Consider the following 56,102-nt stretch of genomic DNA (forward strand, 5'->3'; position numbering starts at 1 on the left):
GTCTGTCACGTGAGTCCTTCCCACGTATTCATGCTCGTCCCGGTTCGCGGAGGACTCCGCGCGGGACGGCAGCTGGACGGATCCGGCACGAACGACCCTGCGGGCGAGGCCCGCGGGTCCGGCCGAGCCGGAGAAACAGGCACGTCCGGAGCGGACGTGCGGGCGCCGATGACGACGGCGCACCGTCAATGTACCACCGCGGATCGCTCGGTCAGGGGAGGTCCGAGAGAGCGGCGCCCGTGCCGGTGACGGCGAGGGCGTGGGCCTGCCACCCCTCGGGGCAGCGGGCGAGCAGCGCGGCGGCGCTCGTCGTACCAGGTCCGTCGGCGAAGGCCAGCACCGTCGGGCCGGCGCCGGAGACCACCGCGGGCACGCCGTCGGCGCGCAGCGCCTCGACGAGCGCGAGGCTCTCGGGCATCGCGGGCCGGCGGTACTCCTGGTGGAGCCGGTCCTCGGTCGCGCGCAGCAGCTGCTCCGGGCGACCGGAGAGCGCGGCGACGAGGAGGGCGGCGCGACCGGCGTTGGCCGCCGCGTCCGCATGGGGTACGTCGGCCGGGAGCAGCCCGCGCGCGGCCTCGGTCGAGACCGGGGTCGGCGGGACGAAGACGACCGCGCCCACGCGCGGGTCCACGCTGCCGGGGACCGCCCAGAAGGAGCCGTCGGCGTCCTGGCCGGAGATCACGAAGCCGCCGAGCAGGGCCGGGGCGACGTTGTCGGGGTGGCCCTCGAGCTGGGCGGCGAGGTCGAGCAACGCCCCGTCGTCGAGCAGCAGGCGGCCGCCCGCGACCAGCTCACGGGCGAGCCAGACGCCGCCGACGATGGCGGCCGAGGACGAGCCGAGGCCGCGTGCGTGCGGGATGACGTTGGTGCAGGACAGGCGCAGACCCGCCGGGGACTGGCCGAGCCGCTCGAACGTGGCGCGCATGGCCCGGACGACGAGGTGTCGCTCGTCGAGCGGGACCTGGCCGGCGCCGTACCCCTCGACCTCGACGACCAGGCCCTCGGGGAGCACCTCGGCCTCGAGCGTGTCGCGCAGGTCGAGCGCGAGGCCGAGCGTGTCGAAGCCCGGTCCGAGGTTGGCCGAGGTCGCGGGCACGGTGGCCCGGACCGGGCCGTCGACGAACGTCATCTGGCTCAGAGGCCGGCGGCCGCAGCGGCGGCGTCGACGTCGGCGTCGACCACCGTCTCGGGCAGCACGAGGCCGTCGAGCGCGGTGGCGATGTCCTTGAGACCGTGGCCGGTCACCGTGATCGCGACGGTCGTGCCGGCGTAGGTCTCCCCCGCGGCCAGCTCGGACAGCAGCCCGGCGACGCCGGCGGCGGAGGCCGGCTCGACGAAGACACCGTCCTTCGAGGCGAGCTCCTTCTGCGCGGCGAGGATCTGTACGTCGGACACGGCGGCGAACCGGCCACCGGACTCGTCCCGCGCCGCCTCGGCGAGCTTCCAGGAGGCCGGGTTGCCGATCCGGATCGCGGTGGCGCGGGTCTCGGGGTCGGGGAACGGCTCACCGGTCACCAGCGGAGCAGCACCCTCTGCCTGGAAGCCGCGCATGACCGGCTTGCGGGTCGCACGACCCAGCGCGGCGTACTGGGTGTAGCCGAGCCAGTAGGCCGAGATGTTGCCGGCGTTGCCGACCGGCAGCAGGTGGAAGTCAGGGGCGTCGCCGAGGAAGTCGACGATCTCGAAGGCGGCGGTCTTCTGGCCCTCGAGGCGGTGCGGGTTGACCGAGTTGACCAGCGCGACGGGGTACTTCCACGCCATCTCGCGGGCCATCCGGAGACAGTCGTCGAAGTTGCCGCGGACCTGGATGACCTGCGAGCCGTGGAGCACTGCCTGGGCCATCTTGCCGGCGGAGATCTTGCCCTCGGGGACCAGGACGATCGGCGTCACGCCGGCCTTGGCGGCGTAGGCGGCCATCGACGCGGACGTGTTGCCGGTCGACGCGCACACGACGGCCTGCGCACCCTCGTGGACGGCGACGGACAGCGCGGTCGTCATGCCGCGGTCCTTGAACGAGCCGGTCGGGTTGTTGCCCTCGACCTTCAGCCAGACCTCGGCGCCGGTCAGCCCGGACAGCCAGCCCGAGTGGACCAGCGGGGTTCCGCCCTCACGCAGGGTGACGGCCGGGGTGTCCTGCGGGATGTCGAGGAGGGCGCGGTACTCCTCGATGACGCCACGCCACTGCCCATTCGCCTTGCTCATGCTCACTCTTCGGTTCCCTCGACGCGCATCACCGAGGTGACCTCGCGGACGATCTCCATGCCCCGCAGGTTCTCGACGGTCGCGGCGAGCGCCGCGTCCGTCGCCTCGTGCGAGACCACGACGAGCTGGGCGTCATTGCCCCGGCCCTCCTGACGAACGGTCTGGATCGAGACGCCGTTCTCGGCGAACGCGTAGGCCACCGCGGCCAGCACGCCGGCGCGGTCGTCGACGTCGATCGCCACGTGGTAGCGGGTGCGGGTCTCGCCCATCGGCAGCACCGCCCGGTCGGCGTACGCCGACTCGCCGACGCCGCGCGTGCCCTGGCGGTGGTTGCGGGCGACGGTGACGAGGTCACCGAGCACCGCGCTCGCCGTGGGCGAACCGCCCGCGCCGGGGCCGTAGAACATGAGCTGGCCGGCGGCCTCCGACTCGACGAAGACGGCGTTGTAGGCCTCGCGGACGCTGGCCAGGGGGTGCGACCGCGGGATCATCGCGGGGTGCACGCGCACGCTCACGCCGGGGTCGTCGGCCGGGTCGGAGGTGGGGACGAGCTCGGCGATGGCGAGCAGCTTGACGACGCTGCCCATCTCGCGCGCGGAGCGGACGTCGGCGGCGGTCACGTCGGTGATGCCCTCGCGGTGCACGTCGGCCGCGGTCACCCGCGAGTGGAACGCGAGGCTGGCGAGGATGGCGGCCTTGGCGGCGGCGTCGAAGCCCTCGACGTCGGCGGTGGGGTCGGCCTCGGCGTACCCGAGGGCCTGGGCCTCCTCGAGCGCGTCGGCGAAGCCGCTGCCGAGCGTGTCCATCTTGTCGAGGATGAAGTTGGTGGTGCCGTTGACGATGCCCAGGACGCGGGTGACCTTGTCACCGGCGAGGGACTCGCGCAGCGGCCGCACGATCGGGATCGCGCCGGCGACGGCGGCCTCGTAGTAGAGGTCGCGGCCGGCCTTCTCGGCGGCCTCGAAGAGTGTCGGACCGTCCTCGGCGAGCAGCGCCTTGTTGGCCGTGACGACCGAGGCGCCGTTCTCGAGGGCCGACAGGATCAGGGAGCGAGCGGGCTCGATGCCCCCGATCACCTCGATGACGACGTCGACGTCCTCGCGGGCGACCAGCGCCGCCGCGTCGGTGGTGAGCAGGTGGGCCGGGACGTCCACCTCGCGCGGCGCGTCGAGGCGTCGTACGGCGACCCCGGCGAGCTCGACGGGGGCGCCCACCCGAGCCGCCAGGTCGTCGGCCTGCTCACCGAGGAGACGCACCACCTGCGACCCGACGGAGCCACAGCCGAGGACGGCGACCTTGAGGGGACTGTTCACCCCGCGATCGTATCGGCGCCCGGGCGGGCGCCGGGAACCGACGGCAGAACGCGGACAGTCCCCTCCCGGTCGCGCGTCGTCGCGCGAGCTCCCCGGTCAGGGCAGCGTGACGACGACCTTGCCCGTCGCCCGCCCCGTCTCCAGCCGCTCCTGCAGCTTGACCACGTCGGCGAGAGGGAGCTCGGTGTCGACGAGCACCGTCAGCCGGCCGGCGTCGGCGAGTGCCGCGACCTCGGCGAGCGCCGGCCCGTCGGCGGCGACCATGATCCGCTCGACCTGCTTGGCTCCCGCCGCGCGCAGCGCGTCCTCGGCGCCGTCCGGGAAGCCGGTGATGGTGATCACCGCCGTCCCCTCGCGCACGGCGCCCAGCGGGGGGACCCCGGCGTCGACCGTCGACAGCACCACGTCGACCGGACCGATCGCAGCGAGCGCGGCCTCGTCGCGGTAGTCGACGACCTCGTCGGCACCGAGCCCCAGGAGGACCTCGCGCTTGGCCGGGCTCGCGGTCGCGACGACGTGGGCGCCGCGGGCCTTGGCGACCTGGACGGCGAGGTGGCCGACACCGCCCGCTCCCCCGAGCACCAGCACCCGCCGGCCGGTGGCGTCGCCGGTGAGTCCGGCGGCTGCGAACGCGTGCCAGGCGGTCAGCACCGCGAGCGGCGCCGCACCCTGCTGGGCGACACTCCAGGTGCTCGGCGCGAGCGCCAGGTCCGAGGCCGGTACGACGGCCAGCTCCGCCAGCGTGTGCGCGGCCTGCGGGAACCGGGCCAGGCCGAACACAGCGTCGCCGGGGGCGAAGCCGGTGACGGCGTCGCCGACCGCGACGACCTCGCCGGCGACGTCCCAGCCGGGCAGCTCGGTGTACTCGATCGGGCCGAAGTCGACACCCGCCGCGCGGATCTTCACGTCGACCGGGTTGAGGCCGACCGCCCCGACGCGGACCAGCACCTCGTCGGCGGCGGGTGCCGGCTCGGCGAGCTCGACCAGCTCGGTGACCTCGGCGGCGGGGCCGACCCCCGTGTAGCGCACTGCGCGCATGGCTCCTTCTCCTTCTTCCAGTGGTCCCGGGCATCCCGGGTAGGGCTCCAGCCTCCCGGCGGCGCCGGCTGCGCAACAGTGGCCAGATGGACGACATGTGTCATGATCTGGCCATGACCTCCCCTCGGCGCCGGCCGCACCGCGTCGGCGTGATCGCCCTGCCCGGCGTGTACCCGTACGAGCTCGGGATCGCGTCGCGCTTCTTCGGTGCCGCGCAGGTCGACGGCCGCCCGGCGTACGAGGTCGTGACCTGCAGCCTCGACGGCGCTCCGGTCGCCACCGCTGCCGACTTCTCCGTCGCGGTCACGGCCGACCGGTCGATCCTGAGAGAGGTCGACACGGTCGTCGTACCGCCGTGGGAGACGTCGACCTCGACCGGCGACCCGGTCGGGCTCGCCGCCCTCGGGGTGCCACGGGTGGTGTCCTACTGCACCGGCGCCTTCACGGTCGCGGCCTCGGGGCTGCTCGACGGGCGCGCGGCGACGACGCACTGGTGCGCGGCCGACGAGTTCCGCGCGGCCTTCCCCCAGGTGGACTTCCGCCCCGACGAGCTCTTCGTGGACGAGGGCGACGTGCTCACCGCGGCCGGCGCCTCCGCGGCGATCGACCTGACCCTGCACATCATCGCCCGCGACCTCGGCGCCGCCGCGGCCGCCGACGTCTCCCGGCTGACCCTCGCACCGCCGCACCGCGGCGGCGGCCAGTCGCAGTTCGTGCCCCGCCCGACCCTGGCCGACGAGGCCGGCGCGATGGCCGAGGTACGGGCGTGGCTGCTCGGCCGTCTCGACCGGCCGGTCGGGCTCACCGAGGTCGCCGCCGCCTTCGGCCTGAGCGTGCGGACCCTGACCCGGCGCTTCCGCGCCGAGACCGGGGTGACGCTCGGCGACTGGCTGGCCCAGGCGCGCGTCGAGCGGGCCAAGGAGCTGCTCGAGACCAGCGACGCCGGCATCGACCGGGTCGCCGACCTCGCCGGGTTCGGTACGGCGGCCGCGCTCCGCAAGCACTTCCGCGACCGCGTCGGGCTCTCGCCCCAGCAGTACCGCGCCCGCTTCTCCCTGCGCGCCTCGGCGTAGCCCAGCCTGGCCCAGCCTGGCTCAGCCGCGCAGCCTCGTGGCGGGCACGAGGGCGAGCACGGCGACCGCAGCGGCGGCGAGGACCAGCCAGGTCGCCGCGGTCGCGGGCGCGGAGTCGGCGAAGGCCGCGAACACCACTCCCCCGAGCGCGACGCCGACGCTGTTGGCGAGGTAGTCGTTCAGCTGAAGGGCGGAGGAGGTCCTGCCCTCCTCGCCGGCCGCCGCCGTGGCCAGGGCCAGCACCGAGAGCGTGGAGAAGGCCATCCCGATGCCGAGACCGGCCACGCCCCAGGCGGCGACCACCACCGCCAGCGGTACGCCGGCCAGCGAGACCGTCGCGAAGCCGGCGATGCCGACGCCGAGCAGCAGCGCGCCGAGGCGGACCCGGCCGGGCTGGTCGGCTAGGGCGCGCCAGCGCGCGGCGAGCACCGCACCCGCGGACCAGGTGACCGCGCCGACCGTCAGCACCCAGCCGGCCTCGGGGAGGGTGACGTCGCGGCGCAGCACGAGCAGCAGCGGGACGTAGACCTCCGCGGCGGCCATGGCGGTGCCGATCGCGGCGCGGGACCCGAGGACCGCGGGCAACCCGCCGCGCAGGGACCAGGCGCCCGTCGGGAGCACCCGGCGGCCGCCGACGACCACGGCCAGCAAACCGGCCGCGACGAGCAGCGGCCACCCGTCGACGACCTGCTGGCCGCCGACGCTGACGGCCAGCACGCCGATCGCCACGGCGAGGGCCCAGCGCATCCGGCCCTCGCCGGCACGTGCGCTGCCGGGGCGGGACGGCGCGTCGGCGACGAGCAGCCACGCGGCGACGGCGACGACCGGCACCCCGAGGAAGACCCAGCGCCAGCCGACCTGCTCGGCCACCTGCGCCGCGAGCACGGGGCCGACCAGCGCGGGCAGCACCCAGGCGGTGGTCAGCACGGCGAACACCCGCGGGCGCATGGCCTCGGGGTAGGCCTGCGCGATCACGACGTAGAGGGCGACGCCGAGCACGCCGCCGCCGTACCCGTGGACGAGGCGGCCCAGGACGAAGACCGGCATGTTCGGGGCCAGGCCGGCGATCACGACGCCCGCGCAGAACACGACCAGGCCCAGCCGCAGCGCGGGGCCGGGGCCGAGCCGGTCGACCTGCGGGCCGCTGGCGGCGAGGGCGACGACGCCGGCGGCGAGCGGAGCGGCGAAGGCGACGGCGTACCAGCGCAGGCCGTCGAGCTCGGCCGCGACGTCGGGCATCACGGTCGCGACGGCGAGCGCCTCGAAGGCGAAGAGGAAGGCGAGGGAGAAGACGCCGACCGTCGTGCGGGCGTGCCGGCCCCGCCACGGCGAGCCGACCGTGGCCTCGACGACCGCCGTCACCGGCCGACCGCCAGGACCACCTTGCCGACGGACGTGCCCTCCTCCAGTGCACGGTGCGCGGCGGCGGCCTCCTCGAGAGGGAAGACGGAGCCGACGTACGGGACGCGGGAGCCGTCGGCCGCGGCGTCGAGGGCGGCGCGCTCGAACTCGGCGAGCCGGCTCATGATCGGCGGGCCGAGGACGTCGACGACCGGGCGGGCCGGGTCGTCGTAGGCGTTCTGGACGCCGGACGCCCAGCCGTAGCGGATCAGGCGGCCGCCGGGGACCAGTCGCTCGTACAGGGCCTGGCCGACCTCTCCCCCGACGCCGTCGAGCACGACCGTGAGCGGGCCGACCTGTCCCAGCCAGCCCGGGGCACGCCGGTCGAGCGCCGGCTCCGCGCCGTGCTTCGCCGCGACCGCGACCTTGTCCGCACCGCCGGCGACGCCGAGGGCGGCGGCCCCGATGGCGCGCACGCCCTGCAGGAGCAGCACGCCCAGGCCGCCGGCAGCCGAGGTCACCGCGACCGCGTCCTCGGGCGTGATCGCGGCGAGGGCGAGGATCGCCGCCGCGGTGCGACCGGTCCCGATCGCCGCCACCGCGGTCGGGGCGTCGAGGTGGTCCGGCAGGGCGTAGGCCCGGGTCGCGTCGACGACCGCCTGGTCGGCGTACCCGCCGCCGGCGAAGCCGAGGTGTGCGACCACCCGTCGTCCGACCCATGCCCCGTCGACGCCTGCACCCACTCGGTCCACCACACCCGCCACCTCGCGGCCGGGAACCACCGGCAGCTCGGGCGGCTCACCGAGGCCGAAGGCCTCGCCCGCGCGGATCGACGTGTCGAGCAGGTGGACGCCGGCCGCCTCGACCGCGATGCGGAGCTGGCCCGCGGCGGGTTCGAGGTCGGGCAGCTCCTCGAGCTGGAGGACGGAGGCGGGCCCGAAGGCGTGGTGACGGATCGCGTGCATGTGCTCATCCGACAACCTCAACTAAGGTTGAGGTCAATGAGTGACGTGAACAGGGAGATCCGCAGCCACGACCTGACGCCCGGCGAGGTGGCCCGCCGGGCGGGCGTCGCCGTGTCCGCGCTGCACTTCTACGAGCGCGAGGGCCTGATCACCAGCATCCGCACGACGGGCAACCAGCGCCGCTACCACCGCGACGTGCTGCGCCGGGTCGCCTTCGTCCGCGTCTCGCAGGGCGTGGGCATCTCGCTCGCCGACATCCGCGCGGCCCTGGCGACCCTCCCCGAGGGACGGACGCCGACCAAGGCCGACTGGGCGCGGCTCTCCCGCTCGTGGCGCACCACGCTCGACGAACGGATCGAGCGGCTGGAGCGCCTGCGCGACACCCTCGACGACTGCATCGGCTGTGGCTGCCTGTCGATGCAGTCGTGCCGGCTCGCCAATCCCGGCGACGCCCTCAGCGAGTACGGCGACGGTCCGATCCGCTTGCTCGGCAGGTGACGACTCCGTGCGCCGGCGCCCGTGCCGGTGTGCGGAGTCAGCCGAGGTCGGTGGCGAGCAGGTCGTCCTCGGTCTCGCGCCGCACGATGACGCGTGCCTGCCCGTCCTTGACGGCGACGACCGGCGGCCGCAGTGCGTGGTTGTAGTTCGACGCCATCGAGCGGCCGTAGGCACCCGTGGCCGGTACGGCGATCAGGTCGCCGGGCGCGATGTCGCCGGGCAGGAACTCGTCCTTGACCACGATGTCGCCCGACTCGCAGTGCTTGCCGACGACGCGGGCCAGCACCGGTGTCGCGTCCGACGCACGCGAGGCGAGCGTGCAGGAGTAGTCGGCGTCGTACAGGGCCGGGCGGATGTTGTCGCTCATCCCGCCGTCGACGCTGACGTAGGTGCGGACCGCTCCGGCGTCGAGGGTGACCTCCTTGACGGTGCCGACGGTGTAGACCGTGCACATCGAGGGGCCGACGATGGCGCGGCCGGGCTCGATCGAGAGGTGCGGGACGTCGATCCCGAGCGCGGCGCACTCCCCCGTCACGATCTTCGTGATCTGCGCGGCGAGCACGGCGGGGTCGGCCGGGTCGTCCTGGGTCGTGTAGGCGATGCCGAAGCCGCCGCCGAGGTCGAGCTCGGGCATGACGTGGCCCAGCTCCTCGGCGATCTCGGCGTGCAGCCCGAGGACGCGGCGACCGGCGACCTCCCAGCCGGACGTGTCGAAGATCTGCGAGCCGATGTGGCTGTGCAGCCCGCGCAGCGCCAGGCTGTCGTGGCCCAGCACCCGGCGCGCCGCCTCGAGCCCGGCGCCCGACGCGATCGAGAAGCCGAACTTCTGGTCCTCGTGGGCCGTCGCGATGAACTCGTGGGTGTGCGCCTCCACGCCGGCGGTCACCCGGATCATCACCCCCTGCGTGACACCGAGCTGGGCGGCGACGTCGGCCACGCGCTCGATCTCGTGGAAGGAGTCGACGATGATCCGGCCCACGCCGGCGTCGACCGCACGGCGCAGCTCCATCGCCGTCTTGTTGTTGCCGTGGTAGCCGATCCGGGCCGGGTCGACGCCGGCGCGCAGGGCGACGCTCAGCTCGCCGTTGCTGCACACGTCGAGGCAGAGCCCCTCCTCTCCCACCCAGCGGGCGACCGCCGTGGAGAGGAAGGCCTTGCCGGCGTAGAAGACGTCGTAGCCGTCGAAGCCGTCGCGGAACGCACGGGCACGGGCGCGGAAGTCGTCCTCGTCGAGGACGTACGCCGGCGTGTTCACGTCGGCGACCAGGTCCGGGACCGCGAGCCCGCCGATGTGCAGCACGCCGTCGTCGCCCTTGCGGGCCGTGCTCGACCAGAGCACGGGGACCAGCGCGTTGACGTCAGCCGGCTCGCGCAGCCAGTGCGGCGAGGTCCCCGCGTAGTCGCCCGGCGGGACCCGGCCGCTCACATCCGCTCCGGCGCGCTGACGCCCAGCAGGTCGAGCCCGTTGGCGATGACCGTGCGGGTGGCGACGGTCAGCACGAGGCGCGCCTCGTTGACCGGCTGCACCGGGTCGTCGCCCTGCGGCAGCATGCGGCACTCCTTGGTGTCGTACCACTTGTTGAACACCGAGGCCGTGTCCTCCAGGTAGCGCGCGACCCGGTGCGGCTCGCGCAGCTCGGCCGCGCTGGCCACGACCCGCGGGTACTCCGCCAGCGCGCGCAGCAGCTCGCCGTCGCGCTCGTGGTCGAGCAGGCTCGGGTCGAAGGCGTCGTCGGCCGGAAGCGCCATGCCGAGGTCGCGGGCGTTCTCGATCATCCGGCAGGTCCGCGCGTGGGCGTACTGCACGTAGTAGACCGGGTTGTCGTTGGACTGCTTGGTGATCTCGGCGACGTCGAGCACCAGCGGCGAGTCCGCCGGGTAGCGCGCCAGGGAGTAGCGCAGCGCGTCGACGCCGATCTCGCTCGCGAGGTCGTCGAGCGTGACGATGTTGCCGGCCCGCTTGGAGAGCTTGAGCTCCTCGCCGTTCTTCAGGATCTTGACCAGCTGCCCGATCATCACGTCGAGCGTCTTGTCGGGGTCGTCGCCGACGCAGGCCGCCATCGCCCGCAGCCGGCCGACGTAGCCGTGGTGGTCGGCGCCGAGCAGGTAGATGCAGTTGTCGAAGCCGCGCTCCCTCTTGTTGAGGTAGTAGGCGGTGTCGGAGGCGAAGTACGTCAGCTCGCCGTCGGACTTGATGAGCACCCGGTCCTTGTCGTCACCGAAGTCGGTCGTGCGCATCCACAGCGCCCCGCCGTCCTCGAAGACGTGGCCGAGGTCCTTGAGCCGCTGCAGCGTCTCCGGCACGGAGCCGGACTCGTGCAGGGACAGCTCGGAGAACCAGACGTCGAAGTGGGTGTTGAAGTGCTCCAGCGACTTCTGCTGCTCCTTGAGCTGGATCTCGTAGCCGGCCGCGCGCACGGAAGCCTGCCGCTCGGCACCCTCGAGCTGGAAGATCCCCGGGCTCGCCGCCTCGACGGCCTTCGCGAGGTCGTTGATGTACTCGCCGGCGTACCCGTCCTCGGGCTTGGGCTCGCCGAGGGCCGCCGCGATGATCGAGTCGGCGAAGTGGTTCATCTGCACGCCGCGGTCGTTGATGTAGAACTCGCGCGTCACCTCGGCACCCGCCGCGGCGAGCACCCGCCCGATCGCGTCGCCGAGCACCGCCCACCGGGTGTGGCCGAGGTGGAGCGGACCCGTCGGGTTGGCGGAGATGAACTCGACGTTGATCCGCTGGCCGGCGAGGACCTCGCTGGTGCCGTACGACGCCCCGGCGGCGACGACCTCGGCCGCCACCTTGCCCTGCGCGCCCGCCTCGACGCTGATGTTGAGGAAGCCCGGGCCGGCGACCTCGACGTCGCTGATGCCATCGGCCGTGCGCAGCCGCTCGGCGAGCTGCTCACCGAGCGCCCGCGGGTTGGTCCGAGCCTTCTTCGCCAGCTGCAGCGCGACATTCGTCGCGTAGTCGCCGTGCCCCTTCTGCCGGGGTCGCTCCACCGTGACCTCCGCCGGTACGCCGTCGGGGAGGGTCAGGGCACCGCTGTCGACGAGCGACGTGAGGGCCTCGACGATGGTCGTGGAGAGCTGGGCTGGGGTCACCCGCCAAGGGTATCGGCGGGTGCCGGTTTCCTTCGCGCGAGTATCCCCCGGTAGTGTTCCGACTCGCGTCGCCGAGCAGGTCTCGGTCGCATGCCTCCGTAGCTCAGGGGATAGAGCACTGGTTTCCGGTACCAGGTGTCGCAGGTTCGAATCCTGCCGGAGGCGCCCCGTCCTCAGCGACCGGCGCCGAAGATCGCCCGGGCGTCCTTCCACGCCTCGGCCGCCCTCGCAGCGGTGAGCGCGTGTGCGGCCCGGAACTCCGCGCGGGTCGCTCCCGCTCCCTGCGCCTCGTGGGCCTGCTCCGCGGCGCTGCGCCGTACCGGATCGGTCGCGGGGTCGGCGAAGAACTTGCCGTCGCGCAGCAAGCCTTTCACCGTGTCCACGCCCACGCCCAGCTCGGCGGCGATCTGGGGGCGCGTCCGGCCCGCCTGCTGGAGCTCGACCGCGCGCCGGCACCGCTCCAGGCGCTCGTCACGTTGGGCGTCATTGAACGCATTGCTGCCCCGGCCGTCGTCCGGGATGGGCTCGCGCGGCGGGGTCGCGCGCACCCTCGGGACCTTTGGCGGCTCCGGGGCGACGTCGGCGCCGGGCGTGAGGAGGCGCGGCGACCAGGTCCATCCGGTGGGTGCGCCCGGCGGGGTCCATCGCGCGAAGATCGAGGGCAGCTGGCGCAGGTCGCCCTCGACGAGCTCGACGAGCCGCAGCCCGTGCCGGCGCGCCAACGCCTGTTTCTGCGCCATCTTGGCGGCGTACGCCGGATCGTCCGGCAGTCCCCAGAGCTCGACGAGGGTGCCGTCACCGAGCACCCAGTCGGCCCGGCGCAGGCCGCTCGGGTTGTAGTCCGGATCGACCGGGTAGACCGGTTCGCGGTCATGGGCGATCCCGTGGAGGTGGAGGAAGTCGCACACGGCCCGCTCCCTCAAGGAGTGGCACAGGTGCCCGTCACGTGCCCGGATCAGCGTGCCGCGGCCGGTCCGCAGGCCCTCGTTCGCGAGCCCGGTCGCCTCCAGGACGTGCGTCCAGGGATGACTGCGATCGATGGACGATCGCAGTCGCAGCGCCCGGTCGACGAAGGCTCCGTCGACCGGGTCCGCGGGGTTCACGTGCAGCGGGTGGAGCTGGCCGGACAGGAAGAGCTCCCCGTCGAACTCGGACCTGACGAGGGATCGCACGGCGCGCGCGGTGGCGCCGAGCGAGCTGCCGCGGCCGTCGTACGCCTGCTCGAGGCAGGCAGCGCAGTAGGCGATCTGGTCGACGCAGATCGGGGTCGTGAGGGCCAGCGCCGCGGCACCACACAGCCGGCACGGCTCCACCGCACCGCTCAGCTCGTGCACCGCGAACAGCTCACGCCGGCCGCGGGCGAACCGCTGGTGCAGCACGAACTGCGGATCGGTCGCAGCGGGGACGTGCTCGTGGGCGAGGTACTCCAGCTCGTCGTCGAGCCCCCACGGCTGCCGTGGCAGCCGGACCTCCCCCGCCGCCAGCCCGTGCCGTGCCAGCACGAGCACCGCGACGTCGACGAGCGGGCCGTCCTCGACCCAGAGCACGTCCGAGTCCGGGTGGAAGATCGCGAACGCCTCGCCCAGCGCGTACGGGTCAGGCTCCCGGGCCTTGAGGAGCAGCCCCTCCCGACGACGCTCGACCACCGCGTTGGGCACCGTGCCGGGACCCCACGGGCTCGACGGGTCCGGCGGCGGAGGCGCCAGCGGTCCGCGCACCGGGACGTCCTGCTCCGCGACGAGTCGTCGCACCTGCTCTCGGTCCCGTTCGTCGATGACGTGCAGCACACCGCCCACGACCGCGCCGACGTCCGCGCCCGTGGCGGAGTCGCGCAGCTCGAGCAGGTGGCCGTCGCTCACGTGGTCGTGTCCCATCGTGATGCGGATCCCGGCCGGACTCCCCTGCGGCCGGTCGAACGTGGCGAGCAGCGCGAGGGCGTTCGCCGTCTGCGCAGCAGGTCCCTCGCGCTGCGCAGCGCGGGTACCGGTCGGCCTGTCGGGCAGATCGAGGAAGACGCGAATGGCGTCGCCGAGCTCGCGACCGTGGGGCAGGTCGAGACGGACGGTGGCGTCGGACTCGATCACGGCGTGGCACACCACCTCACCGCCCGCGTGCGCGATCAGCGCCGGGAGGTTCCGTGGGCCGACCTGCCGGAGGTAGTGGTCATGGAGGTAGCCGAGGTGCCGGTCGTCGAGTGAACCCGCGACGCCGGGCACCACCACGGCGACCGCGTTCGCGTTGTAGGTGTTGTCAGCCCGGTGCACGAGCGCCACCTGCACCCGCACGGCTGCCCGGCTGCCCCTCGACAGGTGGCCGCCGGCGAAGTCCCGCAGCCGGCGCTCGGCCTGCTTCCAGGAGCTGAACCCGACGGTCTCCCCGCCGTCCCACGGCGGCAGGACGACGAGCCTGCCGCGCCGCTCGACCTCGTAGGCGCTCATCCCTTCTCTGGTCGCGGTGCCGGAGCGGTCTCCTCCACCCGTCGTACGACGCACGCCAGCTCGCGGATCGCCCGCTGCAGCTCGGTCAGCTGGTCGATGCCCTGGGCGTCGTACGGCCAGCCCTCCTCGAACGCCTCGTCGACGACGGCCTGGGCCAGCTCCTCGACCTCCTCGAGGTGGGCGAAGCGGCCGCGCAGCGGCGCCGCGACCGGTGCGGGCGTACGACGGACCTTGCGCACGTCGCGGAGGCGGACGACCTCGATGCCGTCAGCCGTGCCCGGCTCGCCGAGCCGGGTGAGCTCGACGTGCTTGTCGTCGAGGCCGACGACGAAGCCGGCGACCGGGTCGGCGTCGTGGAGCCGGAGCTCGACGTGACGCTGCTTCTCCTCGGCACTGCGCAGCCGGCCGAGAACCTTCGTGCGTCGCGCGCGGTCGGCGCGCCGGGACTTCCTCGTCATCTCGCCCATCGTGCCCTGCCACCGGTGCGCCCCGCCAGCGACCCGCCAGCGCATCGCCGTACCCTGCCTGCTGTGTCCAGCTCCCGCGTCACCATCCACACCGACGGCGCCTGCCTGGGCAACCCGGGACCGGGCGGCTGGGGCGCCGTCCTCCGGTACGGCGACCACGAGCTCGAGCTGTTCGGCGGCGACCCGGCGACGACGAACAACCGCATGGAGCTGATGGCCGCCATCCGGGCACTGGAGACGCTGACGCGTCCCTCGCAGGTCGACCTGCACACCGACAGCAGCTACGTCCGCAACGGGATCCTGTCGTGGGTCGCGAAGTGGAAGGCCAACGGCTGGCGGACAGCGGCCAAGGCACCGGTCAAGAACGACGACCTCTGGAAGCGCCTCGACCTCGCCGCCGCCGGCCACGAGGTGGAGTGGCACTGGGTCAAGGGCCACGCCGGCGACCCGGGCAACGAACGGGCCGACGCGCTGGCCGGCCGCGGTGCCCGCGAGGCCCGCGAGGGCTCACCGATCTGAGCGCGTCGGGAGCCGTCGGGACACCGTGGAAGGCCGCCCCGATGTCTGTTCGGTAACACCCGTCGACAAAGGGTGACCACGGAGCGGTATTTGCTTCGGTGGGGGACTAGCCTTGGCGGTCGTAACCGCCCGCTACCGGCGGCGGGCGGCAGAGCGCACCTTTGGAAGAGGCGAAGCACGTCGTGACGCAGTCGTCAGACCAGTCCCACGGATCACCCGAACCCGTCGACTTCGGAGCCAACGAGTGGCTCGTGGAGGAGATGAAGGAGCAGTTCGAGGCTGACCCCAACAGCGTCGATCCGGCGTGGGCCGCGTTCTTCAAGGGCGCCGCCACCAACGGTACGACGCCCGCCACCGCCGCTGCTCCGGCAGCAGCCGCCGCGCCGGCCCCCGCGCCGGCTGCGGCCCCGGCTGCCCAGGCCACCCCGGCCGCTCCCGCCGCCGCCCCGGCTCCGGCCGCCGCGCCGACCCCGAAGGCCACCCCGGCCCCGCAGGTCAGCCCGGCCTCCACCACCACGCCGACGCCGAAGGCCGACGCCGAGAAGCCCACCCCGAAGGACGCTCCCCGCCCGGCTCCCGTGACCGCGAGCGACGAGCCCACCCTCACGGTCCTGCGCGGCATCCCCGCCGCGACCGCGAAGAACATGGACATCTCGCTGTCCGTGCCGACCGCCACGTCGGTGCGCAACATGCCGGTCAAGCTCCTGTGGGACAACCGGATCGTCATCAACAGCCACCTCAAGCGCGCCCGCGGCGGCAAGGTGTCGTTCACCCACCTCATCGGCTACGCCATCGTCAAGGCGATCAAGGCGCAGCCGGCGATGAACAACACCTACGACGAGATCAACGGCAAGCCCACGATGGTCACGCCGGCGCACATCAACCTCGGCCTCGCGATCGACCAGGTGAAGGCCGACGGCAGCCGCCAGCTGGTCGCGCCGTCGATCAAGGCCTGCGAGTCGATGGACTTCGCGCAGTTCTGGACCGCGTACGAGGAGATCGTGCGCAAGGCCAAGGACAACAAGCTGACCATGGAGGACTACTCCGGTACGACGGTCAGCCTCACCAACGTCGGCGGTCTCGGCACCAACAACTCGGTGCCGCGGCTGATGCAGGGCCAGGCCGCCATCATCGGCGTCGGCTCGATGGACTACCCGCCGGAGTTCCAGGGTGCGTCCGAGGAGACGATCGCGCGCAACGCGATCTCCCGCATCATGACGATGACCTCGACGTACGACCACCGGGTGATCCAGGGTGCGCAGTCGGGCGAGTTCCTCGGCCAGGTGCACAAGTACCTGCTCGGCCAGGACGGCTTCTACGACGAGATCTTCCGCGCCCTGCGGATCCCCTACGAGCCGATCCGCTGGAACGCCGACGTCGCCACGTCGCACGACGACGAGATCGACAAGCAGGCCCGCATCCTCGAGCTGATCCACGCCTACCGCGTGCGCGGCCACCTGATGGCCGACACCGACCCGCTCGAGTACAAGCAGCGCAGCCACCCGGACCTGCGCATCGAGTCGCACGGCCTGACCCTGTGGGACCTCGACCGCGAGTTCCCGACCGGCTCCTTCGGCGGCGGCGACCGTCGCTTCATGAAGCTGCGCCACATCCTCGGGATCCTGCGCGACTCCTACTGCCGCACCACCGGCATCGAGTACATGCACATCATGGACCCCGAGCAGCGCCGCTGGATCCAGGAGCGCGTCGAGCAGCCGCACACCAAGCTGCCCCGCGAGGAGCAGCTGCGGATCCTGCTGAAGCTCAACCAGGCCGAGGCGTTCGAGACCTTCCTGCAGACGAAGTTCGTCGGTCAGAAGCGCTTCTCCCTCGAGGGTGGCGAGACCACGATCCCGGTCGTCGACGAGATCGCCGAGGCCGCCGCGCAGGAGGGCCTCGAGGAGGTCGCGATCGGCATGGCCCACCGCGGCCGCCTCAACGTGCTCGCCAACATCGTCGGCAAGTCCTACAACCAGATCTTCCGCGAGTTCGAGGGCAACATCGACCCGCGCACGGTCCAGGGCTCCGGCGACGTGAAGTACCACCTCGGCGCCGAGGGCGCCTTCGTCGCGGGCACCGGCGAGACCATCGCGGTCTCGGTCGCCGCGAACCCGTCGCACCTGGAGACCGTGGACCCGGTGCTCGAGGGCATCGCCCGCGCCAAGCAGGACGTGCTCAACCGTGGCGAGGAGTTCCCGGTCCTGCCGGTGCTGCTGCACGGCGACGCCGCCTTCGCCGGCCAGGGCGTGGTCGCCGAGACGCTCAACCTCTCGCAGCTGCGCGGCTACCGCACCGGCGGCACGATCCACGTGGTCATCAACAACCAGGTCGGCTTCACCACCTCCCCGGGCTCGTCGCGCTCGACGCTCTACTGCACCGACGTGGCGCGGATGGTCCAGGCGCCGATCTTCCACGTGAACGGCGACGACCCGGAGGCGTGCATCCGCGTCGCCCGGCTCGCGTTCGAGTACCGGCAGACCTTCAAGAGCGACGTCGTCATCGACCTCGTCTGCTACCGCCGTCGCGGTCACAACGAGGGCGACGACCCGTCGTACACGCAGCCGCTGATGTACGACCTCATCGAGCAGAAGCGATCGGTCCGCAAGCTCTACACGGAGTCCCTCATCGGTCGTGGCGACATCACGATCGAGGAGGCCGAGCAGGTCCTGCGCGACTACCAGCAGCAGCTGGAGCGGGTCTTCACCGAGGTCCGCGAGGCCGACACCAAGCCCGACGAGTGGACGACCGTCCCGGACTACCCGGACAAGTCGGTCGGCGAGACCCAGACGTCGGTGACCCCCGAGGTCATGAAGCGGATCGCCGACGCCTACGTCACCCCGCCCGAGGGCTTCACCGTCCACCCGAAGGTCATGCCGCAACTGCAGCGCCGCGCCGCCGCGATCGCCGACGGCCCGATCGACTGGGGCACCGGCGAGATCCTCGCCTTCGGCTCGCTGCTGATGGACGGTCGCCCGGTCCGCCTGGCCGGCCAGGACTCGCGCCGCGGCACGTTCGTGTCCCGCTTCGCGACGATCATCGACCGGCACAACGCCGACGAGTGGACGCCGCTGGCCAACCTCACCGAGGACCAGGCCAAGTTCTTCGTCTACGACAGCCTGCTGTCGGAGTACGCCGCGCTCGGCTTCGAGTACGGCTACTCCGTCGCGCGGCCCGACGCGCTGGTCCTCTGGGAGGCCCAGTTCGGCGACTTCGTCAACGGCGCGCAGTCGGTCATCGACGAGTACATCTCCGCCGGCAAGACCAAGTGGGGCCAGGACTCGGGCGTCGTCATGCTGCTGCCGCACGGCTACGAGGGCCAGGGTGCCGACCACTCCTCCGCCCGCATCGAGCGGTTCCTCACGCTCTGCGCGGACGAGGCGATGGTGGTGGCCCAGCCGTCGACGCCGGCGTCGTACTTCCACCTGCTGCGCCAGCACTCGCTCGGTGGCGAGCACAAGCCGCTGATCGTGTTCACGCCGAAGTCGATGCTCAAGCGCAAGGAGGCTGCCTCGCAGCCCTCCGACTTCACCTCGGGCGAGTTCCGCCCCGTGATCGGCGACGACACGGTCGACCCGGCCAAGGTGACCACGGTGCTGCTGGTCTCCGGCCGGCTCACGTGGGACCTCGTCGTCGAGCGGCAGAAGTCCAACCGCGAGGACGTCGCGATCCTGCGGGTCGAGCAGCTCTACCCGTGGCCCGTCGAGGCCATCAAGGCCGAGCTGGCGAAGTACCCCGACGCCAAGGTCAAGTGGGTCCAGGACGAGCCCTACAACCAGGGCCCGTGGCCGTCGTACTACCTCAACGTGGTGCCGCAGCTCGACCGCGCGATCGAGCCGGTGACCCGCAAGGCGTCCTCGACCACCGCCGTCGGCACGGCCAAGCGCCACCTCGAGGAGGCCAAGGTCCTGATCGGCGAAGCCTTTGCCTGATCGTCGGACGTCCGAGGAACGAGGACGTCCGACGATCCCGCAGGCAGGTCGAGTAGGCGCACGGCCGAGGCACGAGGCCGTGACCGCCGTATCGAGACCCATCGGCTGACATCACAGGAGTCGCAGCATGTACTTCACCGATCGCGGGATCGAGGAGCTCGAGCAGCGCCGGGGCGACGAGGAGGTCACCCTGGCCTGGCTCGGCGAGCGGCTCCAGGAGTTCGTCGACACCCACCCGGAGTTCGAGACGGCGGTCGAGCGGTTCGCCACCTGGCTGGCCCGGCTCGACGACCCCGAGGACTGAGGCAGCGCACGTACGACGAGGGCCCGGCGGAGATTCTCCGCCGGGCCCTCGTCCGTGTCACTGCCCCCGTCCGGTTCAGGCCGGCACGCCCTCCGAGAGCCCGAACCGGCGGTGCAGGGCCCGGAGCGGCCGCGGCGCCCACCACGCCCGCTCCCCCAGCAGCCGGATGCTCGCCGGCACCAGCACGCCTCGCACGAGCGTGGCGTCGATCAGGATGGCCAGCCCGGTGCCGAGCCCGAAGAACTGGATGAAGCTCACCGAGCTGACCAGGAACGCGAAGAAGCTGATCGCGATCAGGGCCGCGGCCGTGCTGACGATCCGGCCGGTGTGGGCCAGTCCGTGGACCAGGGCCTGCTCGTTGTCCCTGCCGAGGTCGCGCATCTCCTTGATCCGGCCCATCACGAAGACCTCGTAGTCCATCGACAGGCCGAAGGCGACGCAGAAGAGCAGCACCATCATGGAGCTGTCCATCGGCTGCGGCGTGAAGCCGAGCAGCCCCGCCAGGTGGCCGTCCTGGAACACCCACACCATCGCGCCGAGGGTGGCCGCGAGTCCGACCGCGTTGAGCAGCAGGGCCCGGACCGGCTGCACGACGCTGCCGGTGAACAGGAACAGGATCACCATCGTCGTCAGCACCAGCCACCCGGCGACGATCGGCAGCCGGTTGCCGATGCCGGTCATCTGGTCGTGCAGCTCGGCACTCGCGCCGCCGACCAGCGCCTCGACCCCGTCCGGCGGCGGCACCGCCCGCACGTCCTCGACCAGGTCGCGGGCCGCCCCCGAGCGCGGGTCGAGGTCGGTGACCACGGACACGAGCGAGGCACCCTCGCCGGGGCGGGTCTCGATGCGGACCACGCCGGGCAGCGCGCCCAGCCGCTCGGCGTACGACGCCAGGTCGGCCTCGTCGACGGCCGAGGTCGTGACGACGGAGATCGGGTGGGTGCCGTCGCCCGCGAAGTCCTCGCGGAGCAGGTCGCCCGCCTGCCGGCTCGAGGCACTGGTCGGCAGCACGCGGTCGTCGGGGGTGCCGAGCTCGATGCCGGCGAGCGGCACGGCCATCAGCAGCAGGCCGGCGAGGACCGGCAGCGCGCTCAGCACCGGGCGGCGGACGACGAAGCGCGCGAGTCGCGCCCAGGCGGGCGCCTCCTCGCCGCGGATGCCGCGGACCCTCGGGACCCGCCAGGCGTCGATGCGGTCGCCGAGCAGGCTCAGTGCCGCGGGCAGGATCACGACCGCACTGAACGCGGTGATCAGCATGACGCCGATGCCGGCGTAGGCGAACGAGCGCAGGAAGTACATGGGAAAGACCAGCAGCGCGGACAGTGCGACGGCGACGGTGGTCGCGCTGAAGGTGATCGTGCGGCCGGCCGTCTCCACCGCCCGTCGCACGGCGGCCGTGTGGTCGCGTCCCGCCGCGCGCTCCTCGCGCACCCGCGCCACCATCAGCAGCCCGTAGTCGACCGCCAGGCCGAGGCCGAGGCCGGTGGTGAGGTTGACCGCGTAGATCGAGACGTCGGTGGCGGAGCCGAGGATCGAGAGCTCGGCGAACGTGCCGAGGATCGCGGCCATGCCGACGCCGAGGGTGACCAGGGCGCCCACGACGTTGCCGAACGCGAGCACCAGCAGGACGAGGATCAGCGGGATGGCGATGCTCTCGGCGAGGCCGAGGTCCTTGCCGATCTGGCTGCCGATCTCCTCCCCCACGACCTCACCGCCGCCGATGTCAACGCGGAGCGCGCCGTCGGTGGAGCCGTACTCGTCGAGCACCCTGCCCGGGTCGGCGTCGGTGCCCTTCGCCGTCGTCGCGGTGACCAAGGCGTGGCCGCCGTCGGTCGCACGGAGCGGACCAGCCCGGCTGTCGAAGTACGACGTGACGTCGGCCAGGTCCGGGTCGGACCGCAGCCGCTCGGTCAGCTCGCGGCCCGCCGCGGCGGAGGCGGGCGAGTCGACGTCACCGTCGACGGCCTCGACGACGAGGACGTAGTCGGACGTACCGGCGAAGCGGTCCTCGAGCAGCGCGGCGGCCCGGCTGCTGTCGGAGGCGGGGTCGTCGAACCCCTCGGTCTCGAGCTTGCTGAACGCGCCCACGCCGACGACGGCGGCGAGCACCACCCCGAGCACACCCAGCGCGAGCACGCCGCGAGCCCGCCGGGTGACCAGGTCTCCGATCCAGCGGAACATGGCTTCCTCCAATGTGTACGGACGTAAACTTTGTGGGTGTTAACTTGGCATGGATGTGTACGGGTGTCAACATGTCTCCCGTGAACGATGCGAGCCGCAGCAGGTACCACCACGGTGACCTGCGCAACGCCCTGGCCCGGGCCGCCGCCGAGCTGGCCACGACCGGCGGCCCCGACGCCGTGACCATCCGCGGCGCGGCCCGCGAGGTGGGCGTGACCCCCACGGCGGCGTACCGGCACTTCGCGAACCAGTCCGACCTGCTCGAGGCCGCGCGCGCCCTGGCCATGGACGGGATGGCCGCCGCGATGGCGGACTTCCTGCAGCGCGTGCCCGAGGACGCGGACCCGGTCGCCCGCGCGATCGACCGGCTGGAGTCGACCGGACGCGGCTACATCCGGTTCGCGCTCGACGAGCCGGGGATCTTCCGCACCTGCTTCACCGGTCAGCTCCGGGCGCCGTCGGAGCCGGTGCCGACGGACCCCGACCCGTACGTCCTGCTCGGCACGATGCTCGACGAGCTGGTGGCGGTCGGCTACCTCGCGCCCGAGGACCGGCCGGGCGCCGAGGCCGGGCCGTGGGCCGCGGTGCACGGACTGGCGATGCTGCTCATCGACGGCCCGCTCAAGGACATGCCCGACGCCGAGCGGGAGGCCGCGATCGACCGGACGCTGGAGATGACCACCCGCGGACTGGCCACCGGCCCCGCGGCCCGGCCGAAGCACTAGTCTCGGCCGGGTGAGCGAGGAGCTGATCGACTACGCGCAGTGGGGTGAGCGGTTCTTCACGACCGCCGTGACCGTCGAGCGCGTGCTCAACGGGGTCAACGTGCTGTCCGGACGGCCGATCGACGTCGGCCCGCTCGGCGTCGGGCCGGGCCGGATCGCGAAGGTGACGGCGCAGGGCCGGATCGGCACCGCCACCGGCCAGCGCGTCGGCGCCAGCCCCGTCTCCTTCCACGTCGACCTCCCGGTCACGCTGAAGTTCAGCATCGACCTCGGCATGGACAAGCAGAACTTCGACGCCGACATCACCGTGCCGCTGGTCATCACCGCGCACGGCCGCGCCGACCTGGCGATCGCCCTCGAGGTCACACCGCCGGAGACCAACCAGGTCGTCGTACGGCTGAAGGCGCAGGGGCTGCGCGCGTCGCTGACGAGCAAGGCCGCCAACGTCGAGGGCGAGCTGCGCCGCTTCGTCGCGAAGTACGTCGCCAAGGAGCTCGACAAGCCCTACGTCCGCGACGCCACGGTCATCGACGTCGGCGCCGCGATCGAGAAGGCGGCCGCCGGGTTGGGCCCGCGCGAGGAGAGCCCGATGGCCGACGAGCTCACCGACGACCTGCCCGCCGCCATGGAGGCGGAGCTGGAGCACACCGCCCAGCTGTTCATCGACTCGAGCGAGGACCCCGAGTGAAGCCCTATCCCCCGGCGCCGTGGCACATGCACGGCTCCCTGTGGCTGTCCGCCTTCAAACTGCGCGAGGACGTCGACGAGCGCCACCCCGCCGGGACGTACGGCGTCGCACTGGTCTCCTACGAGGACCCGAGCCCGTTGACCTACCACGAGCTCCTCGTCGCCCGGACCACCACGAATCGCGCCGGCAAGGGTGCCGTGACGATCACCGACATCTGGGTGGACTCCGCGGCCTCGCAGGCCGGTGGCCGCGAGCTGTGGGCGATCCCCAAGGAGCTGTGCGACTTCGACATGGAGAGCAGCTTCCGCGGCCCGGTCACCTCGACCGACTGGACGGCCACGATCGACCGGCGCCCGATCGTCTCGGCCCAGTTCACCGACGTCTCGCGCGCGGCGATCCGGATGCCGTTCACCGGCCTGGTCGAGCAGCCCGGCATCGCCGAGCACCCCGAGATCGCCGACGTGGTGATGAAGGGCAACGCCAAGGCATTCCCCTGCCGATCGCGCTGGAGCTTCGCCAGCGACGGGCCCCTCGCGTTCCTGCAGGGGGCCCGTCGGCTGGGGTCGTTCCGGATGGCGGGCTTCCGGCTCGCCTTCGAGTAGCCGGACTACTCCGCGTCGAGGTCCTGCTCGACGAGGGCAGCGATCGCGGCGACGTCCGCCTCCACCTCGCCGGAGACCTCGACCTGGTCGCCGTTGCCGGCACCGAGGGTCATGATCAGCAGCGCGGAGCTGGCGTCGACAGCCTCGTCGCCGGGAACCCCGAGGAGGACCTCGGAGTCGAGCTCGGCCGCGGCCTCGGAGATGATCGCGGCGGGACGGGCGTGGAGGCCGACGGCGGAGCCGACGGTCACGGTCACGGTGTGCATGGTTCTTCCTCTCGGTCGGTACGACGGATCGTCTCAGGCGGCGACGGTCTCGAGCGTGACGTCGACCGGCGTCGTGCGCCCGATCGACTTGAGGGCCACCACGGCAGCAGCAGCGACGACCGTGCCCGCGACGAGGGCGATGAAGAACCCGAGCACGCCGTCCACGGCGAAGAGCACGAAGATGCCTCCGTGCGGTGCCCGCAGGCTGACGTCGAGCGCCTCGGCGAGGCCTCCCGTGACCGCACTGCCGAGCACGATCGACGGGATCACCCGCAGCGGGTCGGCGGCGGCGAACGGGATCGCCCCCTCGGAGATGAACGACGCACCGAGCAGCCAGGCGGCCTTGCCGTTCTCCCGCTCCGCGGAGGTGAACAGGTTCGGTCGGACGACGGTGGCCAGCGCCAGGGCCAGCGGCGGCACCATGCCGGCGAGCATCACGGCCGCCATGATCTTCAGCTCGGGGGCGTCGCTGGCCAGGCTCGCGCCGCCGATGCCGACGACGGCGAAGCTGTAGGCGACCTTGTTGAGCGGGCCGCCCATGTCGAAGGCCATCATCATGCCGAGGACGACACCCAGGATGATCGCGTTGGACCCGCTCATCTCGTTGAGGCCGTCGCTCAGGCGCTCCATCAGCCAGGTGATCGGGCGGCCCAGCAGGAGCAGCATGATCAGTCCCGCGACGATGCTGGTGACCAGCGGGATCACCAGCACCGGCATCAGGCCGCGCGCCCAGGTCGGCACCCGCCAGCGCGAGACCCAGAGCGCGATGACGCCGGCGAGGGTGCCGCCGACGATGGCGCCGATGAACCCGGTCTGCGGTGCATCCGGGGACACGGCACCCACACTGCCGAACGCGGCGAGGTTGGTGGCGAGGGCGCCCATGATGAAGCCCGGCGCCAGGCCGGGCCGGTCGGCGATCGCGTAGGCGATGTAGCCGGCGAGCGCGGGCACGAACAGCGCGAACGCGGCCTTGCCGATCACGAACAGCAGCACACCGAGGTACAGCAGCACGCCCGAGTCGAACGCGACGTGGTCCAGGCCGTACGCCGCCGCGGACGGCGGGTCGAACAGGCTGTGCTTGACGAGGATGTCGCCCGCGACGTTGGCACTGTCGTAGCCGCCCAGCAGGAAGCCGAGCGCGATCAGGAGACCGCCGGCCGCGACGAACGGGATCATGTACGACACGCCGGTCATCAGCACGCGACGGGCCCGGCCACCCCACGACTCCCCCGCAGTCGCCGTGGGGTCGCCGGCCGTCGCCGAGCCCTCGACCCGCGCCGCGGCCGGGTCGTCCGCCGCGCGCAGCGCCTCGGCGATGACGGCGTCACCGTCGTCGATCGGCCGCTTCACACCCATGGAGACGACCGGCTTGCCAGCGAAGCGGTGCTTGTCGCGCACGCCCACGTCGGTCGCGAAGACCACCGCGTCGGCGGCCGCGATCGTGGCCGCGGGCAAGGGCGTCGACCCGGCCGAGCCCTGGGTCTCGACGGCGATCTCGACACCGGCACGTGACGCGGCGGCCTCGAGCGCCTCGGCCGCCATGTAGGTGTGCGCGATGCCGGTCGGGCACGACGTCACGGCCACGAGGCGTCGTACGACGGCCGGGCCGGCCACGGCAGGAGCCGGGGCCTGCGCGGGCGCGGCCGGCGGGTCCACCACGGCCTGGACGATGGCGACCACGGCCTCCGGCGTGGCGGCCGAGCGCAGCGCGTCGGTGAACTCCGGCTTCACCAGCGACCGGGCCAGCTTGGCGAGGATCTGCAGGTGCGCGTTGCCGCCGCCCTCGGGCGCGGCGATCAGGAACACCAGGTCGGCCACGCCGTCCTTGGCCCCGAAGTCGACGCCGGGCTGGAGCCGGGCGAAGGCGAGCGTCGGCTCGGTGACCGCGGTCGAGCGGCAGTGCGGGATGGCGATGCCGTCCTTCATGCCCGTCGCGGACTTCGCCTCGCGGGCGTGGAGGTCGGCGCGCAGCTGCTCGACGTCGGTCGCGCGACCGGCCTCGGTCACGCGGGCGGCGAGCGCGGCGATCACGGCGTCCTTGTCGGCGCCGAGCTCGTCGTCGAGGCTGACCAGCGCGGCTGTCATCAGCTCTGCCATGAGGGTTCTCCTTCGTGGGCGGTGGCGCTCAGGTCGAGCGCACGTACCCGGACCTCGTGGATCCGGACGTCATCGGGGGTGGGCACGGTGGTGCCGGGGAGGCCGGCGGCGGCACTCCCCCAGGCCACGGCGGCGGCGAGCCGCTCGGGGGCGGGAGCGCCGGCGAGGTCGGCGGCGAGGTAGCCGAACAGGCTGCTGTCGCCGGCACCGACGGTGCTGACGACCCGGGTGGGCGGGGGTACGGCGTGCCAGGCGCCGGTCGCGTCGACGAGCACCGCGCCCGCGCCGCCGAGCGTGGCGAGCACGGCACCGACACCCCGGTCGACCAGCGTGCGCGCCGCGGTCGCGACGAGGGCGGGGTCACCCTCGAGCGCGGACTCGTCGGCACCGACGATGGAGGCCAGCTCCTCGGCGTTGGGCTTCAGCAGGGACGGCGCGGTGCCGCGGGCGAGCCCGGCGACGACGGCCTCCAGCGCGGCGTCGCTCGTGTCGACCGCCACCCGGCGGCCGGTCGCGCGCAGCCGGGCGGCCAGGTCGGCGTACCAGTCGTCGGGGGCGCCGGGCGGCAGCGACCCCGCGAGCACGACCCAGCCGTCGGCGGGCTGCGCCAGCACCTGATCGGCGAGGGCGTCGAGGTCGGCCACGGAGACCGAGGCACCCGCAGCGTTGAGCTTGGTCGTCGTGCCGTCGGGCTCGGTCAGGGTCAGGTTGACCCTCATCGGCCCGGCGGGCGGCACCGGCGCGCTCGGCACACCGAGCCGGTCCAGCTCGGCGACGAACGGGTCGTCAGGAGCGACCGGCAGCACCGCGCAGGTCGGTACGCCGGCGGCGACACAGGCGCGTGAGATGTTCACGCCCTTGCCGCCCGGCTGGTCGAGGGCGTCCGCCACCCGGTGGACGCCGCCGCGCACCAGCGCGTCCGGCAGCACCAGGGTGCGGTCGATGCTCGGGTTGGGGGTGACGGTGACGATCACGCGGTCACGACCTCGACGCCGGCCGCGGCGTAGGCCTTGCGGTCGGCAGGGCGCAGGCCGCGGTCGGTGACCAGCGTGTCGACCTCGTCGAGCGCCGCGAAGCGGACCGCGGTCTCCACGCCGGCCTTGGAGGAGTCGACGAGGCCGACCACCCGTTCGGCCGAGAGGACGAAGGACCGCTTGGTCGCGGCCTCCTCGCTGTCCGGGGTCGAGAGCCCGTGACCGACGCTGACGCCGTTGGCGCCCATGAACGCCATGTCGACCCGCAGCGCGCCGACCGCGGCGACGGTCGCGGCGCCGACCGCAGCGTGGGTGTTGGTGCGCACCCGGCCCGGCAGCAGGTGCAGCTCGATGCCGGCGTTGCCGGCGAGCCGGGCCGCGATGGACACGCTGTGGGTGAACACCACCAGCCGGTGGCTGCCCGGCAGCGCGTCGGCGAACCGGGCGGTCGTGCTGCCCGCGTCGAGCAGGATCGAGGCACCCGGCGGCGGGAGCAGGTCGAGGGCGGCGCGGGCGATCTGCGCCTTCGCCTCGGTGTTGGCGGCGTCGCGCTCGACGATCCCCGGCTCGAGGGTGGAGAGGGCGGAGGCCGGCACGGCACCGCCGTGGACCCGCCGGAGCACGCCCAGGGCTTCGAGCGCGGTGAGGTCACGTCGTACGGTCTCGGTCGTGACGTCGAACAGCTCGGCGATCTCCGCGACCGACATGCGGCCCCGGTCCCCGACCTGGCGGGCGATGGCCTGCTGGCGCTCCTCGGCGTACATCTGTGACCTCCCTCACGAATCTGTGTTTATGTTGTTTTATGCCCGTTTCTGTTGCTTGTCAAGGGGTGCGCGGTCTAGCGTGTGAGCATGGTCACCACGTTCCACGGCACCCCGGTCGTCCCCGGCATCGCCCACGGGCCGGCCCAGCTCACCGTCTCCGACGTCTCCCCCGACGCCCTCGCCCGGTACGGCGACGGCGGCCACGCCGACGAGGAGGCCGCCCTCGCGGCCTACGACACGGCGGTCGAGACGGTGGCCGAGGGCTTCCGCCGCAAGGCGGCGGCCGCCGACGGAGCGACGGCCGGCGTGCTCACCGCCAGCGCCGGCCTGGCGACCGACCGCGGCCTGCGCTCCGCGGTCCGCAAGAACCTGCGTGCCGGCGAGCCGCTGCTCGCCGCCGTCGACCACGCGGTCGAGCAGTTCGTCACCGTGTTCACCGGCATGGGCGGGCTGATGGCCGAGCGGGTCACCGACCTGCGCGACATCCGCACCCGCGTGGTCGCGCGGCTGGTCGGCGAGCCCGAGCCCGGCGTCACCCTGCCCGACGAGCCGGTGGTGCTGGTCGCCACCGACCTGGCGCCGGCCGACACCGCCGGCCTGGACCCGGCGCTGGTCCTGGCCCTGGTCACCGAGCGCGGCGGCCCGACCAGCCACACCGCGATCATCGCGCGCCAGCTGGGCATCCCCTGCGTGGTCGGTGCGGCCGGCGTCGTCGCCGCGGTCGCCGGCCACACGCTCCTGGTCGACGGTGCGACCGGCACGGTCGAGCTCGACCCCGAGCCGGGGGCCGCGGCCGAGCGGGTCGCGGCCGACACGCAGGAGCGGGCGGCGCTGGCGCAGTGGGAGGGCCCGGGCCGCACGGCCGACGGCCACCCGGTGAAGCTGCTCGCCAATGTCGCCGACCAGACGTCCGCCGTGGCCGCCGCCGACGGCCCCGTCAGCGGCGTCGGCCTGTTCCGCACCGAGCTGAGCTTCCTCGACCGCGAGACCGAGCCGACGGTCGAGGAGCAGACGGCCGTGTACGCCGGCGTGCTGGCGCCCTTCGCCGCCGACGAGCGCTACGTCGTGGTGCGCACCCTCGACGCCGGCTCCGACAAGCCGATCGCGTTCGCGACCCACCCCGACGAGGAGAACCCGGCGCTCGGCGTCCGCGGCCTGCGGCTGTCCTTCACCGACCACGGCCTGCTCGACCGCCAGCTCGACGCGGTCGCCGCGGCAGCACAACGCAGCGGCGCCACCACCTGGGTGATGGCGCCGATGGTGGCGACGGTCGACGAGGCACGGGACTTCGCACGGTCGGCCCGTGCCCGCGGACTGGTGGCCGGCGTGATGATCGAGGTTCCGAGTGCCGCGCTCCTGGCCGACCGGATCCTGGCCGAGGTGGACTTCCTGTCGATCGGCACCAACGACCTGACGCAGTACACGATGGCGGCCGACCGGCTCTGCTCCGACCTGGCGCACCTCACCGACCCGTGGCAGCCGGCGGTGCTGCAGCTGGTGGCGATGACCGCGGCAGCGGGCGAGCGGGCCGACAAGCCGGTCGGGGTCTGCGGCGAGGCCGCCGCCGATCCCCTGCTGGCCTGCGTGCTGGTCGGCCTCGGGATCACGTCGCTGTCGATGGCCGCGGCCGCCGTACGGCCGGTGGGGGCGCGACTGGCGACCGCCACCCTCGAGCAGTGCCGGGAAATGGCGAACGCGGCGCTCGCGGCTGCGGATCCCTCCGCAGCACGCGAGGCCGCGCGCGCCGTGCTTGCCTGACGAAGGTCAGGCGGGGTCGATCTCGTCGATGGCCGGAGCCTCGACGGCCTTCTCCTCGCCGTGCTCGGCGAGAGCCCGGCGCGAGGAGTCGCGGATCTCGAAGACCTCGGTCGCGAACCCACCCACCGCGGCGGCGACGTCGCCGACCGCCTTGGTCAGGATCGTGGCGACCTCGCCGACGGTGGTGGCCGCCGCCTCGGCACCGGCCTGGATGGCGTCCTTGGCGATCTCGCCCTTGCTCAGGTGATCACGTCCACTCATGGCGAGCATTCTCCCCGCAAAGGGCTCAGGCGGCCAACGAGTCGTCGGTCACGGCCTGCGGACCGCGGACCGGGGCCTCCTTCTGGGCGCCGCCCGGGAAGGAGAGGCGCACGATCTTCGAGAAGACGCTGAAGAGCTGCTTGTGCAGCGGGCCCTTGTTGTAGGGCAGGCCGTAGCGCTCGCAGATCTCCTGCACCTCGACGGCCATCTCCGGGTAGCGGCGGGCCGGGATGTCGGGGAACAGGTGGTGCTCGATCTGGTGCGACAGGTTGCCGCTCATCACGTGCATCAGCTTGCCACCGGTGATGTTGGCCGAGCCGAGCATCTGGCGCAGGTACCACTGGCCGCGCGTCTCGTTCTCGGTCTCCTCGACCGAGAAGGACGCGACGCCGGCCGGGAAGTGGCCGCAGAAGATGATGTTGAAGGTCCACACGTTGCGGACCAGGTTGGCCACCGCGTTGCCGGCCAGGGTGCTCAGGAAGAGCGGGCCGGTCAGCGCCGGGAAGAGCACGTAGTCCTTGAGGACCTGCTTGCCCATCTTCTTGCGGATCCGGCGCCAGATGGGGGCGTTCTCGCCACCGAACATCTTGCGACGGCCCGCGAACACCTCCTCGGTCTCGAGGTCGTGCAGGGCCACGCCCCACTCGAAGAAGGTCATCAGCAGGAACGCCCACAGCGGGTTGCCCAGGTAGTAGGGGTTCCACTTCTGCTCCGGGTCCATGCGCAGGATGCCGTAGCCCACGTCGCGGTCCTTGCCGACCACGTTGGTGTAGGTGTGGTGCATGTAGTTGTGGCCGTACTTCCAGTTCTCGGCCGGCGCCATCGTGTCCCAGTCGAACATGCGGGAGTTGAACGACGGGTCGCCCATCCAGTCGTACTGGCCGTGCATCACGTTGTGGCCGATCTCCATGTTGTCGAGGATCTTCGACACGGAGAGGGCGGCGACGGCGGGCACCCAGCCGATCACGGGCAGGTAGAACAGCGCGCGGCCGGCGATCTCGAAGCTGCGCTGGGCCTTTACGACCTTGCGCAGGTACTCCGCGTCGACCTCGCCGAGGTCGGCGATGATGCGCAGGCGCAGGGCGTCCAGCTCGGCGCCCAGCTGGTCGATCTCGGCGTGGGTCAGGCCGTGGTACTTCTCGTCCGTGGTCGTGGCCACGGGCTCCATGAGCTCGGTCATCTCAGTCTCCTCAGAGGTCGATGTGGCAGTCACCGGCGGCGGCGGTCACGCAGATGCGGACCTCCTCGTCCGGCAGTGCGGACTCCTCGCCGGTCAGGATGTTGCGGACGGTGCCCGCGGTCTTGGTGCGGGTGCAGGAGAAGCAGATCCCCATGCGGCAGCCGAACTCCGGCTTCAGGCCGAGCTCCTCGGCCTGCTCGAGCAGGCTGGCGCCGGATGCCGCGACGGTCTTGCCGGAGCGGGTGAACGAGATGTCCCCCTCGATCTCCTCGCCGGGTTGGGCGGCCCGGGCGACGGCCGGCTTGAAGAACTCCATCCGCAGGCGGTCTGAGTCGCCGTACGCCGCCTTGACCAGCTCCACCAGGCCCGGAGGCCCACAGAGCCAGGTGTCGGTGTCCTTGTAGTCCGGCACGAGCCGGCGCAGCTCGAACTCGCTGAACACCTGGTCGCCGTGGCGCAGGTGGACGTCGACGCCGTTGTCGGCGGCGGCGATCTCGGCCAGCTCCTCGGCGAAGATCTGGTCCTCGGGGCTGCGCGCGAAGTGGAGGAAGGTCACCTTGCGGCCGGCGTGGGCCACCCCGTTGCGCTGGTAGCCGTCGCGGAGCAGGGTGCGGACCATCGACATCGCGGGCGTGATGCCCGAGCCACCGGTGATGAACACCAGCCGGCTGATCGTCGGCGTCGCCGGGCTCTCGACGAGGGTGAACTCGCCCTGCGCCTGGGACAGGTGGAGCACCTGGCCGGCCTGCGCCTCCCGGACCAGGTACGACGACACCTGGCCCTCGTCGTGGGCACGGATCGTGAGCGTGAACTGCTCGCCCCGGCCCGACGCGGCGGACGAGATCGAGAACGCACGGGTGAACCGCTTCGCGATCCCGGGGATCTCGACGCCGACCAGGACGTGCTGGCCGGCGCGGTGGCCGCGCCAGGTCGAGGTGGGCTGGAGGGTCAGGGTGGCGACCGGGGCGCTGCCGTCGGTCTCGCGGTGGATGGAGACGATCCGGGCCCGCACCTCGTGCGCGGCCCACATCGGGTTGAACCGCTCGAGGTAGCTGTCGACGCCGTGCGGGCTGGCGAGCGCCGTCACGAGCTTCGAGCGCAGCAGCAGGCCGAGCGGGCCGCCGCCTGCGCGGGCCTTGGCGGGGCGGGTGGGGAGGGCCGCCGGATCGGAGATGAGCGCGGTCATCGCGCCTCCTTCGGTGGAAAGTTTGGGTGTACGTCTGTACACCCAAACTCTGACGCCCCACCCGGCAGCAGGTCAACGACCGGAGGCCGTGACAGTGCACACATGTTCACTGAAGGTAGGATGGGTACATGACCGGGATTCGCGGCGAGCAGAAGGAGCGCACCCGTCGCGCGATCCTCGACGCGGCGCTGTCGCTGTCCGACGGATCCGCCCTCGTCGCCCTCTCGCTGCGCCAGGTCGCCAAGGAGGTCGGCATCGTGCCGACCGCGTTCTACCGGCACTTCCCCTCGATCGAGGACCTCGGCATGGCGCTCGTCGAGGAGTCCCTCGACACGCTGCGCACCCTGCTGCGCGAGCTGCGTCGTACCGCTGGCGACGACTTCCGGTCGATCATCGACGGCTCGGTCACCGTGCTGGTCACCCAGGTCCGCCAGGACCAGGCCCACTTCGGCTTCATCGCCCGTGAGCGCTTCGCCGGGCCGCCGGCCGTCCGCGAGGCGATCGCCCGGGGCATCGAGCTCGCCGAGCGCGAGCTCGCGATCGACCTGGCCCACCTCCCCGGCACCGACCAGTGGTCCGAGGAGGACCTGCGGGTGCTCTCGACCCTGATCGTGGGCGCGATGGTCGCCACCGCCGAGCGGCTGCTGACGGCCGGGTCCGGGTCGGACGCCGAGCGGAAGGTCGCCGACACCGCCCGCGCCCAGCTGCGGATGATGCTGATCGGCGCCATGCAGTGGCGCTCGCGGCCCTCCCCCTGATCCAGCACAGCAGGAACTCGTCACAACCAACCGGCCGTTCCCGGCGTCTCCCCTGGTGTCCTCCTCGACACCGAACCCCCAAGGGAGCCCCCACCATGTCCGTCTCGGCCCGCCTGCTCGTCCCGCTCGTCGCGCTCGCCGCCCTGCTCACGGGCGTCCCCGCGACGTCCGCCGCGCCGGCCCCCGTCTCCACGGCCGTCTCCACGGCCGCCACCGTGCCCACCACCCGCGTCGTGATCCGCGTCGCCGACTGCGAGGGCTGCGAGGTCTTCCTGCAGCAGGGCCTGCGCAGCTCCTGGTGGTCCAGCCGGGTCCACCGGGTCCACGACGGCCGTGCTGTGTTCGTCGTACCGTCGCGCCACACGCGCGGCATGTCCGTCGGCATCACCGGCACGTGGGAGGCGACCAGCCCGCACCCGTCCGGGTTCCAGTCGATCGTCACACTGCGCTACCGCGGCATCGCCGCCGGCACGCGGGTCACCCGCGCGGTCGCGTCGAGCAAGCGCTACGGCTCCGCCTGCTTCCCCGGTACGACGGCCGAGCGCCTCGTGGTCCCCATCCAGGCCCGCAAGGTCCGGGTCCCCGGCAACGGCGGCCCGGCGCTCAGCACGCTGGCCTGGGCGAGCCCGCAGACCCGCACCATGGCCGGGACGATGGAGCGGACCTACCGCGGCGTCTTCGGCGCCCAGGACGTCGTGCCCTGCTTCTGAACCGTCGTTGCCCGCGGCGGCGGGGTCATGCTCGTCACGTTCGGTGGACGCGAAGTTACCGACCAGTCACCATGGCGCGGTGCCCACCGCAGTCCAAAGCCTGACCACCGCCGCCCGCAATGCGTGGGCGATCTCCCCGCTCGGCCCCGGCGTCGAGCAGTACGACGGCCTACCGGCCACCGTGCTCAGTGACGAGCCGCACCGCCGGCTCACCCGGTACGACCGCGAGGCCCCGGCCACCGCGCCGCGCCCCGTCCTGCTCGTCCCGCCGCTCGCCGTCTCCGCGCGCTGCTTCGACCTGCGGCCCGGCCAGAGCCTGGCCGCCCACCTCGTCGGGACCGGGCGCGCGACGTACCTCGTCGACTACGGGGCCATCGGCTTCGCCGACCGGGCGATGGGCTTCGAGACCTGGGTGGACGACATCCTCCCGACCGCGATCCACGCGGTGCTCGACGACCACGCCGAGGCCGGCGACCGTGCCGACGGCGTCGACCTCGTCGGCTGGTCCCTCGGCGGCACGATGAGCCTGCTCACCGCCGCGGCGCACCCCGACCTGCCGATCGCCTCACTGACCGCCTTCGGCACGCCGATCGACTACTCGAGGATCCCGGCGGTCCAGCCGCTGATCGCCGCCGACCGCCTGCTCGGCTCCCGCGTCGCGACCGCCCCGACCGCCGCGCTCGGCGGCGTGCCGCGGCACCTGGTGCGCGCGAGCTACCGTGCGATGGCGCCCCGGCGTGAGCTGACCAAGGCCTACCACCTGGCGAAGAACATCCTCGACACCGAGACCCTCGCCCGCACCACCGCCATCGACGGCTTCATCGCCGAGATGCCGGGCTACCCGGGCCGGGCCTACCACCAGATCCACACCCGCCTGATGGCCCGCAACGAGCTGGCCTCCGGCACCGTGCACCTGGGCCGCGGTCGCGAGGTGCGCCTCGCCGACGTCCGCACCAAGGTGCTGTTCGTCGGCAGCGAGACCGACAACATCGCCGACGGCCCCGCCGTCCGCGCTGGCGCCGACGTGGTCCCCGGCGCGACGTACGCCGCCGCCGACGGCCTCAGCCACCTCGGCCTGGTCGCCGGGCCGCGCGCGGCCGCGCTCAGCTGGCCGCTGATGGACGCCTTCTTGGGCTGACGCCCCGGGGGTTGGTGACGCATTCCTGCGGTTGTCGGCCGTTGCAACCGTCAACAACCGCAGGAATCCCCGCCGGAGCGGGGATTCCTGCACCTGGCGACAGGGCAGCTCAGTGGCCGCCGTGCGCCCCCTCGGGCGCGTTCGCCTTCGACGGCAGCAGCAGCGCCATCGCGATCACCACGACGCCGATCACCGCACCGGCGAAGAAGGCCCACTGGAGGCCGCCCATGAAGGCGTCGGCGTCGTTGACGCCGTCCGCGGCCAGGCTCTCCGTGCGGTTGGTCATGATCACGACCAGCAGCGCAGTGCCGATCGCGCCGGAGACCTGCTGGAGCGTCCCGAGCAGCGAGCTGCCGTGCGAGTACAGCTGCGGCGACAGGTCACCGAGGCCGATGGTGAACACGGGCGTGAAGATCATCGCCAGGCTGACCATCAGCGCAACGTGGAGCGCCAGGATCGCGGCATAGGGCGTGTCCACGCCGATGCGGCTCATGCCGAAGAGCAGCGCGACCATCGCCACCGCGCCCGGGATGACGAGCGGGCGGGCGCCGATCCGGTCGTAGGCCTTGCCGACCTGCGGGCCGAGCAGGCCCATCGCCAGACCACCGGGCATGACCAGGAGACCGGTCTGCAGCTCAGTGAGGCCCCGGAGGTTCTGCAGGTAGAGCGGCAGCAGGATCATCGAGCCGAGGAAGGCCATGAAGCCGGCCGACATCAGCACGAGCGACACGGTGTAGTTGCGGTGGCGCAGGGTGCGCAGGTCCATCAGCGGGCGCTCGAGGCGCTGGAGACGCAGCTGCAGCACGGCGAAGGCGGCGATCAGGACCACGCCACCGCCGATCAGGGCGGTCGGCAGCGGCCACTCGGCGTTGCCGACCTTGCTGAGCCCGAAGACGAAGCTGCTGAAGCCGCCGGCGGCGAGCACGACGCTGGTCCAGCTGACCGGGCTGCTGGTGGTCTCACCGACGTTCTCGAGCTGGCGGAAGCCGAACAGGCCGACCAGGATCGCGATGGGCAGCACCGCGACGAAGATGAACCGCCACGAGCCGAGCTCGAGCAGGACACCGGACACGGCCGGGCCCATCGCCGGGGCGCAGGACATCGCCAGCGTGACCTGGCCCATGACACGACCGCGGTCCTGGGCGGCGACCACCGTCATCAGCGTGGTCATCAGCAGCGGCATCATGACCGCCGTACCGCCGGCCTGGACGACCCGGCCGACGAGCAGGAAGCCGAACGTCGGCGCAATGGCCGCGATCAGGGTTCCGGTGCTGAAGGTGATCATCGCGGTGGCGTACGCCGTGCGCGTGGTCACCCGCTGGAGGAACCACCCCGTGACCGGGATGACGGCAGCCATGGTCAGCATGAAGACCGTCAGCGCCCACTGGGCGGTGCTCTCGGTGATCTTGAAGTCCGACATCAGCGTCGGGACGGCGTTGACCAGGGTGGTCTCGTTGAGGATCACGACGAAGGTCGCCGCGACCAGGAGCTTGATCACGAGCGGAGTGCGGCCCGGGGTCCCCGCGCTGCTGAACTCCTGCTCGAAGTCGGCGATGTCGCCGGTCTCGGTGGGCCCGGTGGGCGCAGTCATGAGAGGTCCTATCGGTTGGTTGGCGTGGTCCAGCGGTGGCCGACCAGGGTGACGCCGGATCGAGTCGGGCGGCCGCCGCTTCACCAGTTCCACGAACGAGCCGACACCGTTTCGACATGTCCGGGGCAGAAAAATCATCGGTCCGCCCCGGGACACTGACAGGAGTCAATCGTCCAGCACCGACAGTCATTCCCGCCAACGGTTAAATCGACGGGAGCAGGTGGGGATCAGCGGGTGAAGACGATCTTCCCGAACACGTCGCCGGAGGCCATGGCCGCGAAGCCGTCGCGCGCCTCGGTCATCGGCAGCACGCGGTCGATCACCGGCCGGGCGCCGGTCGCGTCGAGCATCGTGACCAGGGACGCGAGCTCGTCGCGGGTGCCCATCGTCGAGCCGATGACGCTGAGCTGGAGGAAGAAGATCCGGGTCAGCTCGGCGTCGTCGAGGTTCGGGCCGGACGTCGTGCCGGAGATGACGATCTTGCCGCCGGGGCGCAGCGCCCGGATGGAGTGCGACCAGGTCGCCCGGCCGACGGTCTCCATGACCGCGTCGACCTTGATCGGCAGCCGCGCACCGGACTCGAACACCTCGTGCGCGCCGAGCTCGAGCGCCTTGGCGCGCTTGGCCTCGTCACGGCTGGTGGCGAGCACCCGCAGGCCGCCGGCCCGTGCGAGCGTGATCAGCGCGGTCGCCACGCCGCCGCCGGCGCCCTGCACCAGGACGGTGTCGCCCGCCTTGAGGCCACCTTGGGTGAACAGCATCCGGTACGCCGTCAGCCAGGCCGTCGGGAGGCAGGCCGCCTCCTCGAAGGACATCGACGCGGGCTTCGGGACGACATTGCGGCGGGGCACGATCACCTGGTCGGCCAGCGTGCCCTGGTGCCGCTCGGAGAGCAGCGACCGGCGCGGGTCGAAGGTCTCGTCACCGGTCCACGCCGGGTCGGACACGACCGCGTGGACGACGACCTCGTTGCCGTCCTCGTCGTACCCGGCGGCGTCGCAGCCCAGGATCATCGGCAGCGCCTCGGCCTTGAGGCCCACGCCGCGCAGCGACCAGAGGTCGTGGTGGTTCAGCGAGGCGGCCTTGACGGTCACGGTCGTCCAGCCGTCGGGGGCGACCGGGTCGGGCCGTTCCCCCAGCACGAGGCCGGTCAGCGGGTCGTCGGCGGAGCTGGCGAAGGAGTCTGCGTAGACGGCGAACACGGACTCAACCTATCGAGGCCGCCGGTCACCCCGGCACCCCCGTTCGGGGTACGGACCCCGTCAGGCGCGGGCGACGCCGTCGCGGCGCGCGGCCTCGGCCACTGCCGCGGCGACCGCCGGACCGACCCGCGGGTCGAACGGCGACGGGATCACGAAGTCCTCGGCGAGGTCGTCGCCGACGAGGGCGGCCAGCGCGTCCGCGGCGGCCACCTTCATGTTCTCGGTGATCGAGCTGGCGTGGACGTCGAAGGCACCCCGGAAGATGCCCGGGAAGGCCAGCACGTTGTTGATCTGGTTGGGGAAGTCCGACCGGCCGGTCGCGACGACCCGGGCGTGGCGGTGGGCCACCTCCGGGTGCACCTCGGGGTTCGGGTTCGCCATCGCGAAGATGATCGCGTCGTCGGCCATCGTCGCGACGACCTCCTCCGGGACCGTGCCGCCGGAGACACCGATGTAGACGTCGGCGCCGTCGAACGCCTCGGCCAGCGTGCCGCGGCGGCCACACAGGTCTGCGGTGAGCTCGGCGAGCGCCTTCTTCGACGCGGTGAGGTCGGTGCGGTCGGAGCTGACGACGCCCTTGCGGTCGGTGACCGCGATGTCCTTGACGCCCGCGGCGAGCAGGATCTTGGCGATCGCCACGCCCGCGGCGCCGGCGCCGGAGATGACCACGCGGGTCGACTCGGCGGTGCGACCGGTGAGCTTGAGCGCGTTGACGAGGGCCGCGAGGGTCACCACGGCGGTGCCGTGCTGGTCGTCGTGGAAGACGGGGATGTCGAGGGCCTCCTTGAGGCGGTCCTCGATCTCGAAGCAGCGCGGGGCCGAGATGTCCTCGAGGTTGATGCCACCGAAGCTCGGCGCCAGCCGCACGACGGTCTCGATGATCTCCTCGACGTCGGTCGTCGCCAGGCAGATCGGGATGCCGTCGACGCCGCCGAACTGCTTGAACAGGACGGCCTTGCCCTCCATGACCGGCATCGCGGCGGCGGGGCCGATGTCGCCCAGGCCGAGCACGGCGGTGCCGTCGGTGACGATGGCGACCGTGTTGGGGACCCACGTGTAGTGGCGGGTCAGCTCGGGATCCGCTGCGATCGCCTCGCACACCTCGGCGACGCCGGGGGTGTACGCGAGCGAGAGCTGGTCCTTGGTGCTGACGTCGGCCGTGGGTACGGTCGCCATCTTCCCGCCGAGGTGCAGGTCGAACACCGGCTCGCCAGCGCGCGGGTGCGGGGTAGGAAGGTCAGCAGCCACGAAGAGCAATGCTCCCACACCGCCGACCTGCCACCGTCCGCAGTCCGGATGACACAGGTCACAGGGTGTCCTGCCGGGAGGTCAGAGCACCCGAGGACGCGGCCAGAGCCGCGCCCAGGCCACTCCGAGGACGTCCTCGGCGGCGATCGCCCCGCGGTGGCGGGAGTCCACGCCCTGCTCCGGGTTGTCGCCGAGCAGCCACCACCGCTCCCCCCGTGCCTCGGCCGCCCGCTTCACCACCGCGGTGCCGTCCGGGAAGCGCGCGACCACGACCCGACCCGGTCGGACGCGGGCGCCGTAGGCGACCAGCAGCCGGTCCCCGGGACGCAGCGTGGGCCGCATCGAGTCCCCCCGTACGACGGCGAGGCCGACCCGGCGTCGTACCGACGGGTGGTCCGCGTGCCGACCTCCCGTTGCCTCGGGTTCCATGCCGAGTAGTGTCGCAGTCAGCAGTTCGATTCCCCGTGACACAAGCCGAAACAGAGGAGAGGACCACATGTTCTCGCGTCTCACCCGCAAGCTCGTCGCCCCGTCGATCGAGGTCTCCGCCCACTGCGACCTGCCCTGTGGTGTCTACGACCCGGCCCAGGCCCGCATCGAGGCCGAGTCGATCAAGGCCGTCATCGCGAAGGTCGCCGACAGCGACGACCCGGACTTCCGCACGCGCGCGGTCCTGATCAAGGAGCAGCGCTCCGAGCTGGTCAAGCACCACCTGTGGGTGCTGTGGACCGACTACTTCAAGCCCCCGCACTTCGAGAAGTACCCGCAGCTCCACACGCTGGTCAACGAGGCGACCAAGCTCGCCGGTGCCGCCGGCACCAAGGGCACGCTCGACGCCGCCGTGGCCGACCAGCTGCTCGCGAAGATCGACGAGATCGCCGAGATCTTCTGGGAGACGAAGAAGTGAGCCGGAGCCAGCGAGCTCGCCTGCGTGACGGATTCTCGTCACGCGCCAAGGTGCGAGCTCGCTGGCTCGCGGCGAACGCCTGAAGTCGCGCGAGCGAAGCGAGCGCAGACGAAGAAGGCCTGAGGCAGGACCTTCGTCCTCTTTTCGGGAGCCGCGCACCCCTCGGGGTGCGCGGTTCCTGTCATTTCGGGCATCCCCGCCGATCGACCCCTCACGTACCCGGGCTCATCCCCTGACGCCCGGGGCCAACCGGAGGGAGACACCCCGCGATGCATCGCGCCCTGATCAAGCTCGTCCTCACCCTGGCCGTCGGCCTGGGCCTCACCCTGACGTCCGTCGGCGTCCCGGCCAACGCGGCGCCGGCCGCGGAGACCGCGGTCGCTGCCGCCCCCGCCACCGCCAACTGCAGCAGCCAGCAGGCTGCGTACGGCCAGTCGCAGGCCACCTACGCCAAGCGGCACCGCGCCTACCAGAAGGCCCGCACCGCGGTCCAGAAGGCCAACAAGGCGCTCAAGAAGGCCGCCGCCCACAAGGCCAAGGGCAAGAAGGCGAAGAAGGCCAAGAAGGCCAAGGTCGCCAAGGCGAAGCGGAACGTCGCCAAGACCAAGCGGACCTACGCCAAGGCCAAGGCCGCGCAGCGGAAGGCCGCCTCCGCCCGCGCCACCGCCCGGAAGCGCTACGAGGACTGCAAGGCCGTCCCCGCGGGTCCGACCGCGAGCCCGGTGCAGGCCCTGTGCGACGCCGGCATCCCGCAGCCGATCTGCGACACCCTGGCCAGCCTGATCCCGAGCGGCAGCACCGCCAGCCCGCTCGCCCTGCTGTGCAGCAGCGCCCCGCAGGCCCAGCCGCTGTGCGACCTGATCTCCACCGGCACCGCGCCCGACCCGGCCACGCTGCTCACGATCGTCGACCAGGTCCTCAGCGCCCTGGGCCTCGACGACCTGCTCGGCCAGCTGCTCGACGGCCTGGGCCTCGGCGACGTGCTCGACGAGACCGGTCTCGGCGACCTGCTCGACCTGCTCGGTCTCGGCGGCCTGCTGCCCTGACCCGCACCGGTACGACGGACGGCCGCGCCCCGCACGGGGCGCGGCCGTTCGTCGTCCCCGAGAAGGCCATGCCCTAGGCTCACCCCGAGTTCAGGTCCCCACTTCACTCGGAGGAGCGGCATGTCCGAGACGAGCGTCCCCGCGGCCGGCCCGGCCACGACCGATCCCGCGGAGGTCGAGCTGCGGCTGCCCGCCGACGGCGCATACGCCTCGGTGCTGCGCACCCTCACCGCGGGGCTGGCCGCCCGCCTCGACTTCACCCTCGACGACATCGAGGACCTGCGCATCGCCGTCTCGGAGGCGGCCGCGATGGTCCTCGACGAGGCCGACGAGGGGACCGTGCTCGACTGCCGCTTCCGCCTCCTGCCCGGTGAGCTGGCCATCACGATCGGCGCCGTCGCCCAGGAGCCCGCCGCCCCCGACTACGAGAGCTTCGGCTGGCAGGTCCTGGCGACCCTCGCCGCCGAGGCTGCCATCGACTCAGCCCCCGGCCACTACGCCGTGCGCCTGACGGTCCGGTCCTCGCTCGAGTCATGACCATCGACCGTTCTCGGGACGATCGGCGGTCGGTGTCGATCGAGCAGACCCGCCGCCGCAGCGCCGAGCTCTTCGTGGTGTTCCGCGACGAGTTGGCGTCCCAGGCCGAGCGCGACACCGCGCGCGACAGCCTCGTCCACCTGCACCTGCCGCTCGTCGAGCACTGCGCCCGGCGCTTCCGCAACCGTGGCGAGCCCTACGAGGACCTGGTCCAGGTCGGCACGATCGGCCTGATCAAGTCCGTCGACCGGTTCGACACCGAGCGCGGGGTCGAGTTCTCGACGTACGCGACCCCGACGATCATCGGCGAGATCAAGCGCTACTTCCGCGACAAGGGCTGGGCGATCCGGGTGCCGCGGCGGCTGCAGGAGCTGCGCATGCAGATCAGCGCCACCACCGCGGAGCTCACCCAGAGCCTGGGCCGCTCCCCCACGGCCCGCGAGCTCGCCGAGGCCATCGGCTGCTCGGTCGAGGAGATCGTCGAGGGCCTGGAGTCGAGCAACGCCTACTCCACGCTCTCCCTCGACGCCACCGACGACGACTCCGACGGCGGTGCCGGGCAGAGCATGCTCGACGCGATGGGCGTCGACGACGAGGCCCTCGAGCACGTCGAGATCCGCGAGTCGGTCAAGCCGCTGCTCGAGAACCTCCCGCCGCGGGAGAAGAAGATCCTGCTGCTGCGGTTCTTCAAGAACATGACCCAGTCGCAGATCGCCGAGGAGATCGGCGTCTCGCAGATGCACGTCTCGCGGCTGCTCAGCCGCACGCTCGAGCAGCTGCGTCAGTCGCTGGAGTCCGAGGCCTGATCGTCGCCGGCCGTGGGGTCGCGGTCGAGGGCGTGCAGCGTGTCGGGGTGCAGCATCCCGGCCAGCACGATGCCCGCGCAGATCACGAGCACGATCGCGACGGCGACGTGCTCGCGGATGTTCCAGGCGAGCCCGAGCATGATCAGCTGGGTGATCAGCGCCGGTCCGCGCGCCCAGGACGAGCGACGGCGCAGGCCCCACGCGGCGGCGAGCAGCACCACGCCGTAGGCGGCGAAGAAGAAGGTCGTCGACAGGCCCAGTGAGCGCCGCTCGTCGGCGAGGTTGGCCGTCTCCATCACTGCCAGGAACAGCAGGACGATGCCCTGCACGGCGACGAGCGAAGCGGCCGCGGTGAGCGGCGGCGGGTTGGGCGACGACGTGCCGACGGGTCCCTGGGTCACGGTCGCCCACCCTATCCGCGGGGGCTCCCCAGCCGGCGCCGGGAGTTTTGTGACCCATCGAACCACCTGAATTGCTTGATTCGTGAACGAATCCTTGGAACTCTTGCGGGAGCGATCGTGAAGCCGTTCACTTTTGCGGTTTCACGTGTGCCCTCTGACCGGGCCCCGGTACGTATGGAAAGCGAGCATCTCCACCCATGGATTGGCGACACCGTTCCGCATGCCTCGACGAGGATCCGGAGCTGTTCTTCCCGATCGGCAACACCGGCCCGGCCATCCTCCAGATCGAGGAGGCCAAGGCGGTCTGCCGACGCTGCGACGTGCGCGAGCAGTGCCTCGCGTGGGCGCTCGAGGCGGGGCAGGACCACGGTGTCTGGGGTGGGCTCAGCGAGGACGAGCGCCGCGCGCTGAAGCGCCGCAACGCCCGGGCCCGCGTCCGCCAGCCAGTGTGAGCCGCGGCCGCGCACGCGGCTGACCCGGGGACTCACTCCACGGGGATGGTGAAGCCTGCCCGGGTGCCCCCGTCAGGGGCGTGCCCGAGCGTCAGGTGACCGCCGAGCTCGGACTCCACGAGGGTGCGCACGATCGAGAGCCCCAGGCTGGTCGCGCCCTCGATGTCGAAGCCCTCGGGCAAGCCCTTGCCGTCGTCCTCGACGGCGACCTCGAGGATCGCGCCGTGCCGCGCGGCCTGCAGCACGATCTCGCCGGTGGCACCGCCGTCGTAGCCGTGCTCGGCCGCGTTCTGCATCAGCTCCATGACGACCATGGCCAGCGGCGTCGCGACCTCGGAGGTCAGCACGCCGAAGCTGCCCTCACGTCGTACGGCGACCTGCGCGGTCGTGGAGCCGACGTCGGTCACCAGCCGGAGCAGCCGGTCGGCGATGTCGTCGAACGCGACGGTCTCCTCGACCGCCTGGCTGAGGATGTCGTGGACCACGGCGATGGAGCCGACGCGTCGTACCGCCTCCTCGAGCGCCGACGCCGCCTCCGGCGAACCGATCCGGCGGGCCTGGAGACGGAGCAGCGCGGCGACGGTCTGCAGGTTGTTCTTCACCCGGTGGTGGATCTCGCGGATGGTGGCGTCCTTGGTGACCAGCTCGCGGTCGCGCCGGCGCAGGTCGGTGACGTCACGGAGCAGGATGATGCCGCCGATGTGCTCGCCCTGGGGACGCAGCGGGATCGACCGGACGATCAGCGAGACGCCGTCGCCGGGACCGCTGGACGCGCCGAGCTCGGTGTCGCGGTGCGCCCGGCCGCCGAGGACCGCGCTCAGGGTCTCCTCGTCGGGGCGCTTCTTGGGCGGCACCAGCTCGCGGGTCAGGTCGGTGAGCCGGTGACCGGTGAGGTCGCCGGTCAGGCCGAGCTTGCGGAACACGGAGAGGCCGTTCGGGCTGGCGTAGACGACCCGGCCCTCGCGGTCGACGCGCAGGAAGCCGTCGCCCACGCGGGGCGAGTCGGCGTGGTCGCTGCGCTGGCCGCTGCTGGGGAACAGGCCGGTCGCGATCATGTTGGCGAGGTCGGAGGCGGCCTGGAGGTAGTTGATCTCGAGCAGGCTGGGGGTACGGACGCCGAGCAGGTTCGTGTTGCGGCTGACGACCGCGATCACCCGGCCCTCGTGGCGCACCGGGATGGCCTCGACCCGCACCGGCACGTCGTCACGCCACTCGGGGTCGCCCTCCCGGGCGATCCGGCCATGCTCGTAGGCGGAGTCGACCAGCGCCCTCCGGCCGGTCGGGAGGAAGGTGCCCGTGACGTCGTCGACGTAGGCCGTCGGGCCGGTCGTGGGCCGCATCTGGTCCCCCGCCCAGAAACCGCTCCCCTCGCGGTCCGGGAGCCACAGGACGAGGTCGGCGAAGGACAGGTCGGCGATCACCTGCCAGTCGGCCTGGAGCAGCTGGAGCCACGCGATGTCGCCCGGGGAGAGATCGGTGTGGCGCCGCGCGATGGCGGACAGGGAGGGCACGTCCGCAAACGTAACCGACCTGTCGTCGAGGCGCTTCACCCCCTTTGGCACAATGACGTCTGGAGCTTTCTGTGGCAGGTTTCCGTGGGGGGATTCAGGTCGGGCTGGTCCGTGAGGGGTTTTTCTTGATGGCGTCGGTGGATTGGTCACGCCTGCAGTTCGGCCTCCGCAACGGCGAACGCACGCCTCCGGCCGAGCACCGGCTGTCCGACCTGACGGCGGACCTCACCCGGATGCTGGGCGACCCGGACCCGGAGGTCCGCGACGGCCTGGCCTACCCGTTCCTCGCCACCTGGATCGAGCACGGCGTCTACGACGACCTGCTCGCCGGGCTGGGCGACGGGATGTGCGCCGGGCTCGACGTCGGCATCGGCGAGCAGGACACCGACACGGTGTTCCGCCGCAGCTTCTCCGCACTGGTCCTCGCCGAGTGCATCGACCGCGACACCCGGGTCCGCCGTCAACCGCCGAGCCGGCTGCTGCAGTGGGGCGACCGGTTGATGGCCTGGTACGTCCGCGAGCGCGACCTGCGCGGCTTCGTCGCGAGCAAGGGCTGGGCGCACGCCGCCGCCAACGGCGCCGACGCGCTCGGTGCGCTGGCCCGCTCGCCGTACTTCGGCGCGACGGAGCTGACCGTCGTGCTCGACGTCATCGCCGACCGGGTCCTCGACCCCGCCACCCCGGTGCTGCTGCACGGTGAGCCCGACCGCATCGCGCACGCCGTGATGGAGGTGCTGCGGCGCGACCGCGTGCCGCTGTCCGTCGTCGAGCCCTGGGTACGACGCCTCGAGAACGGCGCGCGCGTGCGCACGCCCGCGGGGGTCGACCCCTACGCCACGACCGGCAACGCGCAGGCCGTGCTCCGCGCGCTCTACCTGCAGCTGACGATCTCCCCGCGACACCCCGCGATCCGCCCCGACCTGCTGCTCACGCTCGTCGCCTCCTTGCGCCGGGTGCACCCCGCCTTCCTCGCCTGAGCAAATCTGCAGTGGCAGGAGTTTCACCGGCCGGCCGGTGAAACTGTCGTACTTGGACGACGAAACTCACGCTTGGACGACGAAGTTTCATCGTCCCAGCGTGAGTTTCACCGGCCGGCCGGTGAAACTCTCCTCGGCCGGAGCCAGCCCCGCCGGGAGGCTAGGGTGCGGACGTGACCTCCACCACTCCCCCGGACGACACCGCTGACGGCACCCTGACCGGCCACGCCGGGGAGCTCGCGGTCGCCGTCGCGCGGGCCCACGGCGTCGAGACGATGTTCACGCTGTCGGGCGCCCACGTGTTCCCGATGTACGACGGCGCCGTCAAGTCCCAGCAGGCCGGCGACATGCCCGTACGGCTGGTCGACGTGCGCCACGAGCAGACCGCCGCATTCGCGGCGGAGGCGACCGGCAAGCTGACCCGGGTCCCCGGGCTGGCGGTGCTGACCGCGGGGCCGGGTGTCACCAACGGGGTGAGCGCGATGGCCCAGGCGCGGTTCGCCGGCTCCCCCATGGTCGTGGTCGGCGGCCGGGCGCCCAACAACCGCTGGGGCACCGGCGCGCTCCAGGAGATCGACCACCTGCCGATCGTCGCCCCGGTGACCAAGCACGCGGCGACCCTGATGAGGGCCGACGACGTGGCGGCCGGCTTCCACACGGCGTTCAGCGAGGCGCGGTCCTCGCACCGCGGGCCGACCTACGTCGACGTACCGATGGACGAGTTCTTCAACGTGGGCTCCGGCGTCGTGCCGAGCATCGGTGCCCTGCGCGGCGCGGAGCCCGACACCGACGCGGTGGCGCGGATCGCCGCATTGATCGCACGGGCCGAGCGGCCGGTGCTGGTGCTCGGCACCGACGTGTGGGCCGACCACGCGGAGGCGGCGGCGCTGCGCCTGGTCGAGGAGATGCGGCTGCCCGCGATCACCAACGGCATGGGCCGCGGCGTCGTCCCCGGCGGGCACCCGCTGCTGGTGACCAAGGCACGCGGCGCGGCCCTCGGCGGCGCCGACCTGGTCGTCGTGGTGGGCACCCCGCTCGACTTCCGGCTCGGGTACGGCGTGTTCGGGGGCAAGGACGGGGGCGAGCCAGCTGCCGTCGTCCACATCGCCGACAGCGCCGGGCAGCTGTCGGGCCATGCGACCCTCGCCGGCTCGGTGGCCGGCGACCTGACCCTCGTCCTCGACGGGCTGCTCGAGGCGCTGGCCGGCGCCGACCAGCCGAACCGCACCGACTGGATCACCTCGCTGCAGGACACCGTGGCCGCCGCGAGTGCCCGTGACGCCGAGCTCCTGGGCGCCGAGGCCGACCCGATCCACCCGGCCCGGATCTACGGCGAGCTGGTCCCCCGGCTGGCCGACGACGCGGTCGTGATCGGTGACGGCGGCGACTTCGTCTCGTTCGCCGGCAAGTTCGTCGAGCCGAAGCGCCCCGGCTGTTGGCTCGACCCCGGGCCCTACGGCTGCCTGGGCGCCGGCCTCGGCGCGGCGGTCGCCGCCCGGATCGCGCGTCCCTCGGCGCAGGTCGTGCTCCTGCTCGGCGACGGCGCGGCCGGGTTCTCGCTGATGGACGTCGACACCCTGGTCCGCCACGACCTGCCCGTCGTGATGGTGATGGGCAACAACTCCGCGTGGGGTCTGGAGAAGGGCCCCATGCAGATGCTCTACGGCTACGACGTGGCCGCCGACCTCGCCCCGCGCACGGCCTACGACCAGGTGGTCTCCGCCCTCGGTGGCGCCGGCGAGACGGTCACCGACCCGCGCCAGATCGGGGCCGCGCTGGACCGCGGGTTCGCGGCGAACGCGCCGTACCTGGTCAACGTGATCACCGACGTCAACGCGCCCTACCCGCGCAGCACCTTCGGTATCTGATGCCGAACGACATCCACCGAGGCGGCTGACGTGGGCGAGGCGACCGTGCGCTTCACCGTGACCGACGACGACACCGCGGCCGCGCTCGGCTCCGGCAGCCTTCCCGTGCTCGGCACGCCGCGGCTGCTCGCGTGGTGCGAGGCGGCCACCTGCGCCGCCGTCGCGCCCGAGCTGGGCGACGGCGAGACCAGCGTCGGGACGCGCATCGACCTCGAGCACCTCGCGGCCACTGCCGTCGGCGGCACCGTCGAGGTCACCGCCCGGCAGGTGTACGCCGACGGCCGGCTGCGTCGCTACGCCGTCTCCGCCCGCGCGGTCGGCCCCGACGACCGGGCCGGCAAGCTGGTCGGTTCCGGCGAGGTCACCCGGGTCGTGGTGGATGCGGAGCGCTTCCTGTCCCGACTCGGGTGACCCCGCCCGGTTCGTCCCGAGCTAGCCCAGCTTCTTCGCCACCACGGTGGCGGACGGCTGCCACTGCGCGCTGCCGGCGTAGCTCATCTTGACCGACGGCGCGAGCAGGATCAGCGTGATGCCCGCGAGGGTCGGCTTGCAGCGCGCGAGGCCGTTGGCGTCGGTGACCGCGGTGCACAGGACCGGGTCGCCGAGGACCTGGTTGGTCACCCGGAAGGTGACCGTCGCGCCCGCGACCGGCCCGCCCGGGTAACCGCCCGTCAGCACCGCGGTCAGGTCGCCCAGGAGCACGTTGCCCACGACCACGACCGGTCCGCCGAGGAGCGTGGTGGCGCCCTTGCCGACCGTGAGGGTCAGCTCCTGGGTGTCGCTGGACAGCGGGCTGCCGCCGTCGGTGACCTTCACGGTGAAGGTCGCGGTCGCCGGGCTGCCCGTCGGGGTGCCGGTGATCCGGCCGTCCGCGGTCAGCTGCAGGCCGGCCGGGAGCGATCCCGCGGCCAGCGAGAAGGTGTACGGCGCCTCGCCACCCGTGATCGCGAGCGGCACGTCGTAGGCCGTGCCCACGGCGGCGTCGGCCAGCGTGGTGGTCGTGATGGTCACCGGCGGCGCCACCTCGATGTGGACCTCGAGCGTGGCGGCGGTACCGATGCCGTTGTCGGCCCGGACGGTGACCGTGTGGTCGCCGACCGTGGCGGGCGTGCCCGACAGCGTGGCGGTGCCGTCGCCGTTGTCGGCGAAGGTGACGCCGGCCGGCAGGGAGCCGGTGACGCTGAGCGCGGCGACCGGGAAGCCGTCGGCGGCGTAGGTGAACTCACCGTTGCGCCCGGACACGAAGCGGACGGCGGCGGGGCCGGCGACCGAGGCGGCCTCGTTCACCGTCAGCGTGGTCGTGTCGGTCGCGTCGTCGCCGACGCCGTTGGCCGCGGTGAAGGTGACGTGGTGGACACCGCCGGTGCCGTCGGCCGGCGCACCGGTGACGTGGGCGCCCTGAACGGACAGGCCGGCCGGGAGGCCGCTCGCCGAGACGGTGGGCGCCGGGAAGCCGCCGACCTCGAGGTCGATCGAGCCCGGGGTGCCGACGGTGGCGGTGGCGGTCGCCGGGGCGTCGATGGACGGCGCCTCGTTGACGGTCAGCGCGAACGGCCAGGTGGCGTCCGGGCCGGTGCCGTTGCTGCCCTTGACGGTGATCGCGTACTGACCGCCGGTGGTCGGCGCCGGGGTGCCGGAAAGGGTACCGGTGCCGTCGCCGTTGTCCGTGAGGTCCACGCCGTCCGGCAGCGTGCTGCTGGTCGAGACGCTGGCGACCGGGTGGCCTCCGGTCTGCTCGAAGACGTCCGGACCGCCGGGCTGCCCGACGGTGTACGTCGACGCGGTCGGGCCGCTCAGCTTCGGCGCCTCGGCGACCTCGACCTCGATGTCCTTGGTCGCGGAGCCGGCCTCGTTGGTCGCGGTGACCGTGACCGTGTGGACGCCGCCGGTGCCTACCGCCGGCGTACCGGTCAGCTTGCCGGTGCCGTCGCCATTGTCGGTGAAGGTGAGGCCCGCGGGGACGCCGGTCGCGGCCAGGGTCGGCTGCGGGGACCCGGTCGTGGTGACCGTCGCCGCCGGGTCGGCCGGGCTGGCGACGGTGAGGTCGACGTGGTCGGGACCGGAGACGGTCGGGGCGACCTGCTCGCGCTCGACCGCACCGACGTCGCACCTGGCGCCCTGCGGACGGGTCGTGCCGCGCTGGTCGGTGCCGGCGCCGCAGGTCAGCCGGTCGAGCAGCGGGCTGCTGGCCGAGGGCAGCTGGGTCCTCGTCGGGCCGCCGTTGGCAGCGAGCGCACCGAGCTGCGGGTCCGTCGAGGCCGCCACGCCGCACCCGGTGTTGCCGGGACCGGCGTGGTTGCCGCCGTTGTTGACGACTGCACCGATGCAGGCCACCGGGCCGTTGCCGGCGAGGACGGTGTTGCTGATCCCGCCGCCCGCCGGGGCGACCGCCACCAGGGCACCCGCGCCGCCGGCGGCCGCGGTGTTGTTCGTGATCGTGCTGCTGGTGATCGTCACCGGCCGGCCCACCTGCTCGATGGCGCCGTACTGGGAGACGCTGGTGTTGCCGGTGATCGTGCTGCGGTCGATGCTCGCGGTGTTGGTCGCGCCGCTGGCGTTGGAGTACACGAGGACGGCGGAGCCGCCGTACCCCTGGTTGTTGGAGAGGGTGCTCGCGCCGACCTGCAGCGAGACGCTCGAGTTCGCCGTGTTGGAGCCGCTGTAGACCGCGCCGCCGAGGCCGCTGTTGCCGAGCGCCCGGTTGCCGTCGAGCGTCGCCCGGTCGAGGGTCAGGTTGCCGGAGCTGAAGATGCCACCGCCGCCGAGCGAGGTGGCGGTGTTGCCCGACACCGACGCCCGGGTGATCGTCGCGGTGGACGCGTCGCCGAGGATCACGCCGCCCCCCGCGACCGCCGAGTTGTCGTCGACGTGGCCGCCGGTGACGCTCAGCGTGCCCTTCGTGAGGTTCTGGAGGCCGCCGCCGAGGAAGCCGGCGGAGTTGTGGGACACGAGCGTGTCGATCACGGTGGCCGTGGGGGTGTCGGCCGCGACGGTCGACCCGTTGGTCAGGCCGCCGCCCTGGTACGACGCCGCGTTGCCCGTCAGCTCGGAGTCCCGCAGGGTCAGCGCACCCGCGTTGGAGATCCCCGCGCCGGTCTGCGAGCTGTTGCCCGCGATCTTGCTCGCACGGATCGTCGTGGTGACGTTGGCCGTCGTCGAGACGGCACCGCCGTTGGTCGGCGCGCTGTTGCCGGTCATCTCGACCTCGGCCAGGGTCAGGGTGGTCGGCGCGGTGGCGGTCGCCGCGGCGTACACCGCGCCGCCGAAGTTCGACGTGGCGGTGTTGCCCGTGATCAGGCCGCCGGTGAGCGAGAAGCTCGCACCGGGGTAGATCGCGCCCGCCGCGAGGGCGGTGTTGCCGTCGAAGTCGAGGTTCGTCACGGTCGCCGGCTGGTTGGTGGCGAGCGCGCCACCGACGCCGGCGGAGTTGGAGACGAAGTCGTCGTTGTCGAGCGTCAGGCCCGCGCCGTTGTGGTAGACCGCGCCACCGATGCTGGTGCCGCCCGGGCCGACCGCGTCGTTGTCGCGGAAGGTGGTGTTGCGGACGATCGTGGTGCCGAGGTTGACGATCGCGCCACCGAGCCCGTACGCCTTGCCGTTGCCGTCCGCGACGTTGTCGTGGACGTTGGTGCCGTCGAGCGTCAGCGTCGTACCGGCGCCGACGTAGACGCCGCCGCCCCAGCCGAGGTTGGCGGCGGTCGCCGTCGCCCGGTTGCCGCTGATCTCGCCGCGGGTCATGGTGAGCGAGACGCCCGCGGCCGGCCACAGGATGACCGCGCCACCGGCCGACGACCTGCTGTCGACGATCCGCACGTCGGTCGCCCGGACCGCGCCTCCGAAGATCGGCAGCGCACCACCGGTCTGGTAGTTGCCGCCCGTGAGCGTGAGGTTCTGCAGCTCGACGTTGCCGGTCGCCTGGACGGCCATCGCCCAGCCCACCGAGGTGCTGGCACTGCCGACGAAGGTGGCGCCGGTGCCGGCGCCGATGATCTTCACGGCCTTGTTCACCAGCGGCCGGTCGGCGTAGGTGCCCTGCGCGACGCTGATCGTGTCGCCGGCCACGAACGCCGGCTTCGCGAGCACGCCGGCGATCGTCGCGCACGGGGTCGCGGCGCTCAGGCAGCTGGCGCCGTTGTTGCCGCCGTTGGCGATGTACCAGGGTCCGGCCGCTCGGGCCGGCGAGGCCGCGAGCACGCTGCCGAGCGAGGTGCTGAACGCGAGCGCGGCCGCGGCGAGCACCGTCGTACGACGGCGGCGCGAGCCCTGCGGGCGCTGCTGACGGTGGCGGGGAGCGGGGGTCTGCGCAGCGCGCGAGGAACGTACCGACATGGTGAGCCTCGGTGGGGTCGTCCCGAGAAGGGAGCAGTCCGCGCGACCGTAGCACCGAGGTGACGTCCGTCACGGCGCTTTCGGTGAACCGTCATCAGTCGGGCCGATTTTCCGCACTGCCCGGGGACCTGAGAGACTGGGTCGATCTATCCGAGGAGGAACCATGGGCAAGACCGGACGCAAGCGCCGCGCGCGCCGCAAGAAGGGCGCGAACCACGGCAAGCGCCCGAACAGCTGAGTCCGCTCAGCGTTCGCCCGAACCCCCCGACCCACGGTCCGGGGGTTCGTCGCTTTTTCACCGGCCCTCGCAGGACCGAGGAACGAGGTCCGGCGAGGATCAGCCGGGGAGGTCGAGGAGCGCCGCGACCGAGGAACGAGGCCGCGACGCGCGTATCGAGACCCGGGTGAGGTGGTCTCGATACGCCCTCGCCCAGGGGCTCGGGCTACTCGACCAACGAAGGGTCTCGATACGGGCTCGCCCAGGGGCTCGCCCTACTCGACCAACGAAGGGTCACTCCGGGCGCGGGAACTGCGCGCGCATCGCCAGGTCCCAGCCCCGGTCCCCCAGCACCTTGCGGGTCACCATCGCGGCCGGCGCGGAGACCGTGACGGTGTAGCGCGGCTTCGGGTGGCCCTTGGTCAGCGCCTTCTCGATCACCTTCGCGACCGCCTCGGGCGGACCGCCGAAGCGGGCCATCGGGCCGCCGTAGGCCTCGGAGGTGGCGGACTGGACCTGCGCGTTGAAGGCGGCGTACGGGCCCTCGCCGGTCGGCATGCCAGCCGCGACGGCGGCCTCGAAGTTCGTGGTGATCAGGCCGGGCTCGATCAGGACCACCTTGATGCCGAAGCCGGAGACCTCGAAGCGCAGCGCGTCGGAGAGGGCCTCCACGGCGTACTTCGTCGCGTGGTAGGCGCCGCCGCCGGGGAAGGTGAGCTTGCCGCCCATGGAGCCGATGTTGACGATCCGGCCGGAGCGCTGCTCGCGCATCGTCGGCAGCACCAGCTGGGTGAGGCGGAGCAGCCCGAAGACGTTGGTCTCGAACTGGCGACGTACGTCGTCGACGTCGAGCGACTCGAGCGCGCCGGACTGGGAGTAGCCGGCGTTGTTGACCAGGGCGTCGATCCGGCCGGAGCCGGCGAGGACGGCGTCGACCGCGCCCGTCATGGACGCCTCGTCGGTGACGTCGAGGGCGACGGTGCGGCAGCCGGCCGCGGCGAGGTCCGCGAGGGTCTCGGGACGGCGGGCGCTGGCCCACACGTCCCAGCCGTTGGCGGCCAGGCGCTGCGCGGTCGCGGCGCCGATCCCGGAGGAGCAGCCGGTGATCAGGACGGTCCCCCGTGTGTTCGTCATGCCGCGATCATGACAGAGGCCGACGGTGCGGCAGGAGGCTCAGCCCTCGCTGATCTGCACCTGGATCTGCTGGATCTGGATGCGCACCTTGGCGCGCAGCTCCTCGGGCGCGGTCTCGCCGCACGAGCGGGCCACGACGGCCTTCACGGTGCGCTGGAGGTCGTAGCGCTCCAGGCAGGGGCTGCACGAGTCGATGTGGGCGCGCACGACGGCACAGTCGCCCGCCTCGAGCTCGTTGTCGATCAGCCGGACGATCCGCTCGAGGAAGTCCGCACAGTCGGCATTGCTCGGGTCGTCGTGGACGTGCCCGTGGCCCTCGTGTCCCTCGGTGTGCGTGGACATCACTGGCCTCCCTCGAGCGGCGCGTCGCCACCCGTACGGACGTAGTCGGAGAGCATGTCGCGCAGCTGACGGCGACCGCGGTGCAGGCGGGACATGACCGTCCCGATCGGCGTGTCCATGATCTCGGCGATCTCCTTGTAGGCGAATCCCTCGACGTCGGCGAGGTAGACCGCGAGACGGAACTCCTCCGGGAGCCGCTGCAGCGCGTCCTTGACCTGGCTGTCGGGCAGGTGCTCGAGCGCCTCCATCTCGGCGGACTTCAGGCCCGTCGAGGTGTGCGACTCGGCCCGCGCGAGCTGCCAGTCCTCCACGTCACCGGTGTCGCCCGCGAACGACTGCTGCGGCTGGCGCTGCTTCTTCCGGTAGTTGTTGATGAAGGTGTTGGTCAGGATGCGGTACAGCCAGGCCTTGAGGTTGGTGCCGGGCTTGAACTGGTGGAAGGCGGAGAACGCCTTGGCGAAGGTCTCCTGCACCAGGTCCTCGGCGTCGGCCGGGTTGCGGGTCATCCGCATCGCGGCGCCGTACAGCTGGTCGAGGTACGGCAGCGCGTCCCGCTCGAAGCGGGCGGCGCGGTCCTCGGGGGACTCGGTGGCGACGTCAACCACCTCGGGCTCCCCCAGGGAGTCGAGGTCGGACAGGTCGGAGATCTCGGTCATCGCGTCCCAGCGTACGGCGTCCGCCGCGCTCGGGCGTTCCATCGTCGCGATCATGGAAGCAAGAACGCCGGGTCAGGCACTCCCATTCCCCACGATCTCCCGCACGATCCACTCGAGCGTCGACTCGACCACGATCGCCATCGCCTCGTCCTCGCTCACGGGGCCCCGCTTGGGGACCGCGAGCCCGTGGTCCGCCCCCGGTACGACGGCCAGGTCGGTCCGCCCCGGCAGCGGGTCCGGGAACTCCTCGGGCCGTCCGAACGGGTCCCGCTCCCCCTGCACGACCAGGGTCGGCACGCCCGCGCCGGCGAGCTCGTCGAGGCGCGACCGCTCCGGCTTGCCGGGCGGGTGCAGCGGGAAGGACAGCGCGAGGCAGCCGCAGGCGTCGAGCTCGAGGGCCGTGCGCGCGGCCGAGCGGGCACCGGCGGACCGGCCGCCGACGACCAGCGGCGAACGGGTCCGCAGCGAGCCGGCCGCGGCGCGCAGGCCGACGTCGAGGGTCGGCGGCGCGCTGGCGACCTTCTTGCCGGCACGGCGCCACGGCTGCTCGAAGAGCGCGACGGTGATGCCCTGGCCGGGCAGGGCGGCGGCGAGGGCGGCGAGGTCGCGCGCCTCGATGCCCCCTCCCGCGCCGTGGCTGAGCAGGAGGGTGGCGAGCGGCTTGCGGGCCCTGCGCACCACGAGCCGGCCCTCGCCGTACTCGGTGGGGACGAGGCGCTCGTCGGTCACAGGAGTGTTCCCTGGGCGTCGTCCTCGTCGGGCAGGTCGCCCTCGAGGGGCAGCGGCTCGACCAGCTCCGGCCCGTTGTTGGCCACGTTGCCCACCGCCGCCGAGACCGGGTACGCCGTCAGCCCCGCCTGCTGGGCCGGGGTCAGCAGCGCCGGGAGGTCCGCCACCGTGTGCCTTGGGTCCAGCCACTCCGAGCGGCGGTCGCGGCCCACCAGCAGGGGCATCCGGTCGTGGATCCGGCCGAGGTCGTCGGTCGCCTCCGTGGTCAGCACGGTGCAGGTCCAGCGGAAGGCGCCCTCGGCGTCCTCCGGGACCGACCGGTCGCGCCAGATCTCGTAGAGCCCGGCCATGGCGAGGATCGAGCCGTCCTCCGGGGTGATGAAGAAGGGCTGCTTGACCCGCCCCTTCTTCGAGCCCAGCCCCTTGGCGCCCTTGCGGTCGGTCTCGTACCACTCGAAGTAGCCGTCGGCCGGCACGATGCACCGCCGCGACGCGAACGCCTTGCGGAACGCCGGCTTCTCGGCGACCGTCTCCATCCGCGCGTTGATCATCCGGCTGCCGATCTTCTCGTCCTTGGCCCACGACGGCACCAGTCCCCAGCGCAGCGCGCGGAGCTGGCGCACGGGGTCGCCGGTGCGGTCGGGATCGTCGTCGGTGCGCGGAACACGCTCCATGACGGCGTACACCTCGTCGGTCGGGGCGACATTCCACGACGGCGCGATCGCCCGCTCCAGGCGTGGATCGAGCACCTCGAACTCCTCGGCGATGTCCTCCGGACTCCGGCTCGAGGCATAGCGACCGCACATGCCCGCCAATCTAGATGACTGCGCCGACGCACCCCGGGTACCGCACGGTCATGGCTCTGAGCAGACTCCTCGCCCGGCCCCTCCTCGCCTCCTACTTCCTCGCGAACGGCGTGCAGGACCTCAAGGACGCCCCCGCGCGGGCCAAGGAGGCCGCACCGGTGACCGAGGTGCTGGCCCCTGCGGTCGACAACGCGACGCCGGAAGGTCTGCACGTCCCGCAGGACCCGACCACCTGGGTGCGGATCAGTGGGGCACTCCAGCTGGCCGCCGGTGCGGCCCTGGCGACCGGCAAGGCGCCGCGGCTCTCCGCGGCCGTCCTCGGGGCGACCCTGGTCCCCTCGACGGCGGCGCACCACCGGTTCTGGGAGGCGGCCACGCCGGAGGAGCGGAAGGCGCAGCTCGTGCACTTCGCCAAGAACGCCTCGCTCGCCGGGGGGCTGCTGATCGCGGCCCTCGACACGGCCGGTCGTCCGGGCCTGGCGTGGCGCGCCCAGCACGCGGCGCACGACGCCCGGCGTGAGGCGGCGCTCCTCGGCACCAAGGTCAAGGCGCGCGTTCACTAGACTCACGCGGGAGATGAGCACTCCTGATCCCTGGCCCGCGCCCACCGTCAGCTCCCCCGTCGACCGCACGGTCAGCCTGCCGGGCAGCAAGTCGCTCACCAACCGCGCGCTGGTGCTGGCCGCGATCGCCGACGGCCCGTCCGTCGTACGACGTGCGCTGCGCTCGCGCGACACCCTGCTCATGGCACAGGCGCTCACAGCACTGGGCGCCTCGGTCGACACCAGCGGCGAGGACTGGGCGGTCGTGCCGCTCGACGGGACCGTTCCCGGCGGCCGCGCCGACGTGGACTGCGGCCTGGCCGGGACCGT

54 protein-coding genes and 1 tRNA gene (2 of these 55 cut by a window edge) are annotated in these 56,102 nt (G+C 72.5%); 24 read left to right on the forward strand and 31 right to left on the reverse strand.

Annotated features, from left to right (window positions below):
- From rho to ASE20_RS02150, 5 genes are all read right to left on the reverse strand, one after another.
- A protein-coding gene (gene rho, locus ASE20_RS02130; protein ID WP_056892858.1) for a transcription termination factor Rho crosses the window boundary here: on the reverse strand, positions 1-9 show its start. Its footprint begins 1,875 nt before the window's first position; only the first 9 of its 1,884 coding nucleotides appear in the window; its start codon is at positions 7-9; its stop codon lies beyond the left edge, outside the window.
- Positions 10-211: 202 nt separating this feature from the next.
- Positions 212-1,129 (reverse strand): homoserine kinase, encoded by a 918-nt coding sequence (gene thrB / locus ASE20_RS02135; RefSeq protein WP_056892859.1) that lies wholly within the window; start codon positions 1,127-1,129, stop codon positions 212-214.
- 5 nt (positions 1,130-1,134) lie between these two features.
- Positions 1,135-2,208, reverse strand: coding sequence for a threonine synthase (thrC, locus tag ASE20_RS02140; protein WP_225869007.1), 1,074 nt, complete (start codon positions 2,206-2,208; stop codon positions 1,135-1,137).
- On the reverse strand, positions 2,205-3,515 hold the full coding sequence (locus ASE20_RS02145; protein ID WP_056892861.1) for a homoserine dehydrogenase: 1,311 nt from the start codon (positions 3,513-3,515) through the stop codon (positions 2,205-2,207). Before ASE20_RS02145 ends, thrC begins: the two co-directional genes overlap by 4 nt.
- 96 nt (positions 3,516-3,611) lie before the next feature.
- Positions 3,612-4,553 carry an NADP-dependent oxidoreductase gene (locus ASE20_RS02150; RefSeq protein ID WP_082612069.1) on the reverse strand — a complete coding sequence of 314 codons (942 nt, stop codon included), beginning with the start codon at positions 4,551-4,553 and terminating at the stop codon, positions 3,612-3,614.
- A 113-nt stretch (positions 4,554-4,666) separates the two neighbouring features.
- On the opposite strand from ASE20_RS02150, the gene ASE20_RS02155 reads away from it, so the two are divergent.
- Entirely contained in the window at positions 4,667-5,626 is a 960-nt protein-coding gene (locus tag ASE20_RS02155; protein ID WP_056892863.1) for a GlxA family transcriptional regulator, read from the forward strand.
- A gap of 21 nt (positions 5,627-5,647) precedes the next feature.
- Here ASE20_RS02155 and ASE20_RS02160 read toward each other — a convergent pair whose 3' ends face one another.
- Positions 5,648-6,988: an MFS transporter gene (locus tag ASE20_RS02160; RefSeq protein WP_056892864.1), complete on the reverse strand. Its 1,341-nt coding sequence runs from the start codon at positions 6,986-6,988 to the stop codon at positions 5,648-5,650.
- On the reverse strand, positions 6,985-7,932 hold the full coding sequence (locus ASE20_RS02165; RefSeq protein ID WP_056892865.1) for a zinc-binding dehydrogenase: 948 nt from the start codon (positions 7,930-7,932) through the stop codon (positions 6,985-6,987). The genes ASE20_RS02160 and ASE20_RS02165 overlap by 4 nt, the downstream gene beginning before the upstream one ends.
- A gap of 36 nt (positions 7,933-7,968) precedes the next feature.
- Between ASE20_RS02165 and soxR the strand changes: the two genes are divergently transcribed.
- On the forward strand, positions 7,969-8,430 hold the full coding sequence (gene soxR / locus ASE20_RS02170) for a redox-sensitive transcriptional activator SoxR (RefSeq protein WP_056892866.1): 462 nt from the start codon (positions 7,969-7,971) through the stop codon (positions 8,428-8,430).
- Positions 8,431-8,467: 37 nt separating this feature from the next.
- Here soxR and lysA read toward each other — a convergent pair whose 3' ends face one another.
- Both lysA and argS read right to left on the reverse strand, forming a co-directional pair.
- Positions 8,468-9,856 (reverse strand): diaminopimelate decarboxylase, encoded by a 1,389-nt coding sequence (gene lysA / locus ASE20_RS02175; RefSeq protein WP_056892867.1) that lies wholly within the window; start codon positions 9,854-9,856, stop codon positions 8,468-8,470.
- Entirely contained in the window at positions 9,853-11,526 is a 1,674-nt protein-coding gene (gene argS / locus ASE20_RS02180; protein WP_056892868.1) for an arginine--tRNA ligase, read from the reverse strand. Before argS ends, lysA begins: the two co-directional genes overlap by 4 nt.
- A 92-nt stretch (positions 11,527-11,618) precedes the next feature.
- On the opposite strand from argS, the gene ASE20_RS02185 reads away from it, so the two are divergent.
- Positions 11,619-11,691: transfer RNA gene (locus ASE20_RS02185), tRNA-Arg, on the forward strand.
- Positions 11,692-11,699: 8 nt separating this feature from the next.
- Here the strand turns inward: ASE20_RS02185 and ASE20_RS02190 are convergent.
- Both ASE20_RS02190 and ASE20_RS02195 read right to left on the reverse strand, forming a co-directional pair.
- Complete coding sequence (locus ASE20_RS02190) at positions 11,700-13,964, reverse strand: hypothetical protein (RefSeq protein ID WP_056892869.1); 2,265 nt, start codon at positions 13,962-13,964, stop codon at positions 11,700-11,702.
- Complete coding sequence (locus tag ASE20_RS02195; RefSeq protein WP_157538375.1) at positions 13,961-14,422, reverse strand: hypothetical protein; 462 nt, start codon at positions 14,420-14,422, stop codon at positions 13,961-13,963. The genes ASE20_RS02190 and ASE20_RS02195 overlap by 4 nt, the downstream gene beginning before the upstream one ends.
- A gap of 72 nt (positions 14,423-14,494) precedes the next feature.
- Here ASE20_RS02195 and rnhA point away from each other — a divergent pair, with 72 nt between their 5' ends.
- From rnhA to ASE20_RS25130, 3 genes are all read left to right on the forward strand, one after another.
- On the forward strand, positions 14,495-14,950 hold the full coding sequence (rnhA, locus tag ASE20_RS02200) for a ribonuclease HI (protein WP_056892871.1): 456 nt from the start codon (positions 14,495-14,497) through the stop codon (positions 14,948-14,950).
- A 260-nt stretch (positions 14,951-15,210) separates the two neighbouring features.
- Positions 15,211-18,879, forward strand: coding sequence for a multifunctional oxoglutarate decarboxylase/oxoglutarate dehydrogenase thiamine pyrophosphate-binding subunit/dihydrolipoyllysine-residue succinyltransferase subunit (locus ASE20_RS02205; RefSeq protein ID WP_082612106.1), 3,669 nt, complete (start codon positions 15,211-15,213; stop codon positions 18,877-18,879).
- Between the two features lie 127 nt (positions 18,880-19,006).
- Complete coding sequence (locus ASE20_RS25130; protein WP_164483660.1) at positions 19,007-19,183, forward strand: DUF6104 family protein; 177 nt, start codon at positions 19,007-19,009, stop codon at positions 19,181-19,183.
- A gap of 75 nt (positions 19,184-19,258) precedes the next feature.
- Here ASE20_RS25130 and ASE20_RS02210 read toward each other — a convergent pair whose 3' ends face one another.
- The gene (locus tag ASE20_RS02210; protein ID WP_056892873.1) at positions 19,259-21,364 is read right to left on the reverse strand and encodes an MMPL family transporter; all 2,106 of its coding nucleotides are present in this window, start codon (positions 21,362-21,364) and stop codon (positions 19,259-19,261) included.
- 80 nt (positions 21,365-21,444) lie between these two features.
- Between ASE20_RS02210 and ASE20_RS02215 the strand changes: the two genes are divergently transcribed.
- From ASE20_RS02215 to ASE20_RS02225, 3 genes are read left to right on the forward strand one after another with little or no spacing between them, the layout of a single operon-like run.
- Positions 21,445-22,089, forward strand: a complete 645-nt coding sequence (locus ASE20_RS02215; RefSeq protein ID WP_200952680.1) for a TetR/AcrR family transcriptional regulator — start codon at positions 21,445-21,447, stop codon at positions 22,087-22,089.
- Between the two features lie 10 nt (positions 22,090-22,099).
- Positions 22,100-22,777 carry a hypothetical protein gene (locus ASE20_RS02220; protein ID WP_056892875.1) on the forward strand — a complete coding sequence of 226 codons (678 nt, stop codon included), beginning with the start codon at positions 22,100-22,102 and terminating at the stop codon, positions 22,775-22,777.
- On the forward strand, positions 22,774-23,379 hold the full coding sequence (locus ASE20_RS02225; protein WP_056917930.1) for an acetoacetate decarboxylase family protein: 606 nt from the start codon (positions 22,774-22,776) through the stop codon (positions 23,377-23,379). Before ASE20_RS02220 ends, ASE20_RS02225 begins: the two co-directional genes overlap by 4 nt.
- Before the next feature lie 5 nt (positions 23,380-23,384).
- Here ASE20_RS02225 and ASE20_RS02230 read toward each other — a convergent pair whose 3' ends face one another.
- The 4 genes from ASE20_RS02230 to ASE20_RS02245 are packed head-to-tail and all read right to left on the reverse strand — an operon-like array spanning position 23,385 to position 27,480.
- The gene (locus tag ASE20_RS02230) at positions 23,385-23,645 is read right to left on the reverse strand and encodes an HPr family phosphocarrier protein (RefSeq protein WP_056892877.1); all 261 of its coding nucleotides are present in this window, start codon (positions 23,643-23,645) and stop codon (positions 23,385-23,387) included.
- 33 nt (positions 23,646-23,678) lie between these two features.
- Positions 23,679-25,742 carry a fructose-specific PTS transporter subunit EIIC gene (locus tag ASE20_RS02235; protein WP_056892878.1) on the reverse strand — a complete coding sequence of 688 codons (2,064 nt, stop codon included), beginning with the start codon at positions 25,740-25,742 and terminating at the stop codon, positions 23,679-23,681.
- Positions 25,730-26,716, reverse strand: a complete 987-nt coding sequence (locus ASE20_RS02240) for a 1-phosphofructokinase family hexose kinase (RefSeq protein ID WP_056892879.1) — start codon at positions 26,714-26,716, stop codon at positions 25,730-25,732. The genes ASE20_RS02235 and ASE20_RS02240 overlap by 13 nt, the downstream gene beginning before the upstream one ends.
- Positions 26,713-27,480: a DeoR/GlpR family DNA-binding transcription regulator gene (locus tag ASE20_RS02245; RefSeq protein ID WP_056892880.1), complete on the reverse strand. Its 768-nt coding sequence runs from the start codon at positions 27,478-27,480 to the stop codon at positions 26,713-26,715. Before ASE20_RS02245 ends, ASE20_RS02240 begins: the two co-directional genes overlap by 4 nt.
- An 87-nt stretch (positions 27,481-27,567) precedes the next feature.
- Between ASE20_RS02245 and ptsP the strand changes: the two genes are divergently transcribed.
- Complete coding sequence (gene ptsP, locus ASE20_RS02250; RefSeq protein WP_056892881.1) at positions 27,568-29,238, forward strand: phosphoenolpyruvate--protein phosphotransferase; 1,671 nt, start codon at positions 27,568-27,570, stop codon at positions 29,236-29,238.
- A 6-nt stretch (positions 29,239-29,244) separates the two neighbouring features.
- Here ptsP and ASE20_RS02255 read toward each other — a convergent pair whose 3' ends face one another.
- Genes ASE20_RS02255 through ASE20_RS02265 form a run of 3 tightly spaced genes read right to left on the reverse strand, consistent with a single transcriptional unit; the run spans position 29,245 to position 31,865 of the window.
- The gene (locus ASE20_RS02255) at positions 29,245-29,499 is read right to left on the reverse strand and encodes a hypothetical protein (RefSeq protein WP_056893084.1); all 255 of its coding nucleotides are present in this window, start codon (positions 29,497-29,499) and stop codon (positions 29,245-29,247) included.
- Between the two features lie 25 nt (positions 29,500-29,524).
- A complete protein-coding gene (locus ASE20_RS02260) occupies positions 29,525-30,679 on the reverse strand; it encodes a fatty acid desaturase family protein (RefSeq protein WP_082612070.1) in 1,155 nt (384 codons plus the stop codon).
- A 10-nt stretch (positions 30,680-30,689) separates the two neighbouring features.
- Positions 30,690-31,865 (reverse strand): ferredoxin reductase, encoded by a 1,176-nt coding sequence (locus ASE20_RS02265; protein ID WP_082612071.1) that lies wholly within the window; start codon positions 31,863-31,865, stop codon positions 30,690-30,692.
- A gap of 128 nt (positions 31,866-31,993) precedes the next feature.
- Here ASE20_RS02265 and ASE20_RS02270 point away from each other — a divergent pair, with 128 nt between their 5' ends.
- From ASE20_RS02270 to ASE20_RS02280, 3 genes are all read left to right on the forward strand, one after another.
- A complete protein-coding gene (locus ASE20_RS02270; RefSeq protein ID WP_056892882.1) occupies positions 31,994-32,623 on the forward strand; it encodes a TetR family transcriptional regulator in 630 nt (209 codons plus the stop codon).
- Between the two features lie 95 nt (positions 32,624-32,718).
- Positions 32,719-33,333 (forward strand): hypothetical protein, encoded by a 615-nt coding sequence (locus ASE20_RS02275; RefSeq protein WP_056892883.1) that lies wholly within the window; start codon positions 32,719-32,721, stop codon positions 33,331-33,333.
- A 79-nt stretch (positions 33,334-33,412) separates the two neighbouring features.
- The gene (locus tag ASE20_RS02280; protein ID WP_056892884.1) at positions 33,413-34,471 is read left to right on the forward strand and encodes an alpha/beta hydrolase; all 1,059 of its coding nucleotides are present in this window, start codon (positions 33,413-33,415) and stop codon (positions 34,469-34,471) included.
- 109 nt (positions 34,472-34,580) lie between these two features.
- Here the strand turns inward: ASE20_RS02280 and ASE20_RS02285 are convergent, their stop codons facing one another.
- The 4 genes from ASE20_RS02285 to sodX form a co-directional block, all read right to left on the reverse strand.
- Positions 34,581-36,062: an MDR family MFS transporter gene (locus ASE20_RS02285; protein ID WP_082612072.1), complete on the reverse strand. Its 1,482-nt coding sequence runs from the start codon at positions 36,060-36,062 to the stop codon at positions 34,581-34,583.
- A 227-nt stretch (positions 36,063-36,289) separates the two neighbouring features.
- Positions 36,290-37,264 carry a zinc-binding dehydrogenase gene (locus tag ASE20_RS02290; RefSeq protein WP_056892885.1) on the reverse strand — a complete coding sequence of 325 codons (975 nt, stop codon included), beginning with the start codon at positions 37,262-37,264 and terminating at the stop codon, positions 36,290-36,292.
- Positions 37,265-37,324: 60 nt separating this feature from the next.
- Complete coding sequence (locus ASE20_RS02295) at positions 37,325-38,440, reverse strand: NADP-dependent malic enzyme (protein WP_082612107.1); 1,116 nt, start codon at positions 38,438-38,440, stop codon at positions 37,325-37,327.
- 153 nt (positions 38,441-38,593) lie between these two features.
- Entirely contained in the window at positions 38,594-38,941 is a 348-nt protein-coding gene (sodX, locus tag ASE20_RS02300) for a nickel-type superoxide dismutase maturation protease (RefSeq protein WP_056892887.1), read from the reverse strand.
- 67 nt (positions 38,942-39,008) lie between these two features.
- On the opposite strand from sodX, the gene sodN reads away from it, so the two are divergent.
- The 4 genes from sodN to ASE20_RS02320 all read left to right on the forward strand — a co-directional run bounded on the left by sodN (position 39,009) and on the right by ASE20_RS02320 (position 41,808).
- Positions 39,009-39,419: a superoxide dismutase, Ni gene (sodN, locus tag ASE20_RS02305; RefSeq protein ID WP_056892888.1), complete on the forward strand. Its 411-nt coding sequence runs from the start codon at positions 39,009-39,011 to the stop codon at positions 39,417-39,419.
- 269 nt (positions 39,420-39,688) lie between these two features.
- On the forward strand, positions 39,689-40,465 hold the full coding sequence (locus ASE20_RS02310) for a hypothetical protein (RefSeq protein ID WP_056892889.1): 777 nt from the start codon (positions 39,689-39,691) through the stop codon (positions 40,463-40,465).
- Between the two features lie 120 nt (positions 40,466-40,585).
- Positions 40,586-41,002, forward strand: a complete 417-nt coding sequence (locus ASE20_RS02315; protein WP_056892890.1) for a hypothetical protein — start codon at positions 40,586-40,588, stop codon at positions 41,000-41,002.
- A gap of 32 nt (positions 41,003-41,034) precedes the next feature.
- Entirely contained in the window at positions 41,035-41,808 is a 774-nt protein-coding gene (locus tag ASE20_RS02320) for an RNA polymerase sigma factor SigF (protein WP_225869008.1), read from the forward strand.
- On the opposite strand, the gene ASE20_RS02325 is transcribed toward ASE20_RS02320, so the two are convergent.
- Entirely contained in the window at positions 41,784-42,209 is a 426-nt protein-coding gene (locus ASE20_RS02325; protein WP_056892892.1) for a hypothetical protein, read from the reverse strand. The genes ASE20_RS02320 and ASE20_RS02325 overlap by 25 nt on opposite strands.
- 197 nt (positions 42,210-42,406) lie before the next feature.
- Between ASE20_RS02325 and ASE20_RS02330 the strand changes: the two genes are divergently transcribed.
- Positions 42,407-42,661 (forward strand): WhiB family transcriptional regulator, encoded by a 255-nt coding sequence (locus ASE20_RS02330; RefSeq protein ID WP_028655649.1) that lies wholly within the window; start codon positions 42,407-42,409, stop codon positions 42,659-42,661.
- A gap of 32 nt (positions 42,662-42,693) precedes the next feature.
- On the opposite strand, the gene ASE20_RS02335 is transcribed toward ASE20_RS02330, so the two are convergent.
- Positions 42,694-44,172 carry a sensor histidine kinase gene (locus ASE20_RS02335; protein ID WP_056892893.1) on the reverse strand — a complete coding sequence of 493 codons (1,479 nt, stop codon included), beginning with the start codon at positions 44,170-44,172 and terminating at the stop codon, positions 42,694-42,696.
- A gap of 137 nt (positions 44,173-44,309) precedes the next feature.
- On the opposite strand from ASE20_RS02335, the gene ASE20_RS02340 reads away from it, so the two are divergent.
- The 3 genes from ASE20_RS02340 to ASE20_RS02350 all read left to right on the forward strand — a co-directional run bounded on the left by ASE20_RS02340 (position 44,310) and on the right by ASE20_RS02350 (position 47,428).
- The gene (locus tag ASE20_RS02340) at positions 44,310-45,149 is read left to right on the forward strand and encodes a DUF2785 domain-containing protein (RefSeq protein WP_225869009.1); all 840 of its coding nucleotides are present in this window, start codon (positions 44,310-44,312) and stop codon (positions 45,147-45,149) included.
- Between the two features lie 173 nt (positions 45,150-45,322).
- Positions 45,323-47,017 carry an acetolactate synthase gene (locus ASE20_RS02345; RefSeq protein ID WP_056892895.1) on the forward strand — a complete coding sequence of 565 codons (1,695 nt, stop codon included), beginning with the start codon at positions 45,323-45,325 and terminating at the stop codon, positions 47,015-47,017.
- Positions 47,018-47,047: 30 nt separating this feature from the next.
- Positions 47,048-47,428 carry a thioesterase family protein gene (locus tag ASE20_RS02350; RefSeq protein WP_056892896.1) on the forward strand — a complete coding sequence of 127 codons (381 nt, stop codon included), beginning with the start codon at positions 47,048-47,050 and terminating at the stop codon, positions 47,426-47,428.
- Positions 47,429-47,449: 21 nt separating this feature from the next.
- On the opposite strand, the gene ASE20_RS02355 is transcribed toward ASE20_RS02350, so the two are convergent.
- The gene (locus tag ASE20_RS02355; protein WP_157538377.1) at positions 47,450-51,346 is read right to left on the reverse strand and encodes a beta strand repeat-containing protein; all 3,897 of its coding nucleotides are present in this window, start codon (positions 51,344-51,346) and stop codon (positions 47,450-47,452) included.
- A 163-nt stretch (positions 51,347-51,509) separates the two neighbouring features.
- Here ASE20_RS02355 and ASE20_RS25975 point away from each other — a divergent pair, with 163 nt between their 5' ends.
- The gene (locus tag ASE20_RS25975; protein ID WP_370249596.1) at positions 51,510-51,584 is read left to right on the forward strand and encodes a 50S ribosomal protein bL37; all 75 of its coding nucleotides are present in this window, start codon (positions 51,510-51,512) and stop codon (positions 51,582-51,584) included.
- A 273-nt stretch (positions 51,585-51,857) separates the two neighbouring features.
- Here the strand turns inward: ASE20_RS25975 and ASE20_RS02360 are convergent, their stop codons facing one another.
- The 5 genes from ASE20_RS02360 to ASE20_RS02380 form a co-directional block, all read right to left on the reverse strand.
- The gene (locus ASE20_RS02360) at positions 51,858-52,697 is read right to left on the reverse strand and encodes an oxidoreductase (protein ID WP_056892898.1); all 840 of its coding nucleotides are present in this window, start codon (positions 52,695-52,697) and stop codon (positions 51,858-51,860) included.
- Positions 52,698-52,736: 39 nt separating this feature from the next.
- Positions 52,737-53,039 carry a mycothiol system anti-sigma-R factor gene (rsrA, locus tag ASE20_RS02365; RefSeq protein WP_056892899.1) on the reverse strand — a complete coding sequence of 101 codons (303 nt, stop codon included), beginning with the start codon at positions 53,037-53,039 and terminating at the stop codon, positions 52,737-52,739.
- Complete coding sequence (locus ASE20_RS02370) at positions 53,039-53,695, reverse strand: sigma-70 family RNA polymerase sigma factor (RefSeq protein ID WP_056893088.1); 657 nt, start codon at positions 53,693-53,695, stop codon at positions 53,039-53,041. The genes rsrA and ASE20_RS02370 overlap by 1 nt, the downstream gene beginning before the upstream one ends.
- Positions 53,696-53,767: 72 nt before the next feature.
- Positions 53,768-54,424, reverse strand: coding sequence for an alpha/beta family hydrolase (locus ASE20_RS02375; protein WP_056892900.1), 657 nt, complete (start codon positions 54,422-54,424; stop codon positions 53,768-53,770).
- The gene (locus ASE20_RS02380; protein WP_056892901.1) at positions 54,421-55,230 is read right to left on the reverse strand and encodes an SOS response-associated peptidase; all 810 of its coding nucleotides are present in this window, start codon (positions 55,228-55,230) and stop codon (positions 54,421-54,423) included. The genes ASE20_RS02375 and ASE20_RS02380 overlap by 4 nt, the downstream gene beginning before the upstream one ends.
- A gap of 50 nt (positions 55,231-55,280) precedes the next feature.
- Here ASE20_RS02380 and ASE20_RS02385 point away from each other — a divergent pair, with 50 nt between their 5' ends.
- On the forward strand, positions 55,281-55,793 hold the full coding sequence (locus tag ASE20_RS02385) for a DoxX family membrane protein (protein ID WP_056892902.1): 513 nt from the start codon (positions 55,281-55,283) through the stop codon (positions 55,791-55,793).
- A gap of 13 nt (positions 55,794-55,806) precedes the next feature.
- Positions 55,807-56,102: the beginning of a 3-phosphoshikimate 1-carboxyvinyltransferase gene (aroA, locus tag ASE20_RS02390; RefSeq protein WP_056892903.1), read on the forward strand. The gene runs 988 nt beyond the window's last position; the window shows 296 of its 1,284 coding nt (coding positions 1-296); the start codon lies at positions 55,807-55,809; the stop codon falls past the right edge of the window.

Source organism: Nocardioides sp. Root240 (genome assembly GCF_001428825.1).
Classification (GTDB): domain Bacteria; phylum Actinomycetota; class Actinomycetes; order Propionibacteriales; family Nocardioidaceae; genus Nocardioides.

Bases quoted from the DNA above. Each gene is read 5' to 3' on its own strand.
- thrB (WP_056892859.1), bottom strand. From the start codon at position 1,129: ATGACGTTCGTCGACGGCCCGGTCCGGGCCACCGTGCCCGCGACCTCG.
- ASE20_RS02150 (WP_082612069.1), bottom strand. From the start codon at position 4,553: ATGCGCGCAGTGCGCTACACGGGGGTCGGCCCCGCCGCCGAGGTCACC.
- ASE20_RS02155 (WP_056892863.1), top strand. From the start codon at position 4,667: ATGACCTCCCCTCGGCGCCGGCCGCACCGCGTCGGCGTGATCGCCCTG.
- ASE20_RS02165 (WP_056892865.1), bottom strand. From the start codon at position 7,932: ATGCACGCGATCCGTCACCACGCCTTCGGGCCCGCCTCCGTCCTCCAG.
- soxR (WP_056892866.1), top strand. From the start codon at position 7,969: ATGAGTGACGTGAACAGGGAGATCCGCAGCCACGACCTGACGCCCGGC.
- ASE20_RS02190 (WP_056892869.1), bottom strand. From the start codon at position 13,964: ATGAGCGCCTACGAGGTCGAGCGGCGCGGCAGGCTCGTCGTCCTGCCG.
- ASE20_RS02195 (WP_157538375.1), bottom strand. From the start codon at position 14,422: ATGACGAGGAAGTCCCGGCGCGCCGACCGCGCGCGACGCACGAAGGTT.
- ASE20_RS02205 (WP_082612106.1), top strand. From the start codon at position 15,211: ATGAAGGAGCAGTTCGAGGCTGACCCCAACAGCGTCGATCCGGCGTGG.
- ASE20_RS25130 (WP_164483660.1), top strand. From the start codon at position 19,007: ATGTACTTCACCGATCGCGGGATCGAGGAGCTCGAGCAGCGCCGGGGC.
- ASE20_RS02210 (WP_056892873.1), bottom strand. From the start codon at position 21,364: ATGTTCCGCTGGATCGGAGACCTGGTCACCCGGCGGGCTCGCGGCGTG.
- ASE20_RS02230 (WP_056892877.1), bottom strand. From the start codon at position 23,645: ATGCACACCGTGACCGTGACCGTCGGCTCCGCCGTCGGCCTCCACGCC.
- ASE20_RS02235 (WP_056892878.1), bottom strand. From the start codon at position 25,742: ATGGCAGAGCTGATGACAGCCGCGCTGGTCAGCCTCGACGACGAGCTC.
- ASE20_RS02245 (WP_056892880.1), bottom strand. From the start codon at position 27,480: ATGTACGCCGAGGAGCGCCAGCAGGCCATCGCCCGCCAGGTCGGGGAC.
- ptsP (WP_056892881.1), top strand. From the start codon at position 27,568: ATGGTCACCACGTTCCACGGCACCCCGGTCGTCCCCGGCATCGCCCAC.
- ASE20_RS02255 (WP_056893084.1), bottom strand. From the start codon at position 29,499: ATGAGTGGACGTGATCACCTGAGCAAGGGCGAGATCGCCAAGGACGCC.
- ASE20_RS02260 (WP_082612070.1), bottom strand. From the start codon at position 30,679: ATGACCGAGCTCATGGAGCCCGTGGCCACGACCACGGACGAGAAGTAC.
- ASE20_RS02265 (WP_082612071.1), bottom strand. From the start codon at position 31,865: ATGACCGCGCTCATCTCCGATCCGGCGGCCCTCCCCACCCGCCCCGCC.
- ASE20_RS02270 (WP_056892882.1), top strand. From the start codon at position 31,994: ATGACCGGGATTCGCGGCGAGCAGAAGGAGCGCACCCGTCGCGCGATC.
- ASE20_RS02275 (WP_056892883.1), top strand. From the start codon at position 32,719: ATGTCCGTCTCGGCCCGCCTGCTCGTCCCGCTCGTCGCGCTCGCCGCC.
- ASE20_RS02285 (WP_082612072.1), bottom strand. From the start codon at position 36,062: ATGACTGCGCCCACCGGGCCCACCGAGACCGGCGACATCGCCGACTTC.
- ASE20_RS02295 (WP_082612107.1), bottom strand. From the start codon at position 38,440: ATGGCGACCGTACCCACGGCCGACGTCAGCACCAAGGACCAGCTCTCG.
- sodX (WP_056892887.1), bottom strand. From the start codon at position 38,941: ATGGAACCCGAGGCAACGGGAGGTCGGCACGCGGACCACCCGTCGGTA.
- sodN (WP_056892888.1), top strand. From the start codon at position 39,009: ATGTTCTCGCGTCTCACCCGCAAGCTCGTCGCCCCGTCGATCGAGGTC.
- ASE20_RS02310 (WP_056892889.1), top strand. From the start codon at position 39,689: ATGCATCGCGCCCTGATCAAGCTCGTCCTCACCCTGGCCGTCGGCCTG.
- ASE20_RS02315 (WP_056892890.1), top strand. From the start codon at position 40,586: ATGTCCGAGACGAGCGTCCCCGCGGCCGGCCCGGCCACGACCGATCCC.
- ASE20_RS02330 (WP_028655649.1), top strand. From the start codon at position 42,407: ATGGATTGGCGACACCGTTCCGCATGCCTCGACGAGGATCCGGAGCTG.
- ASE20_RS02355 (WP_157538377.1), bottom strand. From the start codon at position 51,346: ATGTCGGTACGTTCCTCGCGCGCTGCGCAGACCCCCGCTCCCCGCCAC.
- ASE20_RS02360 (WP_056892898.1), bottom strand. From the start codon at position 52,697: ATGACGAACACACGGGGGACCGTCCTGATCACCGGCTGCTCCTCCGGG.
- rsrA (WP_056892899.1), bottom strand. From the start codon at position 53,039: ATGTCCACGCACACCGAGGGACACGAGGGCCACGGGCACGTCCACGAC.
- ASE20_RS02370 (WP_056893088.1), bottom strand. From the start codon at position 53,695: ATGACCGAGATCTCCGACCTGTCCGACCTCGACTCCCTGGGGGAGCCC.
- ASE20_RS02380 (WP_056892901.1), bottom strand. From the start codon at position 55,230: ATGTGCGGTCGCTATGCCTCGAGCCGGAGTCCGGAGGACATCGCCGAG.
- ASE20_RS02385 (WP_056892902.1), top strand. From the start codon at position 55,281: ATGGCTCTGAGCAGACTCCTCGCCCGGCCCCTCCTCGCCTCCTACTTC.